The 57,671-nt window shown below is 57.6% G+C and carries 49 protein-coding genes and 1 pseudogene (1 of these 50 running past the window's edge); 32 read left to right on the top strand and 18 right to left on the bottom strand.

What is annotated here, in order from left to right:
* The 7 genes from RY113_RS17030 to RY113_RS17000 all read left to right on the top strand — a co-directional run.
* A protein-coding gene (locus RY113_RS17030) for a YbjQ family protein (RefSeq protein WP_110104531.1) crosses the window boundary here: on the top strand, positions 1-321 show its 3' portion. It extends 60 nt beyond the left edge of the window; only the last 321 of its 381 coding nucleotides appear in the window; its start codon lies beyond the left edge, outside the window; its stop codon occupies positions 319-321.
* A gap of 138 nt (positions 322-459) precedes the next feature.
* Entirely contained in the window at positions 460-1,092 is a 633-nt protein-coding gene (locus tag RY113_RS17025; protein ID WP_315915573.1) for a TetR/AcrR family transcriptional regulator, read from the top strand.
* 55 nt (positions 1,093-1,147) lie between these two features.
* Entirely contained in the window at positions 1,148-3,811 is a 2,664-nt protein-coding gene (locus RY113_RS17020; protein WP_315915572.1) for an MMPL family transporter, read from the top strand.
* A gap of 261 nt (positions 3,812-4,072) precedes the next feature.
* Entirely contained in the window at positions 4,073-5,326 is a 1,254-nt protein-coding gene (locus RY113_RS17015) for a GAF domain-containing protein (protein WP_315915571.1), read from the top strand.
* A 236-nt stretch (positions 5,327-5,562) separates the two neighbouring features.
* Positions 5,563-7,086: an aldehyde dehydrogenase family protein gene (locus RY113_RS17010; RefSeq protein WP_315915593.1), complete on the top strand. Its 1,524-nt coding sequence runs from the start codon at positions 5,563-5,565 to the stop codon at positions 7,084-7,086.
* Positions 7,087-7,265: 179 nt separating this feature from the next.
* Entirely contained in the window at positions 7,266-8,276 is a 1,011-nt protein-coding gene (gene adhP, locus RY113_RS17005; RefSeq protein ID WP_110104536.1) for an alcohol dehydrogenase AdhP, read from the top strand.
* An 86-nt stretch (positions 8,277-8,362) separates the two neighbouring features.
* Positions 8,363-8,776: a DUF779 domain-containing protein gene (locus tag RY113_RS17000; RefSeq protein ID WP_110104537.1), complete on the top strand. Its 414-nt coding sequence runs from the start codon at positions 8,363-8,365 to the stop codon at positions 8,774-8,776.
* 284 nt (positions 8,777-9,060) lie between these two features.
* Here RY113_RS17000 and RY113_RS16995 read toward each other — a convergent pair whose 3' ends face one another.
* Together RY113_RS16995 and RY113_RS16990 are read right to left on the bottom strand one after the other, a co-directional pair.
* Positions 9,061-9,612, bottom strand: a complete 552-nt coding sequence (locus RY113_RS16995) for a TetR family transcriptional regulator (protein ID WP_315915570.1) — start codon at positions 9,610-9,612, stop codon at positions 9,061-9,063.
* Complete coding sequence (locus RY113_RS16990) at positions 9,612-11,681, bottom strand: MFS transporter (RefSeq protein ID WP_315915569.1); 2,070 nt, start codon at positions 11,679-11,681, stop codon at positions 9,612-9,614. Before RY113_RS16990 ends, RY113_RS16995 begins: the two co-directional genes overlap by 1 nt.
* Positions 11,682-11,823: 142 nt before the next feature.
* Here RY113_RS16990 and RY113_RS16985 point away from each other — a divergent pair, with 142 nt between their 5' ends.
* From RY113_RS16985 to RY113_RS16970, 4 genes are all read left to right on the top strand, one after another.
* Positions 11,824-12,456, top strand: a complete 633-nt coding sequence (locus RY113_RS16985; RefSeq protein ID WP_110104539.1) for a nucleoside triphosphate pyrophosphatase — start codon at positions 11,824-11,826, stop codon at positions 12,454-12,456.
* A gap of 107 nt (positions 12,457-12,563) precedes the next feature.
* A complete protein-coding gene (locus RY113_RS16980) occupies positions 12,564-13,007 on the top strand; it encodes a hypothetical protein (RefSeq protein WP_315915568.1) in 444 nt (147 codons plus the stop codon).
* Positions 13,004-13,381: a transcriptional regulator gene (locus RY113_RS16975; RefSeq protein WP_315915566.1), complete on the top strand. Its 378-nt coding sequence runs from the start codon at positions 13,004-13,006 to the stop codon at positions 13,379-13,381. The genes RY113_RS16980 and RY113_RS16975 overlap by 4 nt, the downstream gene beginning before the upstream one ends.
* Before the next feature lie 122 nt (positions 13,382-13,503).
* A complete protein-coding gene (locus RY113_RS16970; RefSeq protein WP_315915564.1) occupies positions 13,504-15,303 on the top strand; it encodes a biotin carboxylase N-terminal domain-containing protein in 1,800 nt (599 codons plus the stop codon).
* A gap of 103 nt (positions 15,304-15,406) precedes the next feature.
* On the opposite strand, the gene RY113_RS16965 is transcribed toward RY113_RS16970, so the two are convergent.
* Positions 15,407-16,255 carry a response regulator transcription factor gene (locus RY113_RS16965; protein ID WP_110104543.1) on the bottom strand — a complete coding sequence of 283 codons (849 nt, stop codon included), beginning with the start codon at positions 16,253-16,255 and terminating at the stop codon, positions 15,407-15,409.
* Positions 16,256-16,477: 222 nt separating this feature from the next.
* Between RY113_RS16965 and RY113_RS16960 the strand changes: the two genes are divergently transcribed.
* Positions 16,478-18,145 (top strand): ATP-binding protein, encoded by a 1,668-nt coding sequence (locus RY113_RS16960; RefSeq protein ID WP_315915562.1) that lies wholly within the window; start codon positions 16,478-16,480, stop codon positions 18,143-18,145.
* A 3-nt stretch (positions 18,146-18,148) separates the two neighbouring features.
* Here the strand turns inward: RY113_RS16960 and RY113_RS16955 are convergent, their stop codons facing one another.
* The 5 genes from RY113_RS16955 to RY113_RS16935 form a co-directional block, all read right to left on the bottom strand.
* Positions 18,149-19,162 carry a hypothetical protein gene (locus tag RY113_RS16955; protein ID WP_315915561.1) on the bottom strand — a complete coding sequence of 338 codons (1,014 nt, stop codon included), beginning with the start codon at positions 19,160-19,162 and terminating at the stop codon, positions 18,149-18,151.
* Entirely contained in the window at positions 19,159-20,028 is an 870-nt protein-coding gene (locus tag RY113_RS16950; protein WP_315915560.1) for a hypothetical protein, read from the bottom strand. The genes RY113_RS16955 and RY113_RS16950 overlap by 4 nt, the downstream gene beginning before the upstream one ends.
* Complete coding sequence (locus tag RY113_RS16945) at positions 20,025-20,636, bottom strand: signal peptidase I (protein WP_315915559.1); 612 nt, start codon at positions 20,634-20,636, stop codon at positions 20,025-20,027. Before RY113_RS16945 ends, RY113_RS16950 begins: the two co-directional genes overlap by 4 nt.
* Before the next feature lie 12 nt (positions 20,637-20,648).
* Entirely contained in the window at positions 20,649-21,242 is a 594-nt protein-coding gene (locus RY113_RS16940) for a hypothetical protein (RefSeq protein WP_315915558.1), read from the bottom strand.
* 74 nt (positions 21,243-21,316) lie between these two features.
* Positions 21,317-21,859 carry an alternate-type signal peptide domain-containing protein gene (locus tag RY113_RS16935; RefSeq protein WP_315915556.1) on the bottom strand — a complete coding sequence of 181 codons (543 nt, stop codon included), beginning with the start codon at positions 21,857-21,859 and terminating at the stop codon, positions 21,317-21,319.
* Positions 21,860-22,363: 504 nt separating this feature from the next.
* Between RY113_RS16935 and RY113_RS16930 the strand changes: the two genes are divergently transcribed.
* Positions 22,364-22,585 (top strand): hypothetical protein, encoded by a 222-nt coding sequence (locus RY113_RS16930; protein ID WP_315915554.1) that lies wholly within the window; start codon positions 22,364-22,366, stop codon positions 22,583-22,585.
* 121 nt (positions 22,586-22,706) lie between these two features.
* Here RY113_RS16930 and RY113_RS16925 read toward each other — a convergent pair whose 3' ends face one another.
* The 3 genes from RY113_RS16925 to RY113_RS16915 all read right to left on the bottom strand — a co-directional run bounded on the left by RY113_RS16925 (position 22,707) and on the right by RY113_RS16915 (position 26,125).
* Positions 22,707-24,116 (bottom strand): MFS transporter, encoded by a 1,410-nt coding sequence (locus RY113_RS16925; RefSeq protein WP_315915553.1) that lies wholly within the window; start codon positions 24,114-24,116, stop codon positions 22,707-22,709.
* 270 nt (positions 24,117-24,386) lie between these two features.
* Positions 24,387-24,524 carry a MetS family NSS transporter small subunit gene (locus RY113_RS16920; RefSeq protein ID WP_315915552.1) on the bottom strand — a complete coding sequence of 46 codons (138 nt, stop codon included), beginning with the start codon at positions 24,522-24,524 and terminating at the stop codon, positions 24,387-24,389.
* Entirely contained in the window at positions 24,521-26,125 is a 1,605-nt protein-coding gene (locus RY113_RS16915; protein ID WP_110104553.1) for a sodium-dependent transporter, read from the bottom strand. Before RY113_RS16915 ends, RY113_RS16920 begins: the two co-directional genes overlap by 4 nt.
* A 291-nt stretch (positions 26,126-26,416) precedes the next feature.
* Between RY113_RS16915 and RY113_RS16910 the strand changes: the two genes are divergently transcribed.
* Positions 26,417-27,280: a hypothetical protein gene (locus RY113_RS16910; RefSeq protein ID WP_315915551.1), complete on the top strand. Its 864-nt coding sequence runs from the start codon at positions 26,417-26,419 to the stop codon at positions 27,278-27,280.
* 25 nt (positions 27,281-27,305) lie between these two features.
* Here the strand turns inward: RY113_RS16910 and RY113_RS16905 are convergent, their stop codons facing one another.
* Positions 27,306-28,742, bottom strand: a complete 1,437-nt coding sequence (locus tag RY113_RS16905) for an NAD(P)H-quinone dehydrogenase (RefSeq protein ID WP_396334258.1) — start codon at positions 28,740-28,742, stop codon at positions 27,306-27,308.
* Positions 28,743-28,900: 158 nt separating this feature from the next.
* Between RY113_RS16905 and RY113_RS16900 the strand changes: the two genes are divergently transcribed.
* The 4 genes from RY113_RS16900 to RY113_RS16885 all read left to right on the top strand — a co-directional run bounded on the left by RY113_RS16900 (position 28,901) and on the right by RY113_RS16885 (position 32,780).
* Complete coding sequence (locus tag RY113_RS16900) at positions 28,901-29,716, top strand: purine-nucleoside phosphorylase (protein WP_110104556.1); 816 nt, start codon at positions 28,901-28,903, stop codon at positions 29,714-29,716.
* Positions 29,717-29,749: 33 nt separating this feature from the next.
* Positions 29,750-31,666, top strand: a complete 1,917-nt coding sequence (locus RY113_RS16895; RefSeq protein WP_396334257.1) for a phospho-sugar mutase — start codon at positions 29,750-29,752, stop codon at positions 31,664-31,666.
* A 99-nt stretch (positions 31,667-31,765) separates the two neighbouring features.
* On the top strand, positions 31,766-32,470 hold the full coding sequence (gene deoC / locus RY113_RS16890; RefSeq protein ID WP_110104557.1) for a deoxyribose-phosphate aldolase: 705 nt from the start codon (positions 31,766-31,768) through the stop codon (positions 32,468-32,470).
* A gap of 85 nt (positions 32,471-32,555) precedes the next feature.
* Positions 32,556-32,780 (top strand): hypothetical protein, encoded by a 225-nt coding sequence (locus RY113_RS16885; protein ID WP_110104558.1) that lies wholly within the window; start codon positions 32,556-32,558, stop codon positions 32,778-32,780.
* A 126-nt stretch (positions 32,781-32,906) separates the two neighbouring features.
* On the opposite strand, the gene mfd is transcribed toward RY113_RS16885, so the two are convergent.
* On the bottom strand, positions 32,907-36,563 hold the full coding sequence (gene mfd / locus RY113_RS16880; RefSeq protein ID WP_315915549.1) for a transcription-repair coupling factor: 3,657 nt from the start codon (positions 36,561-36,563) through the stop codon (positions 32,907-32,909).
* 177 nt (positions 36,564-36,740) lie between these two features.
* Between mfd and RY113_RS16875 the strand changes: the two genes are divergently transcribed.
* Positions 36,741-37,241 (top strand): DUF2505 domain-containing protein, encoded by a 501-nt coding sequence (locus RY113_RS16875; RefSeq protein WP_315915548.1) that lies wholly within the window; start codon positions 36,741-36,743, stop codon positions 37,239-37,241.
* Between the two features lie 68 nt (positions 37,242-37,309).
* On the opposite strand, the gene RY113_RS16870 is transcribed toward RY113_RS16875, so the two are convergent.
* Positions 37,310-38,875, bottom strand: a complete 1,566-nt coding sequence (locus tag RY113_RS16870) for a carbohydrate-binding protein (protein ID WP_315915547.1) — start codon at positions 38,873-38,875, stop codon at positions 37,310-37,312.
* A gap of 220 nt (positions 38,876-39,095) precedes the next feature.
* Here RY113_RS16870 and RY113_RS16865 point away from each other — a divergent pair, with 220 nt between their 5' ends.
* The 3 genes from RY113_RS16865 to RY113_RS16855 all read left to right on the top strand — a co-directional run bounded on the left by RY113_RS16865 (position 39,096) and on the right by RY113_RS16855 (position 43,532).
* The gene (locus tag RY113_RS16865) at positions 39,096-41,405 is read left to right on the top strand and encodes a glycosyltransferase family 2 protein (protein ID WP_315915589.1); all 2,310 of its coding nucleotides are present in this window, start codon (positions 39,096-39,098) and stop codon (positions 41,403-41,405) included.
* A 28-nt stretch (positions 41,406-41,433) separates the two neighbouring features.
* A complete protein-coding gene (locus RY113_RS16860; RefSeq protein WP_315915545.1) occupies positions 41,434-42,990 on the top strand; it encodes an EAL domain-containing protein in 1,557 nt (518 codons plus the stop codon).
* 170 nt (positions 42,991-43,160) lie between these two features.
* A complete protein-coding gene (locus tag RY113_RS16855; protein ID WP_315915543.1) occupies positions 43,161-43,532 on the top strand; it encodes a hypothetical protein in 372 nt (123 codons plus the stop codon).
* Positions 43,533-43,714: 182 nt separating this feature from the next.
* Here RY113_RS16855 and RY113_RS16850 read toward each other — a convergent pair.
* A pseudogene (locus RY113_RS16850) lies at positions 43,715-44,095 on the bottom strand (response regulator transcription factor); the annotation flags it as partial.
* 53 nt (positions 44,096-44,148) lie between these two features.
* On the opposite strand from RY113_RS16850, the gene RY113_RS16845 reads away from it, so the two are divergent.
* From RY113_RS16845 to RY113_RS16815, 7 genes are all read left to right on the top strand, one after another.
* Entirely contained in the window at positions 44,149-44,889 is a 741-nt protein-coding gene (locus tag RY113_RS16845; protein WP_315915542.1) for a hypothetical protein, read from the top strand.
* Positions 44,890-45,163: 274 nt separating this feature from the next.
* Complete coding sequence (locus RY113_RS16840) at positions 45,164-45,571, top strand: ATP-binding protein (RefSeq protein WP_315915541.1); 408 nt, start codon at positions 45,164-45,166, stop codon at positions 45,569-45,571.
* A 108-nt stretch (positions 45,572-45,679) separates the two neighbouring features.
* Entirely contained in the window at positions 45,680-46,609 is a 930-nt protein-coding gene (gene galU, locus RY113_RS16835; RefSeq protein WP_315915540.1) for a UTP--glucose-1-phosphate uridylyltransferase GalU, read from the top strand.
* A gap of 97 nt (positions 46,610-46,706) precedes the next feature.
* Positions 46,707-48,005, top strand: a complete 1,299-nt coding sequence (gene nhaA, locus RY113_RS16830; protein ID WP_315915538.1) for a Na+/H+ antiporter NhaA — start codon at positions 46,707-46,709, stop codon at positions 48,003-48,005.
* A 93-nt stretch (positions 48,006-48,098) separates the two neighbouring features.
* On the top strand, positions 48,099-49,805 hold the full coding sequence (locus RY113_RS16825) for an ATP-binding protein (protein WP_315915536.1): 1,707 nt from the start codon (positions 48,099-48,101) through the stop codon (positions 49,803-49,805).
* Between the two features lie 91 nt (positions 49,806-49,896).
* Complete coding sequence (locus tag RY113_RS16820) at positions 49,897-50,373, top strand: VanZ family protein (RefSeq protein WP_315915533.1); 477 nt, start codon at positions 49,897-49,899, stop codon at positions 50,371-50,373.
* On the top strand, positions 50,351-50,923 hold the full coding sequence (locus RY113_RS16815) for a low molecular weight phosphatase family protein (RefSeq protein WP_315915532.1): 573 nt from the start codon (positions 50,351-50,353) through the stop codon (positions 50,921-50,923). The genes RY113_RS16820 and RY113_RS16815 overlap by 23 nt, the downstream gene beginning before the upstream one ends.
* 189 nt (positions 50,924-51,112) lie before the next feature.
* Here RY113_RS16815 and RY113_RS16810 read toward each other — a convergent pair whose 3' ends face one another.
* Positions 51,113-51,505: a transposase family protein gene (locus tag RY113_RS16810; RefSeq protein WP_315915531.1), complete on the bottom strand. Its 393-nt coding sequence runs from the start codon at positions 51,503-51,505 to the stop codon at positions 51,113-51,115.
* 122 nt (positions 51,506-51,627) lie between these two features.
* Positions 51,628-52,647 (bottom strand): IS30 family transposase, encoded by a 1,020-nt coding sequence (locus RY113_RS16805; RefSeq protein ID WP_315915530.1) that lies wholly within the window; start codon positions 52,645-52,647, stop codon positions 51,628-51,630.
* 306 nt (positions 52,648-52,953) lie between these two features.
* On the opposite strand from RY113_RS16805, the gene RY113_RS16800 reads away from it, so the two are divergent.
* The 3 genes from RY113_RS16800 to RY113_RS16790 all read left to right on the top strand — a co-directional run bounded on the left by RY113_RS16800 (position 52,954) and on the right by RY113_RS16790 (position 57,021).
* The gene (locus tag RY113_RS16800; protein WP_315915528.1) at positions 52,954-53,757 is read left to right on the top strand and encodes a glycosyltransferase; all 804 of its coding nucleotides are present in this window, start codon (positions 52,954-52,956) and stop codon (positions 53,755-53,757) included.
* Between the two features lie 345 nt (positions 53,758-54,102).
* Complete coding sequence (locus tag RY113_RS16795; protein WP_315915527.1) at positions 54,103-55,437, top strand: Gfo/Idh/MocA family oxidoreductase; 1,335 nt, start codon at positions 54,103-54,105, stop codon at positions 55,435-55,437.
* 99 nt (positions 55,438-55,536) lie between these two features.
* Positions 55,537-57,021 carry a hypothetical protein gene (locus tag RY113_RS16790; protein WP_315915526.1) on the top strand — a complete coding sequence of 495 codons (1,485 nt, stop codon included), beginning with the start codon at positions 55,537-55,539 and terminating at the stop codon, positions 57,019-57,021.
* Between the two features lie 149 nt (positions 57,022-57,170).
* On the opposite strand, the gene RY113_RS16785 is transcribed toward RY113_RS16790, so the two are convergent.
* Positions 57,171-57,647 (bottom strand): IS30 family transposase, encoded by a 477-nt coding sequence (locus RY113_RS16785; protein WP_315915525.1) that lies wholly within the window; start codon positions 57,645-57,647, stop codon positions 57,171-57,173.
* Positions 57,648-57,671 lie beyond the last annotated feature (24 nt).

The raw sequence follows: 57,671 nt of genomic DNA, 5'->3' as shown, positions 1-57,671 counted from the left end.
GTCATGGGCCTCACCGTGCGCTCCCGCCACGTGGGCGCACAGTTCACCGCCAGCTTCCGCTCCTTGGGCGGCGGAGAACTGCCCGAAATGACCAAGGCCCTCTACGAAAGCCGCCAGGAAGTTGTGGCCCGCATGGTTACCGAAGCCCAGCAGAAGGGTGCCAACGCCATTGTTGCCACCCGCTTTGACACCTCGGAAATGGGCGGCACCTGGACAGAGGTCTGCGTCTACGGCACCGCAGTCTTTGCCATTCCGCTGGGCGCGGGCGAACCCGGCGCAACCGGCCAGTCGGTCTACCTTTCCCAGAACCCCCAGGGCTAAGAGCTGCCGGGCTGAGAACCCCCAGGTCAGGAGGCTGGGTGCCAACCGCAGCCGGCACCCAGCCTCCTCCACAGCAACTTTCACCGCACCCTGGATGGCTACTTGCACTTAGTGCATCTTTGCACTTAGTGTAGCAATATGAGTTTTCCTGAATCTCTCCCTCTCACGGTGGCGCCCACGTCCCGGCGTGAGCTCAATAAGGCAGCCACCCGTGAAGCAATCGCACTAGCTGCACTAGATTTTCTTCGCAGCGGTGACTTGAACACTTTCACTGTGGATGACGTAGCTGAAGCTGCCGGAGTATCCCGGCGCACCTTCTTTAACTACTTCTCCTCTGTGGAAGCGGCCGTTGCAAGCTTCACCCAGAACTATCTGGATCAAGTCATTGTGGAATTGGAAGCCCGCCCGGCTGGCGAGCCGCTTCTGGAGTCCGCACAAATTGCGCTCTCCGCCCTAGGTAATGCCCACGATCTGGGCATACTGGCAGAAACTTTTGCACTCACCCAGGACCCTCAGCTCAGCCGTTTCCAACTTCAAGCGTGGGATGAATGCAGCACCAAGATCACCCAATTCGCCCGGGACAGGATGCCTGCAGGCACAGATGAGCTGTTCCTCTTCACCTTGGTAGGTGCTGTTATTGGCGGTGGGCGGGCCGCCTTCCTGGTCTGGTTTTTAGAACATGGAACCGATGTCACGCAAGCATCGTTGAGCGATCTACGCAACAAACTCCAGGCCGCTATTTCCCTTATTCGTCAAGGCTTCCCCAACTAGGTCTACCCGCTGGCGCAGTTTCTGCGCAGGCACTACATGAAAGAACGGATTGATCATGGCCCTTTGGCTTTATCGATTAGGGCGCTTAGCCGCCCGCCGCGCATGGCTGGTTATTGCCGCTTGGGCGGTCATCATGGGTTTGGTGGGTGGCGCTGTTGCACTGTTCATGGGCCCCATGTCCAACAACTTCGAAATTCCTGGCACTGAAACCCAGCAGATGGCGGATAAACTCCAGGCGGAGCTACCGGAAGCCTCCGGGGGTACCGGGGCAGTGGTGTTCACCAGTGCTGACGGATTGCAGTTCACCTCCGCCCAGGAGAAGAACATCACCGCGGCCTTGCAGTCCGTGACCTCCGTTCCTAGCGTCAAGGGTGTCATTGACCCCTTCCTGGTGACGGCACAGAAGGAAGCTGGCGCAGCGCAACTAGCCGACGGCGCCAAGAAACTTGCCGCTGGAGAGGCCCAAGCTGCCGCCAAAAAGCCTGAACTGGACGCAGGCCTGAAGGGCGTTGCCGCAGCTAAGGCCAAACTAGATGCCGGCCAAGCCCAGCTCGATGCCCAAAAGGAGCAAATTGCGGCCCTTCCGGCCGGCTCCCCTCAGGCCCAAGGGGCTGCCGCGCAGCTCGCTGCCGGTCAAGCCCAACTTGATGCGCAAAAGGCACAGTGGCAGGCCGGCAAGGATAAAGTTGACGCCGGGCAAGCCGAGTACGACTCCGGGCAGGCCACCTTGGCTGCCAAGCGGGCCGAACTTTCGATCGGCCAGCGCAAGGCAGATGCGGCCGCGGGTATCCTTTTTGTGTCTGAAAACGGCAAGGCCGCCATTGGCCAGATTCAGTTCTCCGAGTCAATGAACGCTGTGACCCCAGCCAACCGGCAGCTGGTTCAGGACAAGCTCAACGTCCTGGAGACTGACGGCGTAACGGTGAACTACAGCAAGGAGATCGTCGAAGACGTCTCGGAGCTGTTTGGGATCTCCGAGGTGCTAGGTATTGCGGTTGCCGCTGCCGTGCTGTTGATCATGTTGGGTACTTTTGTTGCTGCAGGCCTGCCCCTGCTCATGGCTGTTGTGGGCGTAGGCATTGGTGTTGGCGGCACCATGGCCCTGACCACGGTTATTGAAATGTCCTCCATCTCCCCCATGCTGGCCTTGATGTTGGGGCTTGCGGTAGGCATTGATTACTCCTTGTTCATTGTGAACAGGCACCGCCAGCAGCTGTTGGCGGGCATGGACGTGCGGGAATCCATTGCCAAGGCCACAGGCACCTCAGGTAATGCAGTGACCTTCGCCGGTTTGACCGTGGTTATTGCCTTGGCAGCACTCTCGGTGACGGGATTGCCGTTCTTAGCCATCTTGGGCCTGGCCGCGGCGGCCACCGTGGCAGTTTCCGTGCTGATTGCCCTGACCCTGACACCTGCCCTGCTCTCACTGATTGGCACCCGGATCATTTCCAAAAAGGCGTGGGCTAAAAATACTGTTGCCACTGCCAAGCATGAGGCCACGTTGGTGGGCTTGACTAAGACTGAGCAGGGCGCCGCCGATGAAGCCGCGGACATTGCTCGCAGCGCCCGAGGCTGGGGTGGCCTTGTCACCAGGCATCCCCTGATCTCACTCATCACCGCTGTCTTAGCACTAGTAGTCATCGCGATCCCGGCTACCGGTCTGCGTTTGGCCCTGCCCGACGGCGGCTCCGAGCCTGTCGATTCCAGCGCCTACCAGGCGTACTCCATTACGGGCAAGAACTTTGGTGAGGGCATGAACGGGCCCATCATCGTAGTAGCTTCACTCCCGGCAGGGCTGGATGAAGCACAAGCTACCGTACTGAATTTGGATGTTGCTGATCAGTTGCGTTCTGTTCCCAACGTCATCGCGGCAGTTCCAGTCACGCTCAGCGCGGATAACCGCACTGCTGTGTACCAGGTCATCCCGAAGGAAGGACCAGCCAGTGAAAGCACGGTCCAGGTTGTTCATGATCTGCGCAGCGAAGGCGCCACCATCTTGGCTGATCATGATGTGAGCATTGGATTGACGGGCCAAACAGCTGCCAATGTTGATGTCTCCGAGAAATTGGGTGCGGCGCTTCCGCCCTACCTGGCCATTGTTGTGGGACTGTCCTTGATCCTGTTGATCCTGGTCTTCCGCTCCATCCTGGTGCCGTTGCTGGCAACGGCCGGCTTCTTGCTCTCACTGGTGGCAGCCTTTGGCGGCGTGGTAGCCGTCTACCAGTGGGGCTGGCTCGGTGGGATCTTCGATGTGCCCAACCCAGCTGCGGTTCTGAGCTTTTTGCCCATCATCTTGATAGGTGTGCTGTTTGGACTGGCTATGGACTACCAGGTGTTCATCTCCTCAGGAATGCGGGAAGCGTACGCCCATGGACAGGATGCCAAGCAGGCTGTGCGCACCGGGTTCAAACATGCAGCACCCGTTGTCACCGCCGCAGCGATCATCATGGTCAGCGTGTTCTCCGGCTTCATTTTCAGCCACCTGACCATGGTGCGCCCCCTCGGCTTTGCCTTGGCATTTGGTGTTCTCATTGACGCGTTCGTGGTCCGCATGACCATTGTTCCGGCCGCCATGCACCTCATGGGCAAGTCGGCATGGTGGATCCCGAAGTGGCTGGATAAAATCCTGCCTGACGTTGATGTTGAGGGTGCCAAACTCGCCAACCTGACCGGTCCTTCGGATGCCTCAGAGCTGGAGCCGGTGCAGGTCAACGGCTAGGACCGCACGCCGGCGGGCACAAATCGTCATCTAAAAATCGAGTACGCAGCTGTTGGCCAGCCAAAGAGGCCCACCAGCTGCGTACTCGATTGCGTTTCTGCACAATGGCCCAGTGTCACCAACCGCAGCCCGTGCAACCGCAGCCGTGCAACCACAGCCCGTGCAACCGCAGTGCGCACTGCACTAGAGTGGTGATCTACGGCACATTCATGCGGGATTAGCGCGGCCGTTACCACCCACACGCAGGCAATGGAGAAGTAAATGTCCCCCCTACGCCACCTTGTTGAGGACCTGCCCGCCATGCGTGCGCTGGTGCGTGAATCCTGGTTACGTTCTCTGAAGACCCTGACCACGCCGGCCGGGCTCACCCCGCCGCTGGTGTGGGAAAGCCGTGAACTGCTCGAAATCCGCCAAGATCACCCCTTGGCCTCGATCATGCCCGTCATCACCAAGCTGCTAGTAGAGCCCAGCCGCGATACCGGGCTGCTGGTGGCCGTGGGCGATGAGCATGGCCGGCTCCTCTGGGTGGAGGGTGACTCGAGTGCCCGGCGCAACGGCGAAATCATTAACTTTGCTACGGGGGCCGACTGGTCTGAGACGGTGGTGGGAACCAGCGCTCCTGGCACCGCCCTGGTGCTGGGAAAGAGTGTGCAAATCACCGGCCAAGAGCATTTCAGCTCCGCCGTCCATTCGTGGAGCTGCACAGCGGTTCCCGTGCACGATCCCGATTCCGGCTCCCTGCTGGGAGTTGTGGACATTACGGGCGGCGCCGAGGCCGTGGGCGCCAACACCCTCTCCCTGGTCCAAGCCACCGTGGCTGCCGCAGAATCCCAGCTGCGGATCGAACGGCTGGAACAACGTGCCGCAATCAGGGACACCGGCACCCGCACCACCAACACGCCCAGCACCACCAAGCCTCTGTACCGGGATAGCTTGCAAATTTTAGGGCGCGATCAGGGCCTGTTGCACGTGGCCGGCCAGGCTGTAATTCTCAGCGAGCGGCACACCGAAATCCTGACCATGCTGGCCCTGCACCCCGGCGGGCTCACTGCCGAAGAACTCACCGGCAAGATCTATCCCGCCGGCTCATCCCTGAGTAGTATCCGGGCGGAAATGGTGCGGCTGCGCAAACTCCTGCTGTCCGCCGCACCCAGCCTTGTCCCGGAATCTCGCCCCTACAGGCTGCCGCGCGCGCTCGTGGTGGACGCCGAGCAGGTCCGTCATTATCTTGACCGTGGCGCGCACCGCCTGGCCCTGAAAATATACCCGGGCGAGCTCATGCCCCGCTCCCTGGCGCCCGCCATTGAGGCGCTCCGGAGCAGGTTGGCGATCCACGTGCGTGAGGCCATTCTCACCGATGCCAGCCTGGAAACTCTGCTGGGTTACCTCCAGCTTCGCGAAGCCGCGGACGACGTCGATGCCTGGCGCACAGCACTGCGTCTGCTGCCGCCGCGCTCACCCAAGCGCTCCGCCGTGGTGGCTCATCTTGAGGCGCTGGAGGCACTGGAGGGCTAAGTTGCGAGGACGCCCTGCCTCTCCAACGCCGCCCCAAGCCACAGCCGCCAACTCTTTGCTGTTCACCGCGTCTGCTTCTGTGGGCGAGAGTGAGGCTTTGTTCAGCGTTCCATCCAGCTTTTTTACCAACCCCTCGCGCCCGTGTGATCTAGCTCATGCAACGTGGTTGCAACGTGGCTCCCCGTACGCTTCTGGTCAAGGACACCGATGTCCCCCACCGCGAAGGAGTTTCCACCATGGCTGTTTATGCACAACCCGGTACCGAGGGTTCAGTAGTAACGTTCAAGGACCGCTATGAAAACTGGATCGGCGGGGAATGGGTTGCCCCCGTCAAGGGCGAATACTTCGAGAACATCACCCCCGTGACCGGCAAGGTCTTTTGTGAAGTGGCCCGCGGCACGGCCGAGGACATTGAGCTGGCGCTGGATGCAGCGCACAAGGTGGCACCAAGCTGGGGCGCCACCTCCGCCACGGAGCGGGCAGCCATCTTGAACAGGGTGGCTGACAGGATTGATGAGAATGTGGAACTGCTCGCCGTTGCAGAATCGTGGGATAACGGCAAGGCAGTGCGTGAAACCCTCAACGCTGACATCCCGCTGGCCGCCGATCACTTCCGCTACTTCGCCTCCGTGGTCCGCGCCCAAGAAGGCCGCCTAACCCAGATCGATGAGAACACCACCGCCTACCACTTCCACGAGCCGCTCGGTGTGGTGGGCCAGATCATCCCCTGGAACTTCCCCATCCTGATGGCCGTCTGGAAGCTGGCCCCAGCACTCGCTGCGGGCAACGCCGTGGTACTGAAACCGGCAGAACAAACCCCCGCCTCCATCCTGGTGTTGATGGAACTGCTCGCAGACATCCTGCCCGCCGGCGTCATCAACGTAGTCAATGGCTTCGGGGTGGAAGCCGGCAAGCCGCTGGCCTCCTCCAAGCGCATCCGTAAGATCGCGTTCACGGGTGAGACCACCACGGGCCGGCTCGTCAGCCAGTACGCCAGCCAGAACCTGATCCCTGTCACGCTCGAGCTGGGCGGGAAGAGCCCCAACATCTTCTTCGATGACGTGATGGAGAAGGATGACGCCTTCTACGACAAGACACTTGAAGGTTTCACCATGTACGCCTTCAACCAGGGTGAAGTCTGCACCTGCCCCTCGCGCGCACTGGTCCAGAGCTCCATATATGAAGCCTTCATGGCCGACGCCGTAGCACGCACCGAAGCCATCATCCAGGGCAACCCCTTGGACACGGACACCCAGATCGGCGCCCAGGCCTCCAATGACCAGATGGAGAAGATCCTCTCCTACATGGACATCGGCAAGCAGGAAGGCGCCAAGGTCCTCACCGGCGGCGAGCGCAACATCCTGCCAGGGGACCTTGCCGGCGGCTACTACGTCAAGCCCACCATCTTTGAGGGCACCAATGACATGCGCATCTTCCAGGAGGAGATCTTTGGCCCAGTGCTGGCGGTGACCAGCTTTGATGACTATGCCGACGCCCTGCACATTGCCAACGACACCCTCTACGGTCTGGGCGCTGGCGTCTGGTCCCGTAACGGCAATGTTGCCTACCGTGCCGGCCGGGAGATCCAGGCCGGGCGCGTGTGGGTCAACAACTACCACGCGTACCCTGCCGGTGCCGCGTTTGGCGGGTACAAGTCCTCCGGTATAGGACGTGAGAACCACGCCATGATGCTCGATCACTACCAGCAGACCAAGAACCTGCTGGTCAGCTACAGCGAAGACAAGCTCGGCTTCTTCTAACCCTCCCCGCACGCTATCCCAGCAATGGCGTGTTTCCTAGGAACGCTATCGCTGTAATGGTTGGTTTTTTGGGATCCCTATCCCAGCAATGCCAAGCACGACGCCGGGCACCTCCCGCAGGTACCCGGCGCACCCAGCCACCCTGCCCCACCCACAGAAAAGAGATCCTCATGTCTACGATGCAAGCAGCAGTTGTCACCGAATTTGGCGCACCTCTGCGTATTGAGCAGTACCCTCTTCCCACTCCCGGCCCGGGGCAGGCACTGGTCAAGCTGATCGCCACCGGCGTCTGCCACACCGACCTCCACGCGGCTGAGGGAGACTGGCCCGTACAGCCCAGCCCGCCTTTTGTCCCCGGCCACGAGGGTGTGGGCGATGTTGTGGCAATTGGTGAGGGTGTCACTTCCCTCGCGGTGGGTGACCGGGTGGGCAATGCCTGGCTGTGGACGGCATGCGGGGATTGTGAATACTGCCGCACAGGGTGGGAGACCCTGTGCGAATCGCAGGAAAACGGCGGTTACAGTGTGGACGGCTCGTTTGGCGAGTACATGCTGGTTGATGCTGACTTTGCGCCCCGTATTCCCGACGGACTTGACCCTGTGGAGATCGCTCCAGTGCTGTGTGCCGGCGTCACCGTGTACAAAGGCCTGAAGATGACCGAGGCCCGTCCTGGCCAGTGGGTTGTCATCTCAGGAATTGGCGGGCTCGGGCACATTGCGGTCCAGTATGCCGTAGCCATGGGGCTGCGCGTGGCCGCCGTGGACATTGCCGAGGACAAGCTCGCCCTGGCCCGTAAACACGGTGCCGAAATCACCGTCAACGCCGCCAACGAGGATCCGGTTGCGGCCATTCAGCGCGAAACCGGAGGCGTTCACGGCGTGCTGGTGACCGCAGTTCACCCGGCGGCATTTGGCCAGGCGATCGGCATGACCCGCCGCGGCGGCACCATCGTCTTCAACGGCCTTCCCCCGGGTGACTTCCCGGCACCCATCTTCGAGGTGGTACTCAAGGGTCTAACGATCCGCGGGTCCATTGTTGGCACTCGCCAGGACATGGAAGAAGCAATCGACTTCTACGCCCGCGGCCTGATCCACCCCACAGTCGCCACCCGGAGCTTGGGAGAAATCAACGAGGTCCTCGAGGAAATGCGTGCGGGAAAGATTGACGGCCGCGTGGTCATCAAGTACTAAAAAATATCCTGGTTCCGGGCCGCTGCTCCCATTGCGTCCCGGCACCAGGATCCACCCCTCATCCCCTTCAGCGCAGGAGCATTTCCATGGACGCCACACCCGAAACCTTGGCTGCCGCCATCACCATCGACGGCGAGAGAGCCTCACGCGTGGCCATGTCCGGCACCGCCGTGGAACTGCTGCAAAAACTGTGGCTGAAGCACGGCCCCTTGATGTTCCATCAATCCGGTGGCTGCTGCGATGGCTCCTCCCCCATGTGTTACCCGGCAGGTGAGTTCATCACGGCTGAGGCTGACATTTTACTGGGACTCTTTGAGGTGCCCGGCTGTGGGCCACTTGAATTTTGGATGTCCAAGGAACAATTCAACTACTGGTCACACACTCATCTGAGCATTGATGTGGTGGCCGGGCGTGGCAGCGGCTTCTCCGTGGAAGCCCCTGAAGGCAAACGATTCTTGATTCGCTCCCGCCTCGTGGACGGTTTCCGTCCCGCCAGCTGAACGGGCGACGGCGGCTGAACGGGCGACGCCGGCTGAACGGGCGACGGCGGCGGCTACTTCCGCCGGTTCCGGCGTTGCCGGCTCTTTTGCACAATGACTGCTACTACTGCCACCATGATGGCTCCTGCCATGGCGATTTCCATCTACGCCCCCTGTTTCCTTGTTGTGAAGCCTCGCGGCACCTGGATCCCTGCGGTGTCCATCCCCCAGCTTAGGTGAGTTGCTCCGGCGCTGTGGTTCCCCTCCGTGAACACTTCCATACTCGGGAGCGGGTTGGGCAGGTTTTAGGGCAGGGCGGGATCGTCAATGATGCCCTGGACAAGGGCGCCATATTGCTGGATGAGCAATTCCTCGGCCATTTCATCCGGGTGCAGGAGCCCCAAGACCCGGATTCCGGCCCCCAACCCCATGACAATGCAGACCACTAATTGGGACTTATAGCGGGTGGGTGAGGTATCCCCGATCCGCTGCGCAATCCAGCGGACATACCGTTCACGTAAATCGCGCTGACCGGCCTCATGATCCGGGGCGTCCTGGACTAAGAGAGCCACCATGGCCCAAGGCTCGGACTCTTCAGTCTGGCGCCGCAACAAGATCCGCCGCACCAGGGAAAAACCCAACGGCTCCTCTAGACCTGACTGCAAATCTGAACTCGGCACCTGGGGGGCGGCCGCCGCATAGAGTTTGGCCTTGCTCCCCATCACTTTCATCACCATGGCAGGGGAATATCCTGCGAGCGCCGCAACATCTTTAACCGTGACGGCGGAGTAGCCCCGTTGGCCGAAGAGCTTTCTGGCAGCTTCGATGATGGCCTCGCGTGTACTGGGACGGCCCATCAGGGACGCACCGAGGCATTTCCTGACAGTAAGGCGGGCGGCTTACCGGCGGCCGGCAGGCACAAATCAATAGTTGCTGAGCGTGCTGTGAGCAGCACGGACAGTGACGTGCTGGTCTGCACTTGGGGATCCAGTCCGGTCAGAATATAGCGGCCAACCGGTGGCAGCGGAACCTCGTAGAGGCCTTCATCGTTACTGAACGTGGACATCACAAACTCCCCTGTGGTCTTAGTCAATGTCACCATGGCACCTGCCAGTGGCACAGCACCATCGCTCACCCTACCGGAGAGCATCAGCCGGTGCGCTAAGTGAATGTCATGCCAGCTGGTCGGATCGGCAAACTCCAAAACCTGCGAACTCGGAGTCCAGCCATCGGCGCTGGAAACCAGCAGATAGCGGCCGGAATCGGGCAGGATCAAGGAATAGCGCCCTTCATTGTCCGCACGGCTCCAATCCGCAGGTTCCCCGTTAGTGTGCAGCGCATTGACCACGGCCTGCTTGATCGGCCTCAAATGCGGGCCGGTGACGGTGCCGTTGACAAGAATTTCGTTCTCAGTGGCGGGCTCAGTGACGCGCTCGGTGACGGGTTTACTACTGACGGCCCTGGGATCCGGCGCGTATATCCCGCTCACGGTACCCGGTGTCATTCCCGGGGCGGTCTGGACACGCGGAATGAACACGGCCACGGCAATGGAGAGCAAGGCGGCGATGGCCGCATACCAGAACACTGTCTTGAAGGCGTCCTCGGTGGGCAGCGCCAAGGGGCCCACATGAACCACCGCTGAGGTCAACACAACACCGACGACGGCGGACATGGTGGAAGTACCCACGGCGCGCAGTAGGGAGTTCAAACCGTTGGCGGACGCTGTCTCGGTGATGGGTACCGAGCGCATGATCAAGGTTGGCATCGCGGCGTAGGCAATGGCCGTTCCCATGCTGACGAACGTGGCGCCCAGAACCACCATCCACACTTCCCCTGTGAGGAACACCCGTGCCACATAGGAAACTGCCAGCACCAGGCCACCCACTATGAGGGTGATTTTGGCTCCGTAGCGTTTGGTGATGAGCGCGGAGATGGGTGCCAGGGCCACCATGGCAAGCCCGGAGGGCACCATGCACAGGCCTGCAATAACAATGCTGAGCCCAAAACCATAGCCGCCAACATTGGGCAGTTGGAGTTGCTGGGTAGTGCTGAGCATGTTCGCATACATGGAGAAGCCCACCAGGATGGAGGCGATGTTGGTCAGCAGGACTGGTTTCCGTGCGGAGGTGCGCAAATCCACCATGGGCTGGCCGACCTTGAGCTCATACGGGAACCAGAAGGCGAGGAGGACGGCCGTTCCCAAGAACAGCAGAATCACCGGCTCGCTGCTCCATCCCCAATGCCCACCCTTGGAGATGGCGAGCAGCAATGATGTCAGTGCGGCCGTGAGCAAGAGAGCACCGACGGCGTCGAACTTTCCTTTGGTGCGTAGGGAAGATTCCGGCACCACCATGATGACGGCGATGATCAGCAATACGCCCACCACGGCAGAAACCCAGAAAATTGCCTGCCAGCCAAAGGATTGGTAGATCAGCCCGGCCAGCGGCAGGCCCAACGCACTACCAATACCCAAGGTAGCGCTCATCAACGCCACCGCGGAGGCCACCTTTTCGCGTGGGAGCTCATCACGCATGATGCTGATGCCTACGGGGATCAAGGAAGCGGCGAGCCCTTGGAACGCGCGGCCCACCAACAGTGTGAGCAGGCTACCGCCCGCGGCTGCAATGACAGAGCCAATCACCATGGTGATCATGGCGATCACCATCATGCGGCGCTTGCCGTACATATCCGCCAGACGGGAAATGATGGGCGTGGCAATGGCGCTTGTCAGCAACGTGATGGTGACCAGCCAGGAGGTGTTTTCCGGGGAGGTGTTCAAGATTCGAGGGAAGTCCGGCAGCAGCGGCACCACCATGGTCTGCTGCAGCGCCACCACGGTACCCGCCAGGCACAAGATGGTGATGACAAGGGAGGTGCGCTTTGGCTTGGCGGTTCCCTGGTTCCCTTGAGGGACTCGCAATTGCACTGGCAGGTACTGCCTCTTGCGTTGAAAATGAATATGGTGAACGCTCGTTCACTCCTTTAGTGAATCACCGTTCACCACCTCACGTCAAGATCTTTCTGCCCCAAAAGTTAGCAAAGAGAGGAACCCCACTTAGGCTGGGAGCATGACATTGCAGCTGATCCTCGCCTCCGCTTCTGCCGCCCGCACCAAACTACTCACCGACGCCGGCATTACCCACACCGTCCAGGTTTCTGACACCGATGAGGATGCGTTGACTGCCGCCGCCGGCCCCATCACCCCCGCGGAGACCGCACTCCTACTGGCCCGGGCCAAGGCCGAATCCGTCGCTGCCACCGCCCCGTCCGGGTCACTGGTGATTGGCTGCGATTCCGTCTTTGAGCTCGACGGCGTCCCGTACGGCAAACCCTGGGAGCCGGCCATTGCCAAGGAGCGCTGGCAGTTGATGCGCGGGCGCTCGGGAGTTCTCCACACCGGGCATTGGCTCATTTCTTTAGGCAATACAGCCACGGACTGCGCCGAAACTCCCGTTGGGTACGGAGAGCTCACCAGCGCTGCGGTCACCTTTGAAGACGTCTCCGATGCTGAAATTGACGCCTATGTAGCCACTGGCGAGCCCTTGCACGTTGCGGGCGCGTTCACCATCGATGGCCTGGCAGGCGCGTTCATCACCAGCGTGGAGGGCGATCCCCACACGGTGGTGGGGCTGTCAATTTCAACGCTGCGCCGCCTGTTGGCCAAACATGGAGTAGCCATTACGGATTTCTGGGGCAGCTAGGTCCGCGCCCGCAGGCCCCATGAGCCTAAGAAACCACTTGACGGGGCGGAAAGTACTTTCGTATAGTTGGGCTAGAAGCAAGGCTCACGTATATGAAAGGGACGGTCATGTCAGCCCAGAACAGCTCCCCCTCCGCCGAGGAAGCCCGCGAACTTCTCGCCCGGGCCGAAGGAATTGGCACCACCGCCACGAATGCTGCAGGCTGGCCCGCCGCCATGGTCTTCAACTCCCTGGCAATTCTTGGCTCCATGCTCATGATTGGCCTGCACATCGTGGCCCACACCGGCTATGGCGCACCTTTACTTGCTGTGACAGTGGGCATCTGGGCTGCCATCAACGCCACCATCTGGCCACTCATGCAGCGCACCACAAAAACAGGCTTTAGCAAACGGTTCCTGACATCCATGTTCGGATACATGGGCCTCTACGTCATCGCACTGCTGGTGGGTGCCTTCGTCTTCCCGCACGGCAGCCTCGCCTACTACATTCCGGCCGCCGCCGCCTTAGCCGTACTTGGCCTGGCCGCCGCATTCAGGGAGCTGCGGGCATGAACGGGTCACCGGCACAAAAGGCAGGTGGCCAGAAGGCAAGTAAGCAGGAAGCGGGAAGCGTGCCAGCACATGAAGAAGCCCCACTTCATCCCCGCCATGAGCTCAGCGAGGTCCTACACCAGCCTGTCAGGTTTTCCATTGCCGCGTCCCTGTCCAGGACAGAGAGCTTGGACTTCAAGGACCTACGCAACACCATCCAAGTTAGCGATTCGGTCCTGAGCAAGCAGCTCTCCGCATTGGAGAAGGCCGGATTTGTGGAGATCAAGAAGGCGTTCGTGGGCAAGTTTCCACGCACATCAGTGAAACTCACAGCAGCAGGAACGCAGGCGTGGGAACACCACCTGGCTACGCTGCGCCTTATTGCCGGAGAGTAACCAAGGCAATAATTGTAGGAATCCCACAAAAGAAGTCGCGCCCACACGCATAAAGGGCATGATGTGTGAGGAAAATCCACATATGCACGCTAGGCTCTCTTGAGAATAGAAGGAGTCCGTCAGTGAGCATTTCACCATCTGCCCCGGCAAAAAAGCTGAGCAAAGTACTGATCGCCAATCGCGGCGAAATTGCCGTCCGCATCATCCGGGCGGCCCGCGATGAAGGCATCGCTTCCGTTGCCGTCTACGCCGAACCGGACAGGGAAGCACTGCACGTGCGGATGGCTGACGAGGCGTTTGCCCTGGGCGGCACCACCGCAGCGGACTCCTACCTGGTGATGGAGAAGATCATCGACGCCGCACGCCGCTCGGGAGCCGACTCCGTGCACCCCGGTTACGGCTTCCTGGCCGAAAATGCCGAGTTCGCCCAGCTGGTCATTGACGCAGGCATGACTTGGATTGGCCCCTCCCCCGAGGCCATCGCTGCCCTGGGAGATAAGGTCCAGGCCCGCCACATCGCCGAAAAAGTGGGCGCCCCGCTGGTTCCTGGCACCAAGAACCCGGTGCAATCCACCCAGGAAGTTCTGGACTTCGCCGACGAATTTGGCCTTCCCCTGGCCATCAAAGCAGCCTTTGGCGGTGGCGGCCGAGGTATCAAAGTGGTCCGCACCCGTGAGGAAATACCCGAACTGTACGAATCAGCCGTCCGCGAGGCTGTGGCAGCCTTTGGACGTGGCGAGTGCTTTGTAGAACGCTTCATGGACTCCCCGCGCCACGTGGAAACCCAATGTCTGGCAGATGCTGCAGGCAATGTGGTGGTAATTTCAACACGCGATTGCTCACTGCAGCGCCGCAACCAGAAGCTTGTTGAAGAAGCCCCGGCACCGTTCCTCACCGAGGAGCAGAACAAGCGCCTCTACGAATCCTCCAAGGCCATCTTGAAGGAAGCCAAGTACCTAGGCGCCGGCACCTGCGAGTTCCTGGTTGCCACCGACGGCACCATCTCCTTCCTGGAGGTCAACACGCGCCTGCAGGTGGAGCACACTGTCTCCGAAGAGGTCACCGGCATTGACCTGGTCCGTGAACAGTTCCGCCTGGCTTGCGGTGAGCTACTCGGCTACGGGGACCCCGAAATCCGTGGCCACTCCATCGAATTCCGCATCAACGGCGAGGACCCGGGCCGGGGCTTCATGCCCGCACCGGGCACCGTCACCACCATGGAATTGCCTACCGGCCCCGGCGTCCGCGTCGATTCCGGGATCACCGCCGGAGAGGTCATTGGTGGGAACTTCGATTCGATGCTCGCCAAGCTCATCGTCACCGGCGCCACCCGAGAACAAGCCCTGCAACGCTCCAGCCGCGCGCTGGCGGAAATGCAGATCGGCGGTCTGCCCACGGTGCTGCCCTTCCACCGCGCCGTGGTGGTGGACCCGGCGTTCGCCCCCACCGACGGCTCCGCGTTCACCACGCACACCCGTTGGATCGAGACCGAGTTCAACAACACCATCCCGGCCTTTGACTTAGTAGGTGCCGCCGGTTCCGCGGACGGCTCCGGCACGCGCCAAAGCGTCACCGTTGAGGTGGGTGGCAAACGCCTTGAGGTGACGCTGCCTGCCTCGTTCCAGGTGGCCAATGGAACAAGTAACGGCGGAAAGAAGACAAAGAAAGCCGGACGCAACCGCACCTCCGGCCCGGCGGCTGCCAACGGCAACGCTCTGACCTCCCCCATGCAGGGAACCATTGTGAAGGTGGCCGTGGCCGACGGCGATGTGGTGGCCGAGGGCGATCTGATCGTGGTTCTGGAGGCCATGAAGATGGAGCAGCCCCTCACAGCTCACCGCGCCGGAACCGTCACGGGCCTCAGCGCAGCAGCAGGAGACACAGTCTCGGCCGGTGCAGTGCTGGCAACCATCGAGGACTAGTCCCCACCCACACACAGCCAACAGCTCAAACGCGCAAAAGGCCTCGGCGGGCTTGACCAGCACTGGTCAGCCCCGTCGAGGCCTTTTTGTCTGTGAGCTTGCGCTAGTGAACTAGCCGGTAGCCCACGCCTCGAACCGTCTTGATCCACCGGGGTTCCCTGGGGTTGTCACCTAATTTTCGGCGCAAATTTGCTACATGAACCTCAATGGTGCGCTCGTCAGCATCGCTGATGTAAGTTCCCGCATCGTATTCTTCACCGCGGAGCCAGCGGACCAGATCCGATTTAGTGCGTACCGCCCGCCCACTGTCCACAATGGCGCGGAGCAGATCAAACTCGGTGCGTGTCAGCTCAAGTTCCGTCCCGTCCACTTCCGCCGTACGGTCCCTACTATTGAGCACCAGTCCGTTCACAGAGAGAGCGGCCGTGGATACTGGGGCGGTTTCCATCGCGTTCACCGGTAGCACAGCGCTCACAGGCTGCGCTGCGTTGACAGGTGCAGGCTGTGATTGCGGCATTTTCATTTGAGCCAGCACCGGGACATTCTCTACGGCGGCAGCGGCCACCGGCGCCTCGCCTGCGGAGCGCGGGCGTCGCATCATGGCACTAATTCTGGCCCGTAGTTCACGGGGCCTAAACGGTTTTGTCAGGTAATCATCGGCGCCGGTTTCCAAGCCCATCAACGTGTCCATTTCATCGGCACGCCCCGTGAGCATGATGATGTAAGCATCGCTGAAGAGGCGGATTCGCCGGGCTACTTCAAACCCGTCAATGTCTGGTAAGCCCAGATCCAGCGTCACAATTGCAGGCTTCTTATCCCGAACCAGCCGCACACCATCAGCTCCGTTGCTGGCTGCATGAACCTCAAAACCTGACTGACCCAGAATGACGCTGATCAGTTCCCGAATGTCCTGGTCATCTTCTACAATTACAGCCACACGTGGACTGTCCATTTTTCCCCTACCACATCACTTTGAGAACTAGAACATGACGCCACAGATGGCGTCCTGCGAGCCCACAGACCCGTTTATACATCAAGTATGACATCATCTTAAGCTGTGACACTTTGGTTCTTCCCGTTCCGGACAGCAATTGCATGAGAGCGCCGCCACATTGGTCCGGAGCAACTCTCACCTCTACACGGGAAGTGATAAAAAAATTTAGCGGAAGTAATTGTGCCTGACACCCACCCGAATCAGCTCCTTGGCAATCTCTTCTACCGGCGAACCCTGCGTGGGCGGATGATCTTTGCCCAGCTCCCGTTCTTTCTCACGGTAGCCTTGGCCGGCATTTTGATTGCCGCTCTATACCCGGGCCTCTGGGGCAACCCACGTCTGCTGATCGGCTTGACTATCAACGCTCTCCTGGCGGTAGCTTGTTTCGTAGTCCCGTGGGATAAACTGCATCCGTCCTCCATTGTGGTAATTCCCTACCTCGATTTCATCGTGGTGGCATTCTTCCGTGAAGGCAGCCAGACACTGCTTTCGTCGGCCGGTCTACTAGGACTCTTTCCAGTTTTTTGGCTATGCGCTTCTGGAATTGCCCCTAAAACCGCCGTAGTTTCCAGTACTGTAGCAAGCTTGTCAATTGTCTGGGTTTCGGTCTTCATCTCCGGAAATGTCACTGCTGTGGCCTTGGCTAAACCGCTGCTTTTCCCCCTCATAATTTTGCTCTTCGCCATCACTGTGGTTGTCATAACCTCCAACATGGAGCACCAGCGCAACACCCTTCTGATCAGGGACAAGCAACTCCGGGAAGCACTGGCGCAGAGCCAGCACCGCGAGCGTCTTATGGAGACTGTGGTGGACACGGTGGGCGTGGGCGTACTGGTGGTGGATGCTGACGGCAATGATCAGCTGATGAACGCAGCGCAACGGCACATCCACTCCTTGGGCAGCCCTGTGGACAATGCCGATCCTAATGAGAGTGAGCTTCTGCTCTTTAGCCCGGACCGAGAGCCGCTGGCGCCAGAATCACGCCCTGTGCGCCGTGCCATCAATGGAGAAACGTTCACCAACTTCCAGATCTGGATCGGCACTGGTGAAGAGGCCCGGGCACTGTCCACCACGGCGCGCATGATCCGCCACGGCGATGGAGCCAGCGAAGGTTCCGTTATTGCTTTCCACGATGTCACTGACATGGTCAAGGCGATGAACGCCAAGAATGACTTCGTGGCCAATATTTCCCATGAATTCCGCACTCCGCTGACGGCCATCCAATCATACATTTCCTTAGTTCTTGAAGAACCGGACATGGACCCACAGGATGTAGCCCGCTTCTTGGGCATTGCCGAAAGAAATGCTGACCGTCTTAGCGGACTGGTGGCAGATTTGCTCACCAACTCAGCGATCACTGTGGAGCGCGCACCGGCCAACGTGGCCCAGCTGCTCTCAGATTGCCTTGCCTCTGCTGCACCATCCGCCGCGGCCAATAATGTGCTCTTGGAGCAGCAATGCCAGGAACCGCTGGTGGCATTTCTCGACGGCGTACGGATCAGTCAGGTGCTAGATAACTTGGTCTCGAACGCCATCAAGTATTCACCCCATGGTGGCACCCTTACGGTGAAGGTGTGGACGTATGGCACTGACTTGCACTGCGAGGTCAGTGATCAGGGCTTGGGTATGAGCGAATCGGAGCAAGCGAGCCTGTTCCAAAAGTTCTACCGCGCAGGCACCGCTGTGGAACGTGGCATCCCCGGGATAGGCCTGGGTTTGACGATCTCTAAGACCATCATTGAAACGCATGGCGGCACCTTGTCCGTTCTGAGTCACCTAGGAAAAGGGACCACCATGAAGATTGTCATCCCTGCGTGCGTGCTGGGCGCACACTTCGTGAGCGTTTAGCACTCACCAAACGCTGAAATTGTATTGCCCGTACTGCACCGTCTTATAGACAGGGTCTCCAGCTTGGCTGCCATTCATGGGCAGGATTCGCAGGGAGTACTGACCAAAGAAGGCGGCGTTGGAGACACTAGTTCCGGCCTGGTTATAGGACCGCGGAGGGAAAATCAGTGTTGCTCCAAGGTTCGAGGTAGTAAATTCCGTACCGTACTTGGGAGTAGAGCCGGAGAGCACAAGAGTCACCACATAGCTGGTAGCTTCACTGGGTGTCCAGCTGAGTTTCAGAACATTGTCATTGGGCCGGGAGGCTGGGGGCTCCGATCTGAGAACCAAAGCGCCCAAAGGCGGCTGAATGTTGGCGGCACCGTAGTCGCAACCAAAATTGTTTTTCCCGAAGTAGCGCATGGTTCTATAGCTCGGATCCCCCACAGCCCCCGTTGCGGTATTGACCGGCTGGATACGCAGCAAGTAGTTGCCGTAGGAGGAGTTGGTGTTTCCCAGTGTAAAAATAGCGTTTTTGGCCGTGACAGTTTGGGTCTGTAGGAAAACTGTCTGAGAAGTCTGGGACTTCAGCGTCACCATATAGCTGATATTGCTGGTTCGTTTCCCTTCCCAGCTAACATCCACACGTCCCGAACTTCCGGAGCTCTCACAACTCATGGTGCCGGCATCAACCATTGCCGGCAATGTCCTGATGGCAGGGTTGACCACAATGGTCCCGGTGCCATCATCTACCGCTGGCGGCTGGCTGGGTGCGGAGGGCAAAGCCGAGGGCGTGGGAGAGACTGAAGGAACGGCCGACGGCGTGGGAGACGGAGCGGGCGCCGCACCAGCGGTGATGTCAATGGTGGCCGTGGCGCTTTGGTTCCAGTTTGCTACCGCAATGCCGCCCGCTCCCAGACCCAGAGTCAGGACAAAGGCAACGCCGGCAACCCTCATTCCGGGCAGCTTAGACACGCGCCGGTTCTTCTCATCCGGACCACTGGCTTGGCCAGGAACATCTAGCTGATGGGGGTTCATTGAGTTCTTCTTTTCCTTCTTTGCCTTCTCAGTGAAATCACCACGTACGTACCTGCACTAAGGATTACCAGCCACGGCCAAGGGCTGCGGCTGGTAGTGACAACATTACTTTGTCCCCATTGCGCTAGCTCCCACAGGGGCCCCAGGTCCGCTTCCTCCTGAATGAAAAGTTGAGTGGCACCCGCGGCGGCGCTAGCGCTGTCCCCGGGGCGTCCGCTGACCGGGACCCTGCCTATGGAAGCCCCGGCGCCGAGGGCTTCCTCTTGCGTTGCGCAGGCAGATACAGCTTGTCCCCCGCCCGGCTCCTGCAAAAGGAAAATGGCATCAAGGAGGCTCTCTTGGTGACGGGTGGAATTCGGCGCGTTGATGTTCAACGCCAGGCTGAGCTCAATACGCAGGGATTCACCACTGGCAATTTTCCAGCCTTCAATTATGGTGGTGCAGGCTCCGGATCTGGCAGGAACAGCTGCGCTGGAGATCCAACGGGGCGAACGTGCCTCGAGTTGCAAATAGCTGGCTATGGCAGAATCTTTTCCCGAGCCCGTATTAGCTACCGCGAGAGCAAAATTGTTGGCCTGGCTGCTGGTATTGCGAACCCAAATAACACCGGTTCGTGATTCGCCAGGGACATAGCCTCTGTGCGGTTCAAGCACTGTGAGGGACTTTTCCGTCCTGTAATGGATGCCGTCACCGCTAAGCTCCAGCAGTGGCTCAGGCCTATTAGCAACCTGAGCAGGTGCAGTCAGTGCTGGAGCGGCCTGAGCTGGTGCAGCTACGGACAAAGCAACCATCACCACCACGGCGGTTGTCCGAATCCCGCGCCGCACCAGCAAGCCGGTGAAGACGCGCGTCTTGGCTCCCGTCACTGGCTGTGCCTGGGGTTACGCCCGGACCGCTTCTTTTCGAGAGCCCCGCGAACCATGCTCAGCGCCCCGAAACCAATGAATGCTGCAGCGAGAATGGGGATAATGCTGTCCCGTTCTTGGCCCACACTGTTGGCGATGAAACCCACCACCGGAATGGCGTAGAACAGCTTGCCCTTGACCTGAACTCCCAGGACTGGGTTGGGGTCCGGAAGAGAATTGTTATCGCCTTGGGTTCGAACCTCGCGTTCACCGGACTGGCTAGCTCCAATGGAGATGATGCGGTGTGAGATGACCCCGGGCTTGCCTGATTCAATCTGGTAGGTGATAACATCACCTACCCGCAACGCCTCAAACGGCGTGGGCTTGACTACCAGAAAGGTTCCGGGAGCATATTTCGGGGCCATGGAACTGGTCAGCACTGAGTAGGTCTGTGATCCTGTGGCCAGGGGAATGACAATCATTGCTAGGGCGGCCATGGCCACGGTCAGCAGCAGCACGTAGCTCAGTGCCTGGCCCAGGAGGGGTAGCACGCCGCGACGGCCTTGTTCTGCGGCAGCCGCGTCATTACGGGGCGCAAGATCAATGGCAGAGTGGCTGATGACAGACATGGCGAGTCCCTTTTAGAGTTGGTTGACGAGGATCGGGATGGTGACCTGGGCGCTTTGCCCACTCAGGGAAGCGGGCATGGTGGCGGCAAGGCTGACTTGGAAACAGAACACTCCGGAACCATTTTTGATGATGTCAACTATTGGTGTTTCGGAGTCTTGGACCCCGTCATAAAGTGTTGCTTGGCTGCACTGGGACAGTGAACTCGCGGTAGCGGTTTTGACGCTCAGATACGGTGCCAGGGATGATCCAGCGGTGTTGCCAATGGTGGGAGTGGAGGTACTGGCCCGGACGGTAAAATCTCCGCCGGCGTTAGTAATATTTTTCACTTCTACCCCCGCATAACTACTTTGCCCCGGGATGATGACGCCCATGGCGGTACTGCTCAATGAAAGTGTGGCTGAGGTGCCGTTGGGCAACGTCATGTCCGTGACTTTACTGGTGTTGGTATCAGTCAAGCTGATCCTAAAATCGGCGGCCTGCACTGTACCGGCGTTGGAGCTAACCGCCTTGTTCCACAGCGCATAGCTCCCCTGGACGGTGAACATTGCCAGCATGACAGCAATCAGCACAAGGCCGGCTGCTTTCAATGCGTTGATGCTCTTCATGGCTGCTTCCATCGGCAGGGGTTGGTGGTGTGCCGGCTACATGCCGGCACACCACCGGGGTCTGGGAGCTTTTGTTACTTGGCGTTGCTAGCTACGGGGGCTTGCTGGACCAAGGAGTAGCCAATGCCGCTGAGGTCTACTGAGGCTTTAGTGGCCGTGCGTCCGGTGGTGGACTTGTTGAAGGTGAAGGTGGTGGAGGCCGTCACAACGCCGCTATCAGCGGGGACCAAGTCTGTAGTGGCGGAAACTACCGTTTTGTCGGCCTTGGTCAAGGTGGTTGCTGAGACGGTGGCATTAGCACCAAAGCCATCTGCTGCAGAGGCGCCGGTTACTGCCAGCCGGGCAACCATCAGGTCACCATCAAGGCTCACAGTCAGGGGCTGCGTGTAGGTCAGTGTGTCACCGGGGACCACATTGTATTTGGCAATGTCAACAACGGTGTTGGAAGCATTGGTCCACACACCGGCGGTAGCAGGAACCAGGTTCAGATCACCGGAAACTACCTTGCCCATGGAGGCGCTCTGCGCTTGGTTCCAGGTAGCCAACGTGCCGCCGCCGCCTACCATCAGGACAATTCCAACACCGGTTGCGATTACGCCTTTTGTCATCTTGTTCATTGCCAGACCCCTTGTTCGTGTTCTTCTTGGCAAGCGTTCCTGCCGATGAGAACTACTCTGCCGTCACCAACTTAAGGAAGGGCACTGGAAATCTGGAAGGTTTGAACAAGTTAGTCTCAAGAACCAAAGATCCGCTCAATGCTCAAGAAAAGCTCAAGAAATGCAGCAGGAGACGCGAATTTCCTATCCGAAAGGCTAGCGCTAAGGCTCACATTTCCCTTGCTTACTTAAGCTTCGCGCAAGTAGTTGCTCAGCAGTGAAAAATCGCCTGATTGTGGCTTTTCCCGCGCTATCGTTAGGTCTAAGAGCGTTGGCATGGAGCCGCACTACACATCAGTCTGGAGGCACGGGAACCCTATGGTCATAATCCAGTTGCCGCTAATGTGCGTAGATACGCTGCTTGATTTACAGGATTCATTAGGTGGCGAAAAGAGTTTGTGCCACGACTTTGTCAGCCGCTATCTGCAAATGTGGCCTGGGCGCTTTGCTCGCATTCATGCCGCTGTGGCAACCGGCAATAACGAGGCCGCCCTTGATGCGGCGTTGAGCCTGAGAAGTTCTTCCGTCATGGTGGGGGCAGCCCGGCTCGGTGAACTCACCACAGACCTCATCCTTCTCTTGGAATCCCACAGCCATGCTTTAGCCATGACAAAACTGGCCACGCTGCAGTCCTGCGGAAATCAAACCGCCGGTCAATTGGCAGACTTCTGCAAGGAATCACACTAAATCCTCATAAGTAAGGGCCCGCCGGGACCAACCAGAAATGGTCGGTCCCGGCGGGCCCTTATTTATACCCGGCACGCGTACCCGGCACGCCTCGCAAGAGAAGCGTTCAAGCTAGCCGAGGCTAGCTGACGTTGGAGGTGTACTCCAGATCGCGGGTTTCTTTCATGATGAACAAGGCAATGAGAGTCAGCACCGCCATTGAGGTGAGGTAGATGCCCACCAGGACGGGGCTTCCATCGGCAGCCTGCCACAGGGCAACGGCAATGAACGGGGCCACGGCGGCACCGAGGATGCTTGCCATGTTGTAGCTGATGGCGGATCCGGTGTAGCGCACGTTCGTGGGGAAGAGCTCGGGCAGTAGCGCACCCATGGGACCAAACGTCAGCCCCATCAAGGTGAAGCCCAGAATCAGCAGCGCCATGACCCCCGCCGTTCCGGCACCCAAGAGCGGCACAAAGGTCAGCCCGAACAGGGCAATTGCCGCGGTGACCCACAGCAAGGTCTTGCGGCGGCCGTACTTCTCGGCCAGCGGGCCGGATACCAGCGTGAAGATGCCGAAGAACACCACACCGATGATGAGCATGATCAGGAATTCATTACGGGTGTAGCCCAGGCCGGGCACCCAGGAGGCAATGGCATCAGCCGTCATGGGCTTGCCGGCTGCTTCCGCCTTCGCCTTAGCAGCTTCAATTGTTGCCGGAGCCGTGCCGTAGGAGAGCGTGAAGGTGGTCATCAAGTAAAACAACACGTACGTGGCCAGCATGACAAAGGTACCCAGGATCAGGGGGCGCCAGCTGGTTTTGAAGACACGGCCCACGGGCAGCTTGGAGACCTCACCCTGGTCAATGACCTTCTGGAATGCCGGTGTCTCAACCAGCTTGAGGCGGACATACAGGCCCACAATGACCATGACGGCACTGAGCAGGAACGGCACGCGCCAGCCCCAGGCCTGGAATTGTTCGGTGCTCAGACCAAAGCTCAACCACAGGAAGATTCCGTTGGCCAGGATAAAGCCGATGGGTGCGCCCAGCTGCGGGAACGTGCCCCAAATGGCGCGTTTTCCTGCGGGTGCGTTCTCCGTGGCCAGCAGTGCCGCGCCACTCCACTCGCCGCCCAGGGCCAGGCCCTGCAGGAAGCGCATCACCACCAACAGTGCCGGTGCCCAAAAAGTCCATCCGGGTACCAGCGCTGTTGGCAGGCAACCAATCAGGAACGTGGCCACACCCATGGTGAGCAGTGACGCCACCAGGGTTCCCTTGCGGCCTACCTTGTCACCGAAGTGGCCAAAGACAATGGAGCCCAGCGGGCGGGCAACAAACGCCACACCGAAGATGGCGAAGGAGCTCAACAGCGCCGTGGCGGGGTCTGCGGTGGGGAAGAACAAGGCAGGGAAAACCAGTACGGCCGCAGTGGCATAGACATAGAAGTCGTAAAACTCAATGGTGGTACCAATGAGACTGGCAATAATGACCCGGCCGCGGCTGTTGACAGGTGGTGTCTCCACGGTCTGCGCGTTGTGGGAGGGGCTCATGAGGTGCTTTCTTTCCGGACTGTGCCGAGTTTGCATACCCGGCGCGGCGATTTCAATTCTTTCAAGCGCTCAATCCTAATCCGATGTCCAACTGATGGACAAGTTCTGCCATTATGTGGACACTTCTGTCAATTGCCTGCCCGGCTTTGGGCACAAAAAAGTACGACGCCGTAAGGTGCCCTTCCACGCGGAGGGAACCTTACGGCGTCGTACTTCAGGTGCAGCGCTTCAGCTGCAGTACTTCAGGGCAGCGCTTCAGCTGCAGGAAGGCTAGAGCTCGTGGGGCAGATCCTCGGGAAGCTGCTCGTCCTCTTCCGGGTGACGGGCAAGGTTCCATAGGGCCAGGCTAAACCCGCCGCCAATGGTCAGCACGGCAATAATCATCATGGTGATGGCTACAGGGGTCATGAATTCACCTCTTTAAGGTTGTTGTCAACATCGCCTTCCGCGTGCGCGGCGGCATTGAATGCTTCGTATTCGGGATCCTTGAGCTTGGACTTCTCGCTCCAGGGAATCAGGGAGAGCAGCAGTGCGCCCACAATCAGGGCACCAGCCATGCCCCAGCCAAACACTCCGTTAAACCAAGCAGGGTAGTCGGAGTACTGTTCGGAACTCTTGGACTGGAGCTCATTGATGAGCAGGTAGCCCAGGACCACCGGCACCACGCCGCCCACCAGAATGCGCCATACGGTACCTACCTTCAGGGTGGAGGTCACATTGAGGTGTTTTTGCAGGCGTGGGAGGCTGCCCAGCCCGGCGGAGATCACAATGATCGCTACCAAGGCGCATGCAAGAATGCCGAACTGGTTCACAAACGCGTCCGAGGTGTCCAGGAGCTGGATGCCCGTGGTGGTGGGGAACAGGATCAAGGAAATCACGGCAATGGGAATGGTGACCACCAGGGTGGCGCCCTTGCGGCTCCAGCCCAATTTGTCCTGGAACGCCGCCACAATGACTTCCAGGATGGAGACCAGTGAGGTCAATCCGGCAAACACCAGCGAACCAAAGAACAGCACGCCTAGAACTGCGCCGAAGGGAGCCTCGGAAACAATGGTGGGGAATGCTACGAACGCCAACCCAATACCGCCGGAGGCCACTTCATCCACGGCCACCCCGGAGGCCACGGACATGAATCCAAGAGCCGCAAAGACGCCGATCCCGGCCAGAAGTTCAAAGCCGGAGTTAGCGAAGGCCACTACCAGGCCGGAGCCAGTTAGATCGGTCTTGCGCTTGAGGTAGGAGGAATACGTGACCATGATGCCAAAGGCCACGGAGAGGGAGAAGAAGATGTGGCCGAAGGCCGCTGCCCAGACACTGGGGTTTTGCAGGGCTGTCCAGTCGGGGGTGAAGAAGGCATTCAAGCCCACCATGGCACCGTCCAAGAACAGCGATTGCACCACCAGGACCACAAACATGACCACCAGCAGCGGCAAGAACACTGCGTTGGCCCGTGAAATGCCCTTGTTCACGCCAGCCACCATGATCACAATGACCACAATCCATACTGCGAGCATGGGGAAGAATACCTTGGAGACGAAGTCAAAGGAGACTCCGGCCGTATCCGCCGTCTGCAGGAAATCGCCAAAGAAGAACCCCTCTGCATCATCTCCCCAGGCCTTTGTCACGGAGAACCACGTATACATGGCAGCCCACGCGATGATCGCGGCGTAGTAGATGGCGATGACAAAGCAGATCAGTACCTGCCACCAGCCAATGGGTTCAGCAGCGCGGTGCAGGCGCCGGTAGGACAACGGGGCTGAGCCGCGGAAGCGGTGGCCAATGGAGTAGTCCAAAAAGAGCAGCGGGATGCCCGCACACAACAGCGCCACCAGGTAAGGGATCAAGAAGGCGCCCCCACCGTTTTCGTAAGCGATGTAGGGGAAACGCCAAATATTGCCCAGACCAACGGCGGAGCCGATCGCTGAGAGGATGAACAGTTTTCGCGAGGAGAAGGTCTCTCGACGGGCCGGAGCAGCCGCTCTACTCCGGCCAGCGGGTGAATTTGTCATGAGGCCACATTAACCCATCCGTGAGCAAGTTTCGTCATTTTGGGAACTACTTGGCGCTCTCAAACGTTCCTGGAGAGCCCAGTGGCACTGCCGCGGCGAGCTCAGCAACCGCAGCTGGAAGCAAGTACTTGCCCGCAAAAATGCAGGTACCACTACTGGTGCCACGGCTTGGGGATTCCCTTACACTCGCTACACAGGGACACCGCTCTGTGCAGGATTGAGGTGGCAGCGATGGCTTCATCGGGCAGTTTAGAATCCTCGGGCTCTGAGCTTTATAGCTCGAATAGACGTGTGAACAAAGCAAGGAGACGGCACCTGCGCAGCGCGGCGGTCACGGTGGCGCTGACGCTGCTTCTGCCACTCGCCGCTTGTTCCTCTAGCCAACGCCCATCACCGCCACTGGCACTGCATGATCCTGGATGTACGGTTGGCTTCCCGCACCGGGAAACGGTTGAGACCAGCGATCCTGGCGAAGTTAAATACCTGAACTATATAGCGGTGTGCAGTAACGAAACTTCCGGGACAATCTCACTGCAGAATTATAGCGAGATGGTGTGGGCTTTCAGTGACTCTTTTCCTGCGCCCCTGATCACGGCAGATAAACGCAGCCCCGAAGTTGCCCTCTTTCACACTACTTTTCCATCCTATTACAGCACCACCTACATGGTTCCGGGAGAAATTGTCACCGTCAACGGCGCAGACCAGAGCCTCTCTTGGGCTATTCACCCGGACCTGAGCGTGGCCTGGACGGGAAGCAGTTTTATTCTCAAGAAGTTCAACGAATACGGTATGGATGCCTTGGATGAAATCATGGCGGAAGGTTCCCCCACGCACCAAGCCTTCTGGGACTGCACTCATGCGCTCTATGACACTGGCGCCCAAGTGCACAAGACCCTCACAACCGTTGACTACGATCCCCTTGAGCAGCTCAAGAACGGCTGGGATCTGAGCAACAGTGCCGGAACGTGTGCCACCTCATGGAAAAGCGCCGCCCGCGAAAGCCGCCAAGCAAAGATACCCCCATGGTCTGCGTTCACGGACGATGCCTACAGGGCGCTGGAACCCGGAGCAGGCCTGAGCACTAAAATGACCGGCTTGAAGGCTGCTGTCGTGGAAACAGGCAAACGGATTTGCCTCGTTCTCAGGGGATGTTAGCGCGCTGCACAACCAGGCAACATCGTTACATGTGCACGTGCAGGCGGCGGGCGGCCTCGGCAATAGAGCCTGAAAGTGAGGGGTACACGGTAAAGGTGTTGGCCAGATCATCCACGTGGAGCTTCTGCGTCACGGCCAAGGCAATGGGGAAGATCAGTTCACAGGCTCCCGCCCCCACAACCACCCCGCCAATGACGGTTCCGGAGCCCTTGCGAGCAATGATCTTAATGAAGCCCTCGTTGACGTTACGCATCTTGGCCCGCGCATTGGTCTGCAGGGAGAGCTTGATGACATCACCTTGATATTTACCGGAGGCCAGATCCGCCTCCGAGACACCCACGGAAGCAATTTCCGGGGAGGTGAAAATATTAGAGGAGACCTGGTTCAGCTTCAAGGGCCGCACGCCGTCGCCGCCCAAGTGGGCCACCGCAATGCGTCCCTGCATGGCGGAGACGGAGGCCAACGCAAAGACACCTGTGCAGTCCCCTGCGGCGTAGACGTTGGGGGCGCTGGTGCGGGAAACGCCGTCAACCTTGATGTGGCCAGTGGGGGTGACTTCCACGCCGGCAGCTTCCAAACCAATATCGGTGGTGTTGGGGATGGAGCCCACGCACACCAGGCAGTGCGTGCCGGTGATCTGCGAGCCGTCTCCCAAGGTGACAATGACGCCGTCGGCAGTGCGCTCCACGGCCTCGGCACGTGACTGGGACAGCACGCGCAGCCCGCGGCGGGCAAAGACGTCTTCCAGAACTGCGGCGGCGTCGGAGTCCTCACCGGGGAGGACCTGGTCACGGCTGGAAATCAAGGTGACTTTGGAGCCCAGGCCATTGAAGCCGGAAGCGAATTCGGCTCCGGTCACACCGGAACCCACCACAATGAGCTCTTCGGGGAGTTCCTCAAGGTTATAGATCTGAGTCCAGTTCAGGATCCGTTCCCCGTCAGGCTGTGCCGTGGCCAGCTCGCGGGGGTGGGCGCCAACGGCCACGAGGATGGCGTCCGCTTTGATGATTTCCTTGGTCTCGCCGCGGTCAACTTCAATGGTGCGGTTATCCAGCAACCGGCCGGTGCCAATGATGATTTTGACACCCACTGCTTCGAGTCCGCGGCGAATATCAGTGGACTGCTCACGGGCCAGGCGCATCACGCGCTCATTAATTTGCTTGAGATCGGCCTTCATAGCGGCTTTGGGGTTGCCGTCGGTGGCATTAAAACTGACACCGAGCTCGGTGGAGTCAATGCTGCGGTTCATGGCTTCAGCCGCGGCAATCAGCGTCTTGGAGGGAACCACATCGGTGAGGACCGCGGAGCCTCCCATTCCGGCGCGTTCCACAATGGTCACCTGGGAGCCCATGGACGCTGCCACCATGGCGGCTTCATATCCGCCGGGTCCACCGCCAAGAATAGCGAGGCGGGGAAGGGCAAAGGGCTTGAAGACATCCTGATTGCTGGTCACAGTTCTCAATTCTCGCCTATCGGTGCGTAGGCACCAACTTTGCCCCGATTAAGTGGTGCAACACACAGTGCGGAACGTGTCCCTTCCGCCCCATGAACTTCTGACAGTGTTATGCGGCTGAGGTGTTGTGCAGGACGTTGGCCCGCCTCTGCGGTTATGTTTGATGCATGAATCCTTCACAGACTTCCGGCTCCCCCGCACTCTTAGCTGCCGAGGCGGCCCACTACATTGCCCGCGCAACGGGTGTCCCCCAGCATGATGTGGCTGTGGTGCTCGGTTCCGGGTGGGGCGGTGCGGCGAATCTCATTGGTGAGGTCACCGCAACCGTTGATGCCGCAGAGGTCCCCGGCTTCCACGCCCCCTCCGTTCCCGGGCATGTGGCCACCCTGAGCTCCATCCGCACCCCTGATGGCAAGAACGTGCTCATCCTGGGCGCCCGTACGCACTTTTATGAGGGCAAGGGTGTGCGTGCCGTGGTGCATGGCATCCGTACGGCCGCTGCCACCGGCGCCAAAACCGTGGTGCTGACCAATGGTTGCGGCGGTCTGAACCCGGACTGGACCCCCGGTACTCCCGTGCTCATTAGCGATCACATCAACTTGACGGCGTCCTCCCCGCTGGAGGGTGCCACGTTCGTTGACCTCACGGATCTGTACTCCGCCCGGCTGCGTGCCCTGGCACGCGAGGTGGACCCGTCCTTGTCCGAAGGCGTCTACGCCCAGTTCACGGGCCCGCACTACGAGACCCCGGCAGAAGTGCAGTACGCCAAGCGGATTGGCGCCGATCTGGTGGGCATGTCCACCGCGTTGGAAGCCATTGCCGCCCGCGCCGCCGGCATGGAGGTGTTTGGCATCTCCTTGGTGACTAATCTTGCCGCTGGTATTAGCTCCCAGCCGCTCTCACACGAGGAAGTCTTGGAAGCCGGGGCCGCTGCCGGGCCGCGTATTTCGGCTCTTTTGGCCGCCATCATTGCCAAGCTCTAGGGCAAAAGCTGTGGGTGCGGTTACATTTGGGGTGTGAGACACGCACAGGAAAGCCCCACAGAGTCCTCGGCAGCCAACGAGCTAGCCGCACTGCAGGCAGCTGCCCAGCAATGGGCAGCGCATGATCCCGATGCCGGAACAGCCGCGCAACTGCAGTCCTTAATCAATGATCCCAACGGGGCGGCCGAGCTGGCGGACAGCTTCGATGGCAACCTCCAGTTCGGCACGGCCGGGCTGCGCGCCACCATGGGTCCGGGCCCCAACCGGATGAACCGGATGGTGGTGCGCCGCGCAGCCGCAGGAGTTGCCGCCCACCTTCTGGCCCTGGCAGAGCAGCCCTTAGAAACCGGGCAGTCCACGGAAATGAAGCAGCCCTTAGAGGCTGAGCATCCCACACAGGAGATGGACAGCGCCGTCGCCTCCCCCGAGGCCAATCCCACCGAGGCCAGCCAAACCACCGCCGTCACTAGCCCCTACCGGCCGCGGGCGGTGGTGGGCTTTGACGCCCGCTACAACTCGCGTGATTTTGCCCAGGAAACCGCGGCGATCTTTACCGCAGCAGGCATTGAGACCTTTATTCTGCCAACACCCCTGCCAACCCCGGTTCTGGCCTATGCCGTCCGGGCGCTGGAGTGTGAGGCGGGGATCATGGTCACGGCCAGCCACAACCCGGCCCAGGACAACGGCTACAAGGTGTATCTGGGCGGGCGTGCGGTGGCTCCAGAGGCCCGCGGCGTCCAAATCGTGGCACCTCATGATGCCTTGATCGCCACGCAGATCAGCCACGTCTCAGACACCGCCTCTTTCGGCGACACCTCCGGGATTGCCATGGCTGAGGGTGGCTGGAACGTGCTCGGTGAAGACTTTGTTGACGGCTACCGGGCGGCCGTTGCCGGGTTGGCTGATCCCGCCACGTTCCCGGCACGTCAATTGCGCATTGTGCACACCTCCATGCACGGTGTGGGTGATGAGATGGCCCGCGCCGTCTTCACCTCGGCAGGGTTCACAGACCTTCACGCCGTCCCCGAACAAGCAGCCCCTAATCCGGACTTCCCCACAGTTTCCTTCCCCAACCCAGAGGAGGAAGGGGCCATGGACATGGCCTTCGCCTTGGCGAAGGAAGTGGGCGCAGACCTTGTAATAGCCAATGATCCGGACGCGGACAGGGTGGCCGTGGGCGCCCTAGATCCGGCCACCGGAGAATGGCACCAATTCCATGGCGATCAGGTAGGCGCCTTGCTCGGGAGCCACCTGGTGTCCAGAGGTGGCCGTCTGCAGGCAACTCAGAGCGGTGCAGGGGCCCCCGTCTACGCAAACTCGATAGTTTCTTCGAGGCTGTTGGCCAAGATTGCCGCTACTGCCGGGTATGAGCATGTGCGGACCCTGACGGGCTTCAAATGGATCTCCCGCGTTCAGGGCCTGGGCTTCGGATACGAGGAAGCGCTGGGGTACTGCGTAGCCCCGGAGCTGGTCAGAGATAAGGACGGCATTTCCGCTGGGCTGCTGATTGCTGAAATGGCAGCCGGGCTCAAGGCTGTTGGACGGACACTTTTTGATGTTCTGGACATTCTTGCGTTAGCTCACGGGCTCCACGCGAGTACCCAGATCAGCATCAGGGTAGAAGATCCCGCCGGCATCAAGAACATGATGGCCACCTTGCGGGAGCAACCGCCAACGGTGCTTGATGGCTCTGCCGTGATAGAACTGACCGATTTGGCCCTGGGCTCGGCAGATCTTCCCGCCACGGACGGTCTGGCTTATCTGACGGAGAATGACACCCGCGTCATCGTCCGTCCCAGCGGCACCGAGCCCAAGCTCAAATGCTATTTGGAAGTGGTGGTTCCCGTCTCCGGGCACCACAAACTCCAACCGGCCAGGGAAGAAGCGCAACGTGCGCTGGCCACCGTGGTCCAAGAGATCAAAGGTGCCTTGGGACTTGCGGACCTCTAACACCAGCTACCACAGCATCTGCCACAGCGGCGAGCCTGATTACCGCGCGCCGCTGTGGCAGGATAGTCAAACACAATTGCCCATGGGAGGATTGCCAGCATGACATCCAACAGCCCTTTCCCCGCCGAATCCGGCGACGAACTAGCTCGCTACATTGACCACACACTCTTGGCTCCTGACGCCAGCCAGGCAGACGTTCTGCGGCTGTGCAAAGAAGCCGCTGAATACCACTTCAAAGCCGTTTGCATCAACCCCGTGTGGGTAGAAACAGCCAAGAAGGCCTTGCTGGGCACGGGTGTGCTGACGTGCACCGTGGTGGGTTTCCCCCTCGGCACCCACAACACCGATGTGAAGGTTTTTGAGGCCCGCGGCGCCACCATGGACGGTGCAGATGAGGTGGACATGGTGATTAATATCGCCTCAGCCCGCGCACTGGACAAGGCGGCTCTGGTCTCGGATATTTCCGCCGTGGCCGAGGTGGTCCATGAGGGCGATTCACTGCTGAAGGTCATCATTGAGACGGCTATGCTCAGCGATGACGAGAAGGTTCTGGCTTGCCAGGCAGCACTCGAAGCCGGCGCAGATTTCGTGAAGACTTCCACCGGCTTCAATGGCGGCGGCGCAACCACCCAAGATGTTGCCCTGATGCGTAAAACCGTGGGTTCAGAGATGGGCGTGAAGGCCTCAGGTGGCGTTCGAACACGTGAAAAGGCCCTGGAAATGATTGAAGCCGGTGCCACCCGCATTGGTACCAGCTCAGGTATTGCCATCGTCACCGGCGCTGTGGGCACCAGCTCTTACTAATTCGTACTAAGATCGTGGGTAGATCATCAGCGCCGGCACCCCGGTGCACCCACTCAGCTCCCCGGTCTCGGGGTCAGGAGGAACCGTGTCCAATAACGCTTACCGCGGCGAAAATAGCCTGGTGCAGTCCGTCGTTCTGTTCGTCATTTTCTTTGCCTTGTTCCTTGGCGGCATTTTTGCCTTCTCCTACTGGAGCCTTGAGAGCTTTGCGCATGCCTTTGTGCCGGCTGGCGTTGGCATTGGCCTGTGCGCACTGGCAATCTTTGTCCCCGTGACCATCATGGGCCGCTCGGACTCCGCAGGAGAATAATCCCGCGTATAACGAACCCGCAGTAATCGGTGCAAGCTGACTACTGCGGGTTTGTTGTTTAATCAGTTCACGGACTCAAGTACGACGCCGGGAGGAACCTTGCGTTTCTCCCGCCCCCAGGTGCCGCTAGGGTGAGGACAACGTCTCCGGCGTCACCTCAAAGATTGCCTCGAGGACGCCCTCCGCCCACCTGAGCACCTCAGCATCGGCCAGGTCCCGGCCACCGATCCTGGCGGTCTTCGGCTTCGGGATCAGCACCGAGTTCAGCGCTGGCTTCACCATGGCGCCCGGATACATGCGGGTCAGGCGCATCTGCTTTGACTCCGGCAGATCTGCGGGGGCAAACTTGATGAAGTTCCCCTGCAGCGCCACGTCGGAGAGGCCGGCGGCACGGGCCAGCACCTTGAACTGCGCCACGGCAATCAAGTTCACGGCAGCGGGCGGTAGTTCACCGTAACGGTCAATGAGTTCTTCTTGGACCTCGTTGATGGCTGCCACCGTGACGGCAGCAGCCAGCTTGCGGTAAGCCTCTAATCGGAGCCTCTCCCCCGGTACGTAATCGTGGGGCAGGTGTGCGTTGACGGGCAGCTCTATCTTCATCTCGGCTGCCCGCTCTTCACCCTCGCCGCGGAAATCTGCCACAGCCTCGCCCACGAGGCGGATGTACAAGTCGAAGCCAACACCTTGGATGTGGCCCGATTGTTCCCCGCCCAGCAGGTTTCCGGCGCCGCGAATCTCCAGGTCCTTCATGGCCAGGGCCATGCCAGCACCGAGCTCGTTGTGTGCCGCAACCGCCTTCAAACGTTCCAGCGCAACTTCGCCGAGGGGCTTATCGGCCGGGTACAGGAAGTAGGCGTAGGCACGTTCACGGCCGCGGCCCACCCGCCCGCGCAGCTGGTGCAGCTGTGAGAGGCCGTAGTTGTTGGCCTGCTCCACAATCAGCGTGTTGGCGTTGGAGATATCCAGGCCTGTCTCAATGATGGTGGTGCACACCAACACGTCAAAGCGCTTCTCCCAGAAGTCCACAATGATTTGCTCCAGCCGGGACTCGGACATCTGCCCGTGCGCCACAGCCACGCGGGCGTCAGGCACTAGCTGTTGGATGTGTGCGGCGGTGCGCTCAATTGATTTAACTCGGTTGTGCACATAAAAGACCTGGCCCTCGCGCATGAGCTCACGGCGGATCGCGGCACCCACCTGCTTGTCACTGTGCGCACCCACGTAGGTCAGCACGGGGTGACGCTCCTCAGGCGGGGTGGCCAGGGTGGAGGTTTCACGGATCCCTGTCATGGACATTTCCAGTGTGCGTGGGATGGGTGTGGCGCTCATGGCCAGCACGTCCACGTTGGTGCGCATCTTCTTCAACGCTTCCTTGTGCTCCACACCGAAGCGCTGTTCCTCATCAACAATGACTAGGCCCAGGTCCTTGAACGCAAAATCTTTGGAGAGTAGCCGGTGCGTGCCGATGACCACGTCCACGGAACCATTCTTTACACCCTCAACAATCTCCTTGGACTCCTTCGCGCTCTGGAAGCGTGAGAGCGGAGCCACCCTTATAGGGAAGCCGGAAAAACGTTCGTTGAATGTTTCGTAGTGCTGCTGCGCCAACAGCGTTGTGGGCACTAAAATGGCTACCTGTTTGCCGTCCTGCACCGCTTTGAAGGCGGCCCGGACCGCGATCTCGGTCTTTCCGTAGCCCACATCTCCGGAGATCAGCCGGTCCATGGGGACTTCCTTTTCCATGTCCGCCTTGACCTCGTTGATGGCCACCAGCTGGTCGGGTGTCTCAACGTAAGGGAAGGCCTCCTCCAGCTCGGCCTGCCACGGGGTGTCTGGGCCGAAGGCGTGCCCGCGGCTGGCCATGCGCGCCGAATACAGCCGGATCAGCTCCCCAGCAATTTCCTTGACGGCTTTGCGTGCCTTGGACTTCGTGGCGGCCCAGTCAGAGCCACCCATCTTCGACAACGCCGGCCCATCCCCGCCCACATAGGCGGTCACTTGGTCTAGCTGGTCGGTAGGTACAAATAGCCTGTCCCCCGGAGCACCGCGTTTGGAAGGGGCATATTCAAGCACCAGATATTCGCGCAGCCCGGCCGCACCGCCAACACCTGCTCCGGCAACTTTGCGCTGGATCAGCTCCACGAACTTGCCCACACCGTGCTGCTCGTGGACCACATAGTCCCCGGCCTCTAGCTGGAGCGGGTCAACTGCGTTGCGCCGCTTGGAGGGCATCTTGCGCATGTCCCGGGTAGAGACCGCGGAGGCACGCCCCAACAGGTCTGCCTCGGTTAGCAGGCCCATTTTTAGGGAGTCCAGAACAAATCCGCGCCCGGTGTCCGCGGTGGTCACTTCAATGATGCCCGGCTGCGGTTCGGCGTCTAGGGATTCCACGCGTGAAGCCGGGATGTTAGCTTCGTGGAATAGCTCGGCCAGGCGCTGTGCTGGGCCGGGGCCCTGGGTGGCCACCACAATCCGCCACTGGTTCTTGACCCGGGAGCCAATGAACTCCATCATCTCCGCCACATCCCCCCGGTAACCACGGGGTTCGCGAGCGTGCAGGTTCAGCACATCGGTACTGACCTCTAGCTCCTCATCCTGAGCCAGAGAGCCTAAGGTCCACCAGCTCAGACCGTGCCTGAGGGCTCCTTCGCGGGTTTGCGCCAGCGATTTAAAGCCTGCAGAGGCTAGATCCACACCGCCGGCGCCCCCGCTGGCCTGGCTCAGATCTAGTGGGGCGTTGCCGCCTTCGGAGGCCGTGGACCAGGCTGCTTCCAAGAATTCCTCGTTGGTGGATTCCAGATCATGGGCCCTGGCACTGACTTTTTCAGGATCCAAAACTACTGCGATGGATGCTGGCGGCAACAGTGAGGACAAGGGCACCATTGCATCAACGAGGGCCGGGGCCAGTGATTCCATGCCTTCCACTGCAATGCCGCCGGCAATCTTTTCCAGCATGGCCGCGGCTCCCGGCATGGCGTCCTTGAGCTTGGCCGCACGGCTCATGACAGTGGGGGTGATGAGAATTTCCCGGCAGGGAGGTGCGTAGAGTTCGCCCGGGTGTGTGATCCCGCTGCTGGAAGTCAGGGTACGTTGGTCGGCGATGCTGAACCAACGCATGGATTCAACCTCGTCGCCAAAGAACTCCACACGGATCGGGTGGTTGTCAGTGGGCGGGAAAACATCGATGATGCCGCCGCGCACGGCAAATTCTCCACGGCGCGTGACCATGTCAACCCGTGCGTAGGCCGCCTCTGACAGAGATTTAATGAGGGTGTTGAAGGGAATTTCGTCCCCCACTTTGACCCGCACTGGAGCCAGTTCACCCAGGCCGGCCACCAGCGGCTGGACTACAGCACGGATGGGTGCCACCACTACGCGCAGGTGTTCACCGGAATCGTGCTCGGGATGAGCCAGGCGGCGCAGGACTGAAAGCCGGCGGCCCACGGTGTCCGAGCGTGGTGAAAGGCGCTCGTGCGGGAGGGTTTCCCAGCTGGGGAATTCGGCCACAGCCGCATCGGGAAGGTAGGAGCGTAGGGCGGCAACGGTGTCCTCCGCCTCCCGGCCCGTGGCGGTCACGGCAAGGACAATGCCGGGGCGTTCGGCAGAGGAGGAACTGGCGGCCAAACCATCGGCAACCTCGGCCAGGAGCACCGCGCACATGCCAGCGGGAGCACTGAAGGCCAGGTCACTGCTGCGTGTGGCGGGGTTGGCAGCCGCATAGCTGCGTACCCGGGAGAAGAGTGGATCGGCTGACAGTGCGCTCCGCAACCCTGCAAGGCTCATGCGTGGTGTTCTCCTTGGTGCTTGACCATACGTGGCCAAAAAATCGATTATTCACCGTGCCGGGACAGCACGAAGGCCCGAAATCTGTGAACGCCTCGGGGACCTTGTCCAGCTTACTCGCCAGCGGCCTTGCTATCCTAGGAGCTGCCCCAAACACCCCCTTATCTTGGAGGAACCATGGCGCTTGCCGCCTCAACAACACTTGCTGCAACAGCTCAGAAAGTGACGGAGGTCTTCACCAACGAAGCCTTCATCCAACATGTCAGCGAAACCGTGGGAGGGGAATTGAAGTCCTTCACCATCAGCGGCCCCACCACGGCGGCGTTCACAACGCAAACTGTGCGCACCTTGCCCACCACCCGAATGCCTGACTTGGTCCAGAAGTTTGTCGGTGAATGGCTGACCGTGACGCAGGATGAGTCCTGGAGCGCACCGGCGCTGGATGGTTCACGTACCAACACCATCAAGTTGTCCGTGGCCAAGGCGCCGGTGGATGTTTCAGCTGTGCAGAAACTGAGCGTGAACGGCGAATCCACGCTGGTGGAGCTTACTGGTGAGGTGAAGTCGAGCGTGCCGTTCCTTGGCGCGAAAATCGTCTCTGCCGCCGAGCCGGTGATTGGCCGGGCTTTGAACTTGCAGGCCACGCTGGCGCAGGAATGGATTACCACACACAGCTAGCGACGGCTGGTCTAACAAAGCGCAAGGGCGCCCCATAGGATCGGGACGCCCTTTCGCTTTGTTAGACCTTATTTACCATCCGGGGTGGCCAGGATCTGCGCCACCTGAGCGTTGGAGAACAACTTCCACGCTGCCGAGGGCGATCCCTGCAGGGAAGCTAGCGGGCTTTCTTCGCGATTCCACCATTTGGCCTCGAATATACGGCCATCAAACATCACTCGGTCCCCTTGGTCATATACCTTCGCAGCACTCCACAGCGGATAGGTTCCTGCCGGCGCAGTCACTTGCGGGGCCGGCTTGTCCCCGGGAAGAACAGGACCAATCAGCTGCCACGGAGTCAGCCCGTCCGTTGCCACTGGGTTATCAGGCACATCTCCCTGAGTCCACCATTTAGCCATGTAGACGTTGCCGTTGAGAACAATCCTGTCTCCTTCTACATAGACTGCCAGATCGCTCCAGATCGGATAAGGACTCGTTGCGGGATTATCCGTGGGAAAGGTGGACTGAACGGTGGGTTGCGCCGGTGCACTGGTGGCAGATTGCGTAGGCAGAACGCTTAACCCTTCACCCAGCACAGTTGAGAACAATTTGCCCTTCTGGTCAATGCCGCTGCACCCGTCGGAAACCCGAGTCAGGTCAGGGTAGTTGGGGCCACAGGTGGCATCCCGGTTCAAGGACCACATGGAGACTCGGCCAACGCCTTTCGCCACAGCGAAATCATGGAGACCTACGGCATCCTGCAAAGTGAAAATCTCACCAGCAACATCGTTTTGGCCAATCATTGGGGTGAGCCCAATTTTCCGCCACAACCAATCGGCGCCAAAATCTTGTCCGTCGGCCTTATAGAGTGCCCCGAGCTGCGCATGAGTCGCCGTGGCAGCCGCCGTAGAAGCTTCTAACATAGTGCTTCCTGCCGTCTTGCTTCCACCGTAATCCATAGTCATGATGTTGACTCCCGCAAGGTCAACCTTTGCATCCAGCATGGCAGCAACTGCCGAGGTCCCCTCAGTGGTTAGCCCGGTGGGAGCAACTGGGAGTGTCAGCCACACTGACAGCGGATGCTTTGCAGCAAGTCGTTGCGACTGCAGCGCAGCAATTGCTGTGGCTCGTCGCTTGAGGGCAGCGGTATCGGATAGACCTGGGCCTTCTAAGTCAAGGTCAATCGCGGAAAGATCGTAGCGTTCCACAACTGAGGCGTAGGCGGCCTGCAGTTCCGCAACATCCGTACAGCGCACGGCGAGCTCATCATTCGCTTGGCCGCCAAACGAGACGGATACGGAGCCGCCTTGCTGGAGTAGGCGTGCAATACGCCGATCCACGTCCAGTTCTTGCCCGGCGGCATCCATGGAGTAGAAAGTTCCCCAACTTGGCTCGCACGCTTTGTCCTTGGACGAGACAATAAAGGACAAAACAACGGAATCAGCAGACTCGGAGACCGGTTTTTCAAAACTGTATGACGGGGTTGCCGTAACATCCACGTAACCGCTGAACATAGCAGGCTCTGCCGAAGCAGCCCTAGCATCGTTATACCTGCCCAACGCAACGTAGCCCGCCCCCGCGAGCAACGCCACTACGGCAATAAAAGCCGTCAGCCGGAACCAGGAGAGCTTGCGCCCAGGAAAGCGTTGAGACACTAGAACCCCATTCACTGCGTTGCTATCAGAGACCGCTGCCGCTAGAAGCGGCCAGACTGTATTATCCTAAGCATACTGATCAACATCCGTCGTCCGGTCTCACTCGGTCAAAGGGCGGCCGTTTATAATATGCGTGAATCCACGCATATTTTCTTTGCATGAGGGATTTATGACCGAGGCGCTTGTTGTGGCTGAAGAAGCCAGTGCAGTCCCGTCTGAGATGACGGCTTCAGACCGCGCACTTGTGCCAAAGGCTGGCCCACGCCGCCAGCGTGGCTCGGAGAAGCGTTCGGAGCCGCTTTCCATCGTTCACCCAAAGCCTTCCGGCCGTAAAATTACGCTGGGAAGGCTGGCCATTGTTGTCACTATTACAGCCTGGCTGCTCTATCTGGTGACCACAGTGGTCCGTCAACTGGCGGACAACCCCAACGCAGGGTTCCGTTTCCAGGTTGAAGCAGTCTCGTATGTTCTGGTAGTTACATTTTTGACGTTCTCCGCCCTAATGTATCTTTTGGCACGCCAAGGAGCCCTCTACCGTTTCAGAGACCATGCTCGCGTTCCACGTGGTGAACTGGACAGGCATTTTGTCGACTACAAAGAAGGCATCACAGTATTGGTGCCCTCCTATGCGGAGGAAGTCCAGGTGGTGAGGGGCACTCTGTGGTCTGCTGCCCTGCAGGAATTCCCTGACCTAAAAGTAGTGCTCTTACTTGATGATCCGCCCCATCCAAAGGATCCTCAGGCAGCGGAGAAATTGGACGCCACTAGAGCGCTAGCAGGTGAGATTTCCCAGGCGCTCTCCATTCCTGCAGCGCGGGTCAATGCAGCTTTGGCAAACTTCCGTTGCCGGGACACCAGCGCGGGCGTAGTCCCTGCAGCAGAGGTGGATGCTGTCATTGCGGAATATGAATATGCTGCTGGCTGGCTCGAGGAAATGGCTGAAGCAGAGGCCGTGGATGACCACGTTGATGAATTCTTTGTTGACCTAGTACTGATGGGCCTGGCCCGGGAATTACGGTTGGTCCTACTCGCGCTTGAAGCCGCTAGGGCTCAGTCCACCGGACCTGAACTCCAACGAGTTGAGGAACTCTATCTCCGCCTGACATGGATTTTTAATGTCAAAACCGAATACTTTGAACGCAAGGCGTACGCAAGCCTGTCTCACGAAGCCAATAAGGCTATGAACCTCAATGCCTACATTTCCTTGATGGGCGGACGTTGGCAGCGCCAAGTCACCGATGGAAACGTGGTGCTGCGCCGCCGCGCCGCAGATGATCCAGGTAGCGCTGACGATCTCGATACGCCGGACACAACTTATTTGTTGACACTTGACGCTGATTCATTGTTGCTACGGGATTACTGCCTGCGGCTGGTCTACTACCTAGAATCAGCTGGCAATGAGCGCGTCGCTGTGGCACAAACACCATACTCTTCCTTCCGCGGCGCACCCACCCGCATCGAGCGGATTGCCGGGGCCAGCACGGATATCCAGCACATCCTCCACCAGGGCATGACCTACTACGGCGCCACATTCTGGGTCGGCGCTAACGCTGTCATTCGTAAAGTCGCGCTAGAGGACATCGTGGAAGTCGAAACGGTGGGCGGTTTTGAAGTCCGCACCTACATTCAAGACCGAACTGTCATCGAGGACACAGAGTCCAGCGTGGATTTGGGTACACATGGATGGACCCTCTCAAACTATCCGGAGCGGTTGAGCTACAGCGCCACTCCCCCGGATTTTGGTTCCCTCGTGGTCCAGCGTCGCCGTTGGGCCAACGGTGGCCTGCTCATCCTGCCCAAGCTCTGGAACCAAGTACGTAAGCGCCGCCAGCGCCGCGAGACAATTCTTTTCCGGGAACTGCTCTTGCGCGTTAACTACATGTCCTCTATAGCCTGGGCAAGTTTCGGTTTGCTGTTCCTGCTCGCCTACCCCTATGACAGCCGCTTGCTGAGTCCGCTGGTTTTGGTTGCTGCCCTGCCGTACTTCCTGGCAATGGGTAGTGATCTACGCGATTGCGGGCACCGCTTTAGTGACATTTTCCGGATCTACGGATTCAACCTTGTTCTCTTGCCGGTCAACCTGGCCGGCGTGCTCAAGTCCCTTCAGCAGGCGTTCACTGGAGACAAGATTCCTTTCGTTCGAACACCAAAAGTTAAGGACCGTACAGCAGCTCCGGCACTGTACGTTGTAGTCCCGTACTTAATTGTGTTCTTCTCGGTCTTCACCTTGTGGCGAGATGCAGTGGTAAGTAACTGGGGCAACGTTGCTTTCGCAGCGCTCAATGCAACCTTGGCGGCATTCGCAATCCAGGCCTATATCGGTGTGAAGAATTCCTTAGTGGATATAAGTCTGGGTGCTATCAACTGGCTGTACATCAAGCCACGGGTACCTCGTGCCGTCGTATCCCCCGTGGTTCCCAAGACTGCTGAGGAAGTCGACTGGCAGGCTCTGCTGTACCACGGAGATAGAAGACTGAACCGAGATTTGCGTGGAGGCTCGGACCGACGCCGTAGGGTGGCGCAAAGGTGATACTGGCAACCACCGGAAGCAGGCCTTCATGATCGTTGATCCAACGGATAAGCGGTTGCCCGCTCTGATGACCGGGATTGAAGGGATCGGCGCAGGTGAACTGAGCACTCGTGTCCCAGCCGGGACGGAGCAGGATTCGCTCTCTGCCATCATCAACAGCTTTAATCAGATGGCTCAGGATCTTCAGAGGTCTCAGGAACAAGTGCAGACTCGGATGAAAACCAGAACCACCATGTTGACGGATGCCTTCCGCAAAATGGAGCTGATGGCTTTGACTGATCCGTTGACCCAATTACGCAACCGTGCGGCTCTCGAAACGGTTTTGGAATCGAGCCTGGCCGAGCAGGGCGTCAACGGATCTCCTGCATTGCTTCTGCTGGATCTGGATTCTTTCAAGAGCATTAATGACACTCTGGGGCATCCGGCAGGGGACGCCGTGCTGAAAGTTGTAGCCGAAAGGCTGCGAGATACTGTGCGGAAAATTGATACCGTGGCACGGCTAGGTGGTGACGAGTTCGCCGTGGTCCTCCAAGACACACCTGCAGAGCGCGCCAAGGCAGTATCGAGGCGGATCGTGGCAGTACTGGCCGAGCCAATGAACATTGAAACTACGGAGCTATCTGTGGGCGCAAGTGTCGGGATAGCTGCGGCCATGCCTGGTGATTCCGCCGCAGATCTGATTCTCCATGCGGACACCGCCATGTACACAGCCAAGAATAAAGCTGCCGTCAAGGTTGCCCTGTTTGAGCCCAATCTTCTCAATGCACGGCGGCTTCACCGGATACTTGCTGCAGAACTCCAAGATTCCATCGAAAACAATGAAATGGTGTTGCACTATCAGCCCATTGTCGAGCTCGCCACCGGGAAACTGCTTGGCGTTGAGGCTCTGGTTCGCTGGCAACACCCCACCCGTGGGCTTGTCATGCCTGACGAGTTCATTGACCTCGCAGAGGAAATAGGCGCTATGCCGAACTTGGCAGCTTGGGTCCTTCAGACAGCGTTGGCACGGTTGCGTCAGTGGCAGCAGACGTTGGAATTAGATCCTCGCTTCACCGTGCGGGTGAATATTTCAGCCACTCAGCTACAACGCCCTTACCTCTTGGATGACGTTCAGCGCTTATTGCTGGCTGAGGGTATTGATCCCTCGGCTCTAGTCCTAGAACTCACCGAATACTCCATGGTCACCGGCAACGAATGGGATCTGTACTCATTTCAAGGCCTGCGCAAACTAGGCGTCGGCCTAGCCATCGACGATTTCGGCACAGGGTATTCGTCCATCAGTTACTTGCGGACCCTTCCGGTAGACGGGGTGAAGCTGGATAGGTCACTGATAGGGGGCCCCACCGATGGTGGTGCCTCGCGTCCTTTCATTGCAGCCATCTTGCAATTAGTGAAGTCCTGTAACCTTGCTGCCACGTGCGAAGGAGTAGAGACTCTAGAGCAGGCCGCCATGCTCACAGAGTTGGGCTGCGAGACCGGGCAGGGCTATTATTTTGGCCGCCCCGTTCCCGCTGCGGACATCACCTCATCTTGGCTTGAGAGTTTCCAAGGTGCACCGTGGCTTGCAGTCACGGCTCAACCCTAGAGACAGTCTCTACATGCTCCATAAATTTTCGCCGGCTGCATCAACAAAAAGCCACCGTGCACCCGTTGCTCAGAGTATTATGGTTAGTGCTGCCTTAGGCAGCGCGTGATGCGCTCAATATCGATTCTTTTGAACTCATTAATCACACTATCGGGAAGAGAAAGCGGATCGTGAATTATTCTTCTTTACCCCTGGTGTGTATGGACTCCTTGGCTATGCTGGAGGACTCTCTCGAGGGACAGACCATGCTTTCCCGCGGTTTCGTGGGACGTTACGTGGAAATGTGGCCGCAACGCTATGCGCGTCTTCAGACCGCGTTAGGCGCAGGAAATGTAGAAGACGCCGCGGAGGCAGCCTTGAGCATCTTCTCATCCAGCGTGATGGTAGGAGCGGAGCGCTTAGGCCAGATGAGCGGCGACATGGTGGAGTGGATCAAGCAGGGACATCCTGACAAGGCTCAAGAAGCTCTCAACGCAGTGGCCTTGTGCGGCACAGAGACTATGACTGATCTAAAAGATCGGTACGTGCAGCCCACTAGCTGAAGCTTCCCAGAGGCCTGATCCGTTGGGCTTCCTGCCTACTGGCACGAAAGTTATGGAACAGCTTTACACTCAGAGCGAGAACTGAATCGCTCGTCTCAAGGCTTCGCTTCCGCCAGCTCTGCAGAGGCAGCTGAACTTGGAAACGCAATGCTGCTATCTTGGCCATGCTGGCCCTGCTCAACTTCATCATCAGTGCGTGGCCGGCGCATCATGGTGCCGATTCTTGCCCTCAACTCGCGGGGTCGGAACGGTTTGGTCAAATAATCGTCAGCACCTGATTCAAGGCCCAAGAGCGTGTCCATTTCATCGGCACGCCCCGTCAACATGATGATGTAGGTGTCAGTAAACGCCCTGATCTGCCGGGCCACTTCAAAACCGTTGATATCAGGAAGGCCCAGATCTAGGGTCACAATGTCGGGGTGGTGAGCTCGGACCGCTTCTACGCCATCTGCACCTGTGGATGCACAATGAACCTCAAAACCGGCTTGGGACAGTATTACGCCAATGAGTTCGCGGATGTCTTGGTCATCTTCAATGACTACCGCTACCTGAGTATTGTCCATTTTTACTCCACTTAACTTGCTAAGACCGTTGGAAATAACTTTCGGATGCGTTTATGGCAGGGCCCCAACCCTTTGCATACATCCAGTATGGCATCATCGTTAGCGGTGACCACGGGTTATCACCATGTCCTTTGATCATTTTTGGGTTACATCACACTAACCGCCGCGATGGTCAACGCATTGTCTGCCCGATCAGCAGCAATCCTAGAAGTTGTCTTGTCTGTAAACTCTCCCAATCAGTTCATTGGCCGGCATCTTTATCTGCGTTCTATCCGAACGCGGGTGATCCTTTCCCAGCTGCCATTCTTTGTCACCATAACCTTGATCAGACCCTAGACCCTGATCGCGGTTCTAGACCTGGCTGTGTTGATGGAGCCATCGCTTCAGATCGGCTGGTCGCTGAGCGCTCTGCTGTTCTTGGCGTGCTTTGTAGTTCCGTGGAAAAATTGCACCCGGCATCATTGTTGGTCATCCCCTATCTGGATCTTCTGGCCGTTTCACTGTTTCGTGACGGCGCTCACAGCCTAGGATCCGGTCAGGCCGCAGCTTTCCCCTTCATGATGCTTATTTTCTCCCTTGCAGTGGCGATAAAGACCTCCGGCACGGATGGACAGCGTGCAGCTTTGAGAGGCAAGGACAAACTACAGCGAACGTCCTTAGCTGAAAGTCATGCCCGCCAACGTCTCATGGAAACTATTGTGGATACCGTCAGTGACCAACATGAGTTTGATGGAGCTGTCATCGCCTTCCACGATGTCACTGACATCGTCAACGCCTTGTGCGCCAAAAAATGATTTAGTTCCCAATGTTTCCCATAAGTTTCAAACGCCGCTAACCGCCATCAAGTCGTATTTAGCGCTCGCCATGGAATCACCCGGATAGCATCCAAAAGAAGTTGAAAACTATCTGACAAGTACAGATAGGACCGCTGAACGCCTCAGTGGCCTAGTATCAGATCTCTTGTCCACCACAACCACGACGGTGGATCGCGCTCCTACTGACATGGTCCAGCTCTGTGCCGAAAGCTTAGCCAACGCCGCTCCCGCATGTAAGAAAAATGGGGTCGCTGTGAACTTCGATCCTCAAGAGCCATTGATGATTGGCGTTGACGCCGTGCGCATCGGCCAGGTGTTGGATAACCTCATTTCGAATGCTGTGAAATATTCGCCCCACGGCGGGGCGCTGTCATTGCGCGTATGGGCGGATGGTAACGATTTGCGCTGCGAGGTCAGCGATCAAGGGATCGGCATGAGCGCTTCCGAGCAAGAAGGGGTCTTTGTGAAATTCTTCAGAGCGCGAAGTGCCGTTGACCGCAAAATTCCGGGTATTGGTTTAGGCTTGATGATCTCCAAAACCATCATTGAAACTCATGGTGGTTCCCTGTCCTTTACCATCCACCAAGGAGAGGGCACCACCATGAGTTTCCGCATTCCTGCCTGTGTCATAGGTGCAGAGATGTCCAGCACCGTCACCTAGTCCGGCAACACCGGCTAACAAGTGATCTTGCCCTCTGAACTGCGCCACCGCATGTCAACCGGGCTTCATGGAGCTACTTCCCGGGAAATCCTCAGTTAAGATCATGAAATGACACTTTTACCGCGCGTATCCAAAGCCGTTATTCCAGCAGCTGGTTTGGGGACCCGATTCCTGCCCGCGACCAAGGCCATGCCTAAGGAAATGTTGCCTGTTGTTGACAAGCCTGCCATTCAATACGTGGTTCAGGAAGCTGTCAACGCCGGACTGACCGATGTTTTGATGATTACAGGGCGCAACAAGCGCGCCTTGGAAGACCACTTTGACCGGGTTCCGGTCACCGAGCAGCTGCTGGAGGAAAAGGGCGATCGCGAACGTCTCGCGGCGGTCCAGCATGCCACCGACCTCGGCGAAATTCACTATGTCCGCCAGGGTGACCCGAAGGGTCTGGGGCACGCAGTGTTGCGCGCCAAGACTCACGTGGGCAATGAGCCGTTTGCGGTTCTGCTCGGTGATGACTTGATCGATGAGCGCGATGAACTGCTGACCACCATGATCGAAGTTCAGGAACGTACCGGCGGCTCCGTGGTGGCGTTGATTGAAGTTCCTGCGGAGAAGATTTCTTCCTATGGCTGTGCCGATATGACAGTGATCGAGGGGGAGAACTATGTTCGGGTCAACCATCTGGTGGAGAAGCCCTCTAGAGAGGAAGCCCCGTCCAACCTGGCCGTCATTGGCCGCTATGTGCTGCACCCGGCAGTATTTGAAGTCCTTGAACACACGGCACCCGGACGCGGCAATGAAATTCAGCTGACCGACGCACTCCAAACCCTGGCAACTATGGAGGGCGAAGGCGGCGGGGTCTACGGTGTGGTGTTCCGCGGCCGCCGCTATGACACGGGAGATAAGCTCAGCTACTTGAAAGCTGTTGTAACGCTGGCCTGCGAAAGCGAAGATCTGGGCGAGGATCTACGCGAATGGTTGGGCGAATTCACCGCCGAACTCCCTGCGGAATCGTCCAGAATGGTCTCCACCCGCTAAACTGATCCTCAGGTGCGCCGGGAAGTCTGGTCGGCAATGTAATTGTCGAACCCAATTGTTCTTTACAAGATTGCCCCAAGTTAGAAGGCACAGGCCCATGGCCCAAAACTCCGAACGCCGTATTTTCACCCGAGGCACTTATGCCGAATCGCTGCGTGTCAGCGAAATTTTACGCTCCGAAACTGTAGGTGGGGCCCTACTCCTGGCAGCAACAGTTTTGGCCCTGATCTGGGCGAATTCCCCGTGGTCCGAGGGCTACTTCGCTTTGCGCGATTTCCAGATTGGACCTGAATCCCTTCATCTGAATCTCAGTCTGGGCACTTGGGCCGCAGACGGCCTGCTGGCAATCTTCTTCTTTGTTGCAGGCCTGGAACTCAAGCGGGAGTTCGTGGCAGGGGACTTGCGTAGTCCTGCCAAGGCCGTGGTACCCATTGCCGCTGCTTTTGGTGGCGTCATTGTCCCTGCTTTGATCTTTGTGGCAGTAAACATCTCCGCTGGTCCCGAAATCCTCAAAGGATGGGCCATCCCCACCGCCACGGATATCGCTTTCGCTCTAGCCGTTCTTGCTGTCATCAGTACACACCTTCCCAGTGCACTGCGGACGTTCCTGCTAACACTGGCCGTGGTGGATGATCTGATCGCCATTGCCATCATCGCTGTGTTTTACCCCGGGGAGATGCACTTCCAATACCTCGCCTTGGCCGTCCTGCCTTTGTTGGTCTTCACGTGGCTAGTTCAAAAGCGCATCCGCTCCTGGTATTTGCTCATCCCACTCGCTGCCGCAACGTGGGGGTTGGTCCATGCCTCCGGTGTCCACGCCACAGTGGCAGGTGTACTTCTAGGCTTCGCCGTGCCCGTGATTCGCAGCAAGAAGATGGGTGGACCGGATGCGGGTCCCGGGATGGCCGAACATTTTGAACATGTCATGCGTCCCATTTCATCCGGATTTGCCGTACCACTCTTCGCTTTCTTCTCAGCAGGCGTGGTCGTGGGTGGCTTGAGTGGGCTGAAAAACTCTCTCTCTGACACCGTAGCCATTGGCATCGTATTGGCCCTGGTGGTGGGCAAGTTCATCGGCGTCTTTGGTTCCACGTGGCTGGTCACCAAAACAACTAAGGCAGAACTCGATGACGGACTAGCTTGGGTGGATGTTGCCGGTCTGGCACTTTTGGCAGGGGTGGGATTCACCGTTTCCCTGCTGATTAGCGAGCTTAGCTTCGGTGATGACGCCCCACATTACGATCACGCGAAAGTGGCCATCCTGGCTGGATCTGTGATTGCCGCTCTTCTGGCTTCGGTGGTTCTCAGGTTGAGGAATAGCCATTACCGCACTATTGCCGAATTAGAGAGTCGTGACGACGATGGTGACGGAACACCGGACGTCTATCAGAGGTAAAACGCGTTCGCGTGAGTGGCCCGTGTATATTAACCAAATTGGCGAGGTATATGCTGGCCTGTTGTGCGCCACCGTTCAAGGATGAAAGTAATCATGACACCGTCTGAGTCGAAAAGCATTACTACTAGTCACTTTTACCGTCTGCAGGGCTTGCGTAAAAGGGTCTTCCTCACCCAGTTGCCGTTGTCACTGTTGATGGTTGTGGCTGTCATTCTTGCACTCGCGTTCTATCCGCAGTCTTTTCGCGAGACATTATTTGTCACTTCATTAGCGATGCATGTGCTTCTTTTACTGGCGGCAATTTTCGTCCCCTGGGATCGTCTCCCCCGTGGGTCATTCCTGGTGATTCCCTACCTCGATTTTGTTGCTATTGGGCTGTTCCGTGGAGGAAATTACCAATTCCTCACTGCGGTGGGACTGCTGATCTTTTTCCCTGTCTTTTGGCTGGCGGCCTCGGGCATGGCCAAACGTACGGCAGTTTCCGTGAGTGTGGTGGGTGCCTTGCTCATCGTGTGGGTGCCAATTTTTACCCAATCAGGCGCGCTCACATTCGAGCAGCTTGTCAAGCCGCTGCTTTTCCCACTGGTGGTTTTCGCCTTTGCCACCACGGTGGCGGCTGTGACCAACACCATGAACGTGCAAAGGAAAACGTTACAAGCCAAGGACCGCCAGTTACGGGATGCTCTAGCGGCTAGTCAGCAGCGTGAACGGCTTCTGAGCACAATTCTGGACACTGTGGCCGTGGGCGTGGTGGTGGTAGATTCCGGTGGCCATGACGTACTCATGAACGCTACGCAAAGCGTTCTGCACAGCCACGCCCTACCTGAAGGAATTGCGGATCCGGAGGAAAAGGAACTGCTTGTCTTCAACCAGGATGGCATCACCCCTGTGCCTACCGAGGAACGTCCTGTCCTCCGGGCCATTCATGCAGAGGAATTCACCAACTACCAGTTATGGCTGGGCAGCGGCGAAACGGCACGTGCGGTTTCCACCGCTTCGCGCGTCATGGTGGATGAGCAGGGAAAATTCGATGGCGCTGTTATCGCTTTCCACGACATTACGGACATGATGTCAGCGCTAGGAGCCAAAAATGATTTTGTATCCAACGTTTCGCATGAATTCCGGACACCACTGACTTCTATTCAGGGTTATCTGGACATGGCATTGGAAGAGCCTGCCGAGTTACCGCCACATGTTGAAAAGTATTTGACCATTGCCGCTCGGAATGTGGATCGCCTGAATTCCTTGGTGGAGGACCTACTCAGCACCGATTCGGTAACTCTGAACGTTGCCCGCGTTGATGTGGCACAGCTGGTGGCTGACAGCTTAGGAACGGCAGCCCCGGTCGCTGACGCCAACAAGGTGGCACTCTCAACCCAAGTTCAAGCTCCTTTGGAAGCGTTCGTCGATGCTCTTCGGGTGGGCCAGGTATTGGATAATCTGGTCTCCAATGCAGTCAAGTACTCTCCCGATGGTGGCACCGTCACCGTCCGCGCGTGGGCGCAGGGCTCGGATCTCTGGTGCGAGGTGAAGGACACAGGAATCGGTATGAATAGTGCTGACCAAGCTGAGGCCTTCACCAAATTCTTCCGCGCAAAATCTGCAATGCAGCGCTCCATCCCCGGAATCGGGCTGGGCCTGATGATCTCTAAGGCCATCATCTCCAAACACGGCGGGACCATTGAGCTCCGCAGCGAGCGAGGGCTGGGTACATCCATAACCTTCGTACTCCCGGGCTGTGTCGTCACAGGTCCGGCCACCACAGCACTTGATCTCACTGCTGTACTTTCTGAAAGTTAAGGCAGCAATTGACCTCTACTGACATTCCCGAGGCAATGAGATTGCCAGCCAATTGCCGTTGGCGCACCTCAACGTGGCGTACCGTTATGTTGTGAACGCCAAACATCAGACTCTCCACCGCATATCGCTTTACCTTGTTGGCGCCTACCTTGTAGCGCTGGTTCTCATAGTCTTTTGGCCCACACCGGTTGACCGTCCGGCCGCCGGAACCTTACACAGCCTTATGGTGTGGATACACAGCCACGGCGTTCCCACGTTCATTGGCTACAACACCATCGAGTTCACCGCGAATATCGTGATGTTTGTCCCCATGGGGATCATTGCCTCGGGTTGGACTAAGAGGGCGTGGCTTGGCGCAGTGCTCGGAGCTGCTATTTCCTGCTTCATAGAGTTGGGCCAGTTGATTTTCCTCGCTGACCGTTTCGCTTCCGTACTGGATATTGTGGCGAACACTGCGGGTGCTTGCATCGGTGCTGTAACCTACCACCTGGCTCATACAAAGCACGTTTCCAGGGAAGAGCAAGTTGAGCTGTACGGTAAGAGTCATGAGCATTGTGCCCCCTTTTAGGATTTTAACCGTTTGTACGGGAAATATTTGCCGTTCGCCCATGGCTGAGCGGTTGCTGCAAAGTGAACTTGACCTGTTATCCCCCGGTGTCTTCGCCGTAGAAAGTGCCGGCACTGCAGCCATGGTGGGATCCGCCATGGAGGCGCACATCCAAGGTTTTGTCAGGGCATCTGGAGCATCCTCAGATGGCTTCTCAGCCAGGCAGCTCACCCGCAACATTCTAGATCAACAGGATCTGGTTCTGGCTCTAACGCGTGAGCACCGCAGTCGCATCGTGGAGATGCACCCAGGTTTACTAAAAAGGACCTTCACGTTGCGTGAACTGGCACGGGTCCTCCCCCACATTGACGGGGCTCGCGGTGTCCACCCTGCGGAACGCTGGGAGTTGGCCATTCCTTTGGCCATGCGCGTCCGCACCCTCCACAGAGCATCAGCTGACGATGACGACGTGGTTGACCCTTACCGCCGCGGCGACTACGTCTTTGAACAAATGCGACGGCAACTAGTGCCAGCAGTGCAACAAATTACCACATGGGAGAATTCACATTAGTAAGTTTTGAATCAGTTCGGATGGCAACTGGGTGGGTGGATCAGGGCTTACGAGCTGCCTGATTGTTCTGATTTTGGCATGTGGGTTTGACATTGTGGCCGCTAATCTTGTGGCTGGTTTCGGTGAGGGTTCAACATTGAATCGACCCAGGTTTTATGCCGTTTTCTATCGACAGAATGGCTAGAATGCCTAAGCATTTTCTGTCGCTGCCCGCCCGGAAGAGACCACCGCATCAACGAGTTCGCCATGGAGCCGGCGGGCAGAGCGAGCCCTGGCTGGAACCTGGGCAGTGGCCTCAGAAAAGGTTTTTCGTTCGCACACGGATTCACCGCAAAAGTAGCGGCGCTGGCGCCAGAGTACCTCGACCGGGCCAGCGACGGGGATGTCCCGGACTCGCTGCCAGCGTCTGGACTGGCACCGAGTACCGATCACCCCGCACCCGGGGCAGCCTGACTCGACGGTACTTTCAACATGAACGCGGCGTTTCCCATAATCAAGGATCTGAGTCTCAAGAACCCGGTAATCCTTGAGGTTGAAGATCGTGGTGGCAGCATCAGGGTGCGCCAAAGTAAGCTCGTTCAAGGCTCGTAGTCCTGTCAAAGATGAATGCGTCAGAACATCCATCACAACAGGCCTACGAGCCACCTTTGTTCAAGGACACGAAACCAAAATTCACCACGAACCACGGAGAGCAGATGGCGGTATCAAGCCGTCTTAGCAACATTGTCGTTGAGTAGCTTGGTGAATACCTCCCGTGGTGTAAGGAATCCCAAGACGGCCCGGGGGCGGTCGTTGAGCTCATCAGCGATGGAGTCTAGATAGGGCTGGTGGCTGGTCAGTTCGTTGCCCTTGGGGAGGTACTCCCTGATCAGCCCATTCGTGTTCTCATTCGACGGTCGCTCCCACGGTGAATGGGGGTGGGCGAAGTGCACCGGCAGGTCCGTAGCCAGCGTGAGTTGTGCGTGGCGGGCCATCTCGGTGCCCTGATCCCAGATCAAGGAACCTCGCATCAGGGCCGGCAGGTCTTTGACCCGATCGATGAGCACATCGGCGAGTCCGTCGGCCTTCTTACCTTCGGGCAGGCCCAGCATGATCAAGAATCTGCTGTGTCTCTCGACCAGGGTTGCGATGGCACTCTTGCCTCCCTTGCCGACGACGAGATCCCCTTCCCACGCGCCGGGAACACGGCGATCTGCTGCTTCTTCGGGACGGTCGTCGATGCTGACCGTGCCAATGATCCGGCCACCTGTGCGTTCACCCAATGGCTTCACTGATCTACGCTTGGTGCGTTTGGATTGGAGTAGGATTCCGGACTTGGCAAGCTCGCCCTTGGGCAGCGCGTAGATCCACCTGTAGATCGCCTCGTGGGACACGGTGCGGCCTTCGGCGTCGGGTGATTTCGTCATGGTCTCAACGCTGGCGTCTGTGGCTTCTAAACGCAAACGGCCGGCGATCTGCCGCGGCGTCCTGGACCTAGCTAGATCAGCCTTCACCCGGGCGGCAAGGACCACATCTGTATCGATTTTCCGTGCCTGCGGACGTCCGCGCCGGCGCTCAGCAGCACAGTCGGCACTCACGGGCCGGTAGCCGCGGGTCTTCGTCGAGTTCCTGTGGCGTTCCCGCCAAATGATCGTGTGGTCACGGCCAAGATCCGCACCGATCTGACGATCAGACTTGCCAGCAAGGATGCCTACGGCGATGTCCGCCCGATCCGAAAACGACAATCGCCTACGCCCCACCAGCAACTCATCTAATCAACCAACTTGTTGCTTCGAGGGTATGACACCGCCGATAGACCTCACGCCATAAAAACCCACTTAAGCATCACCCGAATTTCCGCCACAAAAACATGTCTGTTAGAATTCTACGTAAAATGGCAGACTGGAGTCCGACGCCACCGGACAACAAGAAGTGTGGTACTGAAAATACAATATTCGAACAAAAACACTGGAAGCCACAAAAATCAGTAGAGATTTACAATCAACGGATCAAAGAAACCAAAAACTCAGAAAATAGGCTATACATATTAAATGAGCACGTATCCCTCAGCAAATAATATGCTCCACGAATCACCTAAATGGACATTAATAACTGTTACTTACAACAGTGAGAAGATGCTCAATACATTCTGGGAAAATCACACACACAATGACCTATATCACTGGGTCGTTGTGGACAATGCATCAAAAGATAAATCTGCAGATATAGCAGAAAAAATGGGCGCTAAAGTAATCCGATTGTCTGAAAACGTAGGATTTGGTGCAGCAAACAACATCGGATTCACTTATGCTACAACCGCATATGTCTCCTTCGTGAATCCGGATATATCAGTAAAACCCGAAGATTTAGTATTACTTAAAAATCACATTGATGCAAATCCAAACGATCTTGTTTCCCCTCAATTGATAAACGAAGATGGTTCCCTGCAGCCTAACGGACGCGGTTATCCGTCTCTTGTTAACAAAATTCGAAATCGAAGATTGTCTCCTAAATTAAATGGAACATATTTGAAATTTGCCTTACCAGGGGAGACTAAGTCCGTAGAATGGCTCATGGGAGCAGTTGTGGCAGGATCTCGCGAACGGCTTGATCTGCTTGGACCATGGGATGAGAGATTTTTTGTCTACTATGAAGATTCGGATTTGGGACTTCGTAATACCAAAATTAACGGCAGGTCGATCGTTCTTGGCGATGCCCAATGGGTTCATGGATGGGCTCGAGAGACAAAAAACTTATCCTGGCGAGCTTGGAAACTCGAAATTCCATCACTAATTAAGTTTTATTCAAGGTATCCTCGCCTACTTGGGATCTCGAGTATACAAAAAATAGACTGATATAAAATATTCTCCCAAAGTGATCGTGCCAATGGTTAAAAGTATCTTACCCATTGCTCATCAAATACAATATTCGATAGGTATATCCACCGACTGCTCACCCGATAGGACGATCATCATAAGTTGGTCAAGTATCGATCTCCCACTGCGATATGCTGGTCTACAATGGCATGCAAAAAACAATAAATTCTGACTAACGCGACAATTTCTGGTCAAAGTAACATTTCGATTTTAGCGTATGCAATTTCTTGCACTAACAGTATCACCGGCATATCCTTATCGAGCTAAAGGCACAGCCACTCTAAATTTAAATATGTCTCATCCTCTAATCGGAAAGTAATACCCATGAGTCGAGTTATAACTTACGGAACCTTTGATTTACTACACGACGGGCACATACGACTGCTAGAGCGAGCTCGAAATGCGGGTAATTACTTAATTGTTGGAGTGACGTCCGAAAGATACGATGAACGACGCGGGAAATTAAGTGTCCATGATTCACTGGCGGAGCGAATCGAGAATGTAAGGAAAACTGGTCTTGCTGACAAGATAATTGTCGAGGAGTACGAAGGTCAAAAGGTTGACGATATTCAACGCTATTCTATAGATCTTTTCGCTATCGGCTCAGACTGGACTGGACATTTCGACTATTTGAACCAGCTCTGTAAAGTTCAATATCTGGAGCGGACAGCAGGAGTATCAAGCACAGAGAGTAGAGCTGTCAAGTCAGGAATAGTGCGAATCGGTATAGTCGGAACTGGACGTATCGCGAATCGTTTCGTTCAGGAAGCCAAATTTGTGTCAAGCGTAAGCGTGGAACATGTTTTTTCTCGACGCTACGAAACGGCCTCGAAATTTCGGCAAACACACAGTTTGGGTTTAGCTACTAAAACTTATGATGATCTTCTCGACCAAATTGACGCGGTGTATATCGCGACGCCTCACGAATCACACTATGATTATGCTCGAAGGGCCCTAGCTGCCGGTCGTCACGTTCTGTGCGAAAAACCCCTAACACTAAGTTGCGAAGAAACTTCCCAACTGTATTCCATGGCAGATATAAGCGGACTCGTCCTCTTGGAAGGAATAAAGACAGCTTTTTCCCCTGGTTTCCTAAGGCTATGCTCGTTGGCGCAGTCAGGAACTATCGGTGAAATCATGGCAGTTGACGCAACTTTCACCCGGTTGACTGGTCCCGGACTCCGAGAAACGAGTGGAGACTCCGGTTCTGGAAGCCTAACGGAACTTGGAAGCTACCCTCTTTTAGCAATTGCCCGACTCTTGGGAACAGAACCGACACAAGTCATTTGCGATTCAATCGTGGCATCCGATAGCACCGTTGACGCTCTGACTCGCGTTAGCCTCAAGTACGAACGAGCCGTGGCGACCGCAACAGTTGCACTCGGAGCCAAATCTGAAGGTGATCTTCGGATCGCTGGTACAAAGGGCTACATTTATGTCCCCTCTCCATGGTGGAAAACTTCGAGAATTGAGATCCGCGGCGAGGATGCCAGTAAGAACGTTGTATATGTTGAACCTTTCCAGGGTGACGGACTGCGTTATGAACTTTCCGAATTTTCAAGTATGATTCAGTCCAAATCAACACATTCATATAAATTGAATAGAAAAACTTCTGAGTTTATTCAATCAATCATTTCAATGTCACCGACGATAAGGTAGGTATATTTCGCCTGTGCAGATATATCAACATAATCCGAGTTATTCTTCAAACAGGCATGTGATCTCTACAATGATCTGTGCCGGTAAAGAAATTAGCGCATGACCGAATTTGAAAAAATCACCTCGATGCGGTATTTAAAAGAGTCTTCTTCGCATTCGGGCATAGGCCAAAGAACTTATGGTTTACAGTTTGTAATGTTTTTACTGCTTTCTATTGTATTCCCCATAATACTCTTTTATAGTGTCAATCCTGGCGCTCTCCAGCCCATTCAGCTGACCCTTAGGTGCTTGATAATCCTGTATTCGGGTTGGATGCTTGCGCTGTTGCTTGCACGGGGTGAAACCAAATGGTTCGCTACCATGTTCTGGACGTTTTGCTTCGTTTGGATGGGCATAGCTGGCATGGCGCAAACTTTCTCAGGCCGCGATTCATATGCGCAGGTTATCGATCCTACAATAGACACGAAGAATTCATTTCTTATTTTATGTGGAATGATCGGATGGCACTTTTTATATAATATTTCGACTCGCGAGAAGCAGACACGAGATGGATCTAAGCTCCTTCTGACAAATTTGAAGTTCGTTAGCCGCCGTCGGGTGCTCACAGTTTTTTGGATAGCAATAGTTTTGACACCACTACTTTTAGCTTATCTCGGCGACTTCCAGTTTTTTCTCAAGTCACGAATCGAGACGGCTTCGGGTCTGAGCGATTTAGGGAATGGTTCGTCTCTGGCACTACAGGGAATTATCGTGGCTCTTATTCAAGTGCCTCCTGCCATTGCCCTGTTCGGGGTCACTCTCTTGCTTCAAGAGAGTCCAGAATTACGTCGGAGGCCCGCATGGTGGGTAACCTCGGCCCTAATTCTGGCTTTGAACTTCCTAGTAAATAATCCCATAGGAGTATCTCGTTTTTGGTTCGGTACCGTTATTATTGGTTGGATCTTATGCTGGCGAATATTCCGCACAGTTAGAGGCTATAGACTTGCCGTTATAGCCTTGGTCGCTACCCTAACGATAATTTTTCCCTATGCTGACTACTTTCGGACACCCGATGCGAATGTAGAAGTTGTCGCGCCCTACGAGTTCCTGGCGAAGAAATTGGATTACGACGCTTCTGCCCAGGTATCCAACGCCATTCGAACATATGAGACAAATGGACCGGCATACGGTCATCAGCTTTTGGGGGCTATAGGCTTTGCCGTTCCAAGATCTGTGTGGCCAGATAAAGCTGAACCGACGGGCGTGGTTATTGCTCAAGCAATAAATTTTCACTTTGAAAATCTGAGTGCCCCCTTATGGGCTGAAGGCTACGTTGATTTTGGTCCTATTGGTGCTCCTCTGTATCCAGCGCTCTTTGGTATTCTGGCTGGTGTCGGCGATCGTTTACATAGAGTTGCGGTTCGTTCTGGTGGCGCCAGAGTAAGTCTCATCGCCACACCCGCACTGGCCCTATACAGTTTGATCCTAATTCGAGGCTCACTCTTGGGGACAGTTGCCCAAGGAGTAATTCTGGCCGTGGCGTTTCACTTTTTAGGTACACGCGAAGCAGGACACCAGGGCAGCGGGAAAGCGGGAAAGCGTTAGTTGATCTTATCCATGCTCGTTTCAAATGAATTTTGAATCTGCGGTGTTAAGCCGGCTCTTCGTGGTTCAAGGTTAATTGGTTCTCCGCGGTTCGTGGTGAACTCCATTATGGTCATGGATGATTCACCGCTGTTGGGGCGTCGGCGGTGTCAAGCCGTCTTAGCAACATCCTCGTTGAGTAGCTTGGTGAAGACTTCCCTTGGTGTCAGGAATCCCAGAACGGCGCGGGGCCGGTCGTTGAGTTCGTCGGCAATAGAGTCCAGATAGGGCTGGTGACTGGTCAGCTCGATGCCCTTGGGCAGGTACTCCCGGATCAGCCCGTTCGTGTTCTCGTTCGATGGTCGCTCCCAGGGAGAGTGGGGGTGGGCGAAGTACACCGGCACGTCTGTAGCCAGTGTCAGTTGGGCGTGGCGGGCCATCTCGGTGCCCTGGTCCCACGTCAGGGAGCCTCGCATCAACGCCGGCAGGTCATTGACCCGATTGATGAGGACATCGGCGAGTCCGTCGGCCTTCTTGCCTTCGGGCAGGCCCAGCATGATCAAGAATCTGCTGTTCCTCTCGACGAGGGTTGCGATGGCACTCTTGCCGCCCTTTCCGACCACCAGATCCAGGGCTCCTGATATCACGATTTAATTGATGAGAGCCGGCGC

The sequence above is a fragment of the Arthrobacter sp. lap29 genome (assembly GCF_032458965.1).
Taxonomy (GTDB): Bacteria; Actinomycetota; Actinomycetes; order Actinomycetales; family Micrococcaceae; genus Specibacter; species Specibacter psychrochitiniphilus.
Note: the sequence above shows the minus strand (reverse complement) of the source record. Positions and strands in the feature narration are given on the sequence as shown.

What these genes read in the sequence shown, in the direction of transcription:
- RY113_RS16975 (WP_315915566.1), top strand. Translation starts at nt 13,004, where the DNA reads ATGAACGGGTCACCGGCACAAAAGGCAGGTGGCCAGAAGGCAAGTAAG.
- galU (WP_315915540.1), top strand. Translation starts at nt 45,680, where the DNA reads ATGACACTTTTACCGCGCGTATCCAAAGCCGTTATTCCAGCAGCTGGT.
- RY113_RS16825 (WP_315915536.1), top strand. Translation starts at nt 48,099, where the DNA reads ATGACACCGTCTGAGTCGAAAAGCATTACTACTAGTCACTTTTACCGT.
- adhP (WP_110104536.1), top strand. Translation starts at nt 7,266, where the DNA reads ATGCAAGCAGCAGTTGTCACCGAATTTGGCGCACCTCTGCGTATTGAG.
- RY113_RS16795 (WP_315915527.1), top strand. Translation starts at nt 54,103, where the DNA reads ATGAGTCGAGTTATAACTTACGGAACCTTTGATTTACTACACGACGGG.
- RY113_RS17010 (WP_315915593.1), top strand. Translation starts at nt 5,563, where the DNA reads ATGGCTGTTTATGCACAACCCGGTACCGAGGGTTCAGTAGTAACGTTC.
- RY113_RS16845 (WP_315915542.1), top strand. Translation starts at nt 44,149, where the DNA reads ATGGCAGGGCCCCAACCCTTTGCATACATCCAGTATGGCATCATCGTT.
- RY113_RS16815 (WP_315915532.1), top strand. Translation starts at nt 50,351, where the DNA reads ATGAGCATTGTGCCCCCTTTTAGGATTTTAACCGTTTGTACGGGAAAT.
- RY113_RS17020 (WP_315915572.1), top strand. Translation starts at nt 1,148, where the DNA reads ATGGCCCTTTGGCTTTATCGATTAGGGCGCTTAGCCGCCCGCCGCGCA.
- RY113_RS16925 (WP_315915553.1), bottom strand. Translation starts at nt 24,116, where the DNA reads ATGAGCCCCTCCCACAACGCGCAGACCGTGGAGACACCACCTGTCAAC.
- nhaA (WP_315915538.1), top strand. Translation starts at nt 46,707, where the DNA reads ATGGCCCAAAACTCCGAACGCCGTATTTTCACCCGAGGCACTTATGCC.
- RY113_RS17015 (WP_315915571.1), top strand. Translation starts at nt 4,073, where the DNA reads ATGTCCCCCCTACGCCACCTTGTTGAGGACCTGCCCGCCATGCGTGCG.
- RY113_RS17025 (WP_315915573.1), top strand. Translation starts at nt 460, where the DNA reads ATGAGTTTTCCTGAATCTCTCCCTCTCACGGTGGCGCCCACGTCCCGG.
- RY113_RS16995 (WP_315915570.1), bottom strand. Translation starts at nt 9,612, where the DNA reads ATGGGCCGTCCCAGTACACGCGAGGCCATCATCGAAGCTGCCAGAAAG.
- RY113_RS16920 (WP_315915552.1), bottom strand. Translation starts at nt 24,524, where the DNA reads ATGACCCCTGTAGCCATCACCATGATGATTATTGCCGTGCTGACCATT.
- RY113_RS16940 (WP_315915558.1), bottom strand. Translation starts at nt 21,242, where the DNA reads ATGAAGAGCATCAACGCATTGAAAGCAGCCGGCCTTGTGCTGATTGCT.
- RY113_RS16965 (WP_110104543.1), bottom strand. Translation starts at nt 16,255, where the DNA reads ATGGACAGTCCACGTGTGGCTGTAATTGTAGAAGATGACCAGGACATT.
- RY113_RS16980 (WP_315915568.1), top strand. Translation starts at nt 12,564, where the DNA reads ATGTCAGCCCAGAACAGCTCCCCCTCCGCCGAGGAAGCCCGCGAACTT.
- RY113_RS16900 (WP_110104556.1), top strand. Translation starts at nt 28,901, where the DNA reads ATGAATCCTTCACAGACTTCCGGCTCCCCCGCACTCTTAGCTGCCGAG.
- RY113_RS16875 (WP_315915548.1), top strand. Translation starts at nt 36,741, where the DNA reads ATGGCGCTTGCCGCCTCAACAACACTTGCTGCAACAGCTCAGAAAGTG.
- RY113_RS16935 (WP_315915556.1), bottom strand. Translation starts at nt 21,859, where the DNA reads ATGAACAAGATGACAAAAGGCGTAATCGCAACCGGTGTTGGAATTGTC.
- RY113_RS17000 (WP_110104537.1), top strand. Translation starts at nt 8,363, where the DNA reads ATGGACGCCACACCCGAAACCTTGGCTGCCGCCATCACCATCGACGGC.
- RY113_RS16865 (WP_315915589.1), top strand. Translation starts at nt 39,096, where the DNA reads ATGACGGCTTCAGACCGCGCACTTGTGCCAAAGGCTGGCCCACGCCGC.
- RY113_RS16945 (WP_315915559.1), bottom strand. Translation starts at nt 20,636, where the DNA reads ATGTCTGTCATCAGCCACTCTGCCATTGATCTTGCGCCCCGTAATGAC.
- RY113_RS16955 (WP_315915561.1), bottom strand. Translation starts at nt 19,162, where the DNA reads ATGAACCCCCATCAGCTAGATGTTCCTGGCCAAGCCAGTGGTCCGGAT.
- RY113_RS16790 (WP_315915526.1), top strand. Translation starts at nt 55,537, where the DNA reads ATGACCGAATTTGAAAAAATCACCTCGATGCGGTATTTAAAAGAGTCT.
- RY113_RS16800 (WP_315915528.1), top strand. Translation starts at nt 52,954, where the DNA reads ATGAGCACGTATCCCTCAGCAAATAATATGCTCCACGAATCACCTAAA.
- RY113_RS16985 (WP_110104539.1), top strand. Translation starts at nt 11,824, where the DNA reads ATGACATTGCAGCTGATCCTCGCCTCCGCTTCTGCCGCCCGCACCAAA.
- mfd (WP_315915549.1), bottom strand. Translation starts at nt 36,563, where the DNA reads ATGAGCCTTGCAGGGTTGCGGAGCGCACTGTCAGCCGATCCACTCTTC.
- deoC (WP_110104557.1), top strand. Translation starts at nt 31,766, where the DNA reads ATGACATCCAACAGCCCTTTCCCCGCCGAATCCGGCGACGAACTAGCT.
- RY113_RS16915 (WP_110104553.1), bottom strand. Translation starts at nt 26,125, where the DNA reads ATGACAAATTCACCCGCTGGCCGGAGTAGAGCGGCTGCTCCGGCCCGT.
- RY113_RS16860 (WP_315915545.1), top strand. Translation starts at nt 41,434, where the DNA reads ATGATCGTTGATCCAACGGATAAGCGGTTGCCCGCTCTGATGACCGGG.